The following is a 57,671-nucleotide window of genomic DNA, read 5'->3' on the forward strand; positions in this document are numbered from 1 at the left end:
CTGTTTGGATTGTATGAGTTTAAGCCGCCGATCAATGAGACTTGGGCCTTATACAGCCGGATCCAATTTGTCTATAATCAGGGATTGGCAGAAAATCAACACAACCGATCCTTTCTATACCTGCGCTTGGGATTGAAAAAGGGGCCTTTAGGATTTGGATTAGGCGCAAATTGGGATCAATACGGACCGGAAAAAGTGGCTAAGGACAACTTTGGAGTGTACACCCGATGGGAGTTTTAAAACTAAGCGGGTGAGTAACTGAACCAATGCCAAATGAATTTCGAAAGCGAACTTATACTCCCAGGATCGAAATACCCCCCATTCAGAAATTACAAAAGACTATCAGGGGAAGGATTTTGTTATTGATGTAAAATAACCTTTAGATCACCGGGCCTATTTTCCCCGCTGGGTCGAATCCCGTTGTTCGAGATTTGCAATCCCTATTTCTAGGCTCGATATTCCCAAAGAGCGGCTTCTAAATTCACTCAATTCCAGAGCCTACTCGTGATCCCGTGGCCTTTGATACAGGCGGTTTTTTGAGCCGAAAGAAAGGCGTTTTCCTATTTATTCGTAAAAACAATGATGTGGGCGCGCGGGGAAGACACAGCCCTGCCTTTGCCGGCAGGCAGGAGCGGGCCAGCGTCCGGCCCTGTGCGGTGAGGGCCGAGCGTCAAAAATTAATCCGGTGGATTAATTTAGCGAGGAGCCGGCTTGTAGGGTGGACTGTGTCAAGGCTTTTCCTCCCCTGCATCCCGGCCCTTCGCTAGATTAGCCCACTGGGCTAATCATTTACGCTCAGTCCCTTTTTGGCCTCAAAAAGTGACAAAGGAAAAATCACCGAGTGATCTCAAAAGGGGAAAAAGGTTGACTTTCATTAAAAAATCATAGTACCTGTCCGGTGTGCTGGCTGGGAGACACAACTCCCAAACCTCCTTACTTCCCAACTCCCTTACATTCAAACTCTCCGTTTCATTGCGCTGGCAACCACTTTTTTTTTCCAACCCATAACCCTACGCCAGCGCCCAAAATCACACATTTCATCTAAATCCCGGGGTTGAAACCCCGGGCTATTGAGAGGTTTGATCCCTTTGGGATCAGATCTCGCTTCGATTCGTAAAAACAATGATGTGGGCGCGGAGGGCGATAGGGCAAGCCGTTAAGAAAATGTCCGGGTGGACATTTTTAGCTCAGGGCCAGACTGTAGCGCTGGGAAATTCCCCCGCTGGGTCGAATTACAAATTCGACCCTATTATACTTAGGGATTTGCAATCCCATATTCCTTTGGACCAAGTCTGCTTTCCCCGCTTTGCGTGTCACCACTCACGGCAACCTGCCAAGTTGTCCTGCTTTTCCAGAAGCTGGACTCTATCTTTCGACAACTGGACAACCCAACAACAGGACAACCCGACAACCTCCCTACTTCCTAACTTCCATACCCCCAAACTCTCATACTCCTGTTGTCCTGCTTCTCCAGAAGCTGGACCCCATCTTTCAACAACCCGACAACCGGACAACCGGACAACCCGACAACTTTACAACCGGACAACTCGACAACCCGATGCTTCGACTAGTCTCAGCACAGGCAACAGGACAACCACTTACGCTTCACAGCTTACCACTCACAAACTTCCAAACTTCCCAACTCCCATCCTTCCTTACCCCCCAATTCCCATACCTCCCAAACTCAATCGAAAACGGACTTCCTTGGCAAATCTGGTCATTACTTTTTTAAACCCTTTTTCAATCCACTTTTTCGTTCGGTTCGTATTTCTGAACCATGGATGAAAATCAATTGCCGAATCCATCTTACCTTGCTAACTCAGCATTCAACCAAGAAAACTTTCCCCATCACAGATTCCTCCATGAAGCGTTTCGCGTTCCTTAGCCTGATTTTTACCCTTGTTTTGTTTTATACCGCTTGCACTGAGCAAAAATCTTCCAGCGAAATCGACCTCTCGGACTGGAATTCCATCGATAGCCTCAGTCGCAATACCACCGTTCATTTTATGATGTGGCAGGGTTCACCTGCAGTCAATAAATACATCAATTCCTTCCTCATTCCCGAGGTCAAAAAGCGATTCGGGATCGATCTGAAAATTTCCGGTGGCCAAGGTCCTGAAATCGTCCAACTGCTCATGGGAGAAAAGCAAGCGGGAGTGAATTCCGGTCAGGTAGATATCGTCTGGATCAATGGGGAGACTTTTTTTCAGCTCAGACAGATCGATGGGCTTTGGGGGCCTTTTGCGGAGCAGCTCCCAAATGCACAATACATCGATTTTGAAGATCCCTATATCGGGATTGATTTCCAACAGCCGATCAATGGGATGGAGGCCCCCTGGGGCAACACCCAATTTGCCTTGGTCTATGATAGCATCAAGCTTCCGAGACCACCCCGGACGCTCGATGAGCTCAGCCGGTTTGTAAAAAGCCAGCCCGGGACATTTACCATTTCCAACGATTTCAGCGGGATGAGTATGCTCAAATCCATGCTGGCCGAACTCGGGAGCTCACCGGGTAGCCTCAATGGGCCTTTTGACGAACAAAAATACCAAACGCTCGCCACCCAACTTTGGGATTGGATCAATGCTCATAAGCCGTATTTCTGGAAAAATGGCGAAACTTTCCCTCGGGAGCATACCAAAATGGACCAAATGTTTGCTTCCGGAGAATTGCTGATTTCCTATGGGTTCAATGAAGGGGGAATCGAAGACAAGGTGCTTCAGGGACTTTTTCCTACCTCCACCCGAGGCTATGCCTGGAAAAACGGAACCGTTCACAACTCCAACTACCTCGGGATCACCTACAATTCCCCCAATCGGGCAGGGGCTCTTCAGGTCATTAATTTCATGCTTTCCCCCGAAGCTCAACTGGTCAAAATGGATGTGAAGGGCATGAATTCCAATACTGTGCTGGAGATCAATCGTTTGCCTGAGGAGTGGAGACAAAAATTTGAGCAGGCTACAAAGCGGCAATATGGACCGACCATGCAATCTTTAGAGCCCTATTCCATCCAAGAACCTGCCCCGGAGTACATGCTTCGCTTATTTGAAGATTTTAGAAAATACGTCATTGAAAAGTAAACCCGCATTCGGACTTCTTTTTTTCTTCCTGCTGGGACTTTTACCCTTTGCAGCGGCACTGGTCTACGCCCTGCTGTACAGTCTGGGTATCGTTGGGATTTTGAGCGAAGGGGTAAGTCTTGCGTATTGGCATCAGGTGCTTCAGTCCGGTGAGCTTTTGGGTTCTTTTCTTTACAGTGCCTTGTTGGCCGGTACCGGAGTAGTGCTCTCGGTGACTTTGGCTTTATGGATCAGTATGGGGCTGCGGACTTCCCTGCAACATCGGTTTTGGAGTTTGCTGCTGTACTTTCCCTTGGCGATTCCCGGTATGGTGGCCAGTTTTTTGTCAATTCAGCTCCTGTCCAAAGCCGGATTTTTCTCCCGTATTTCCATGAAACTCGGCTGGATTGACAGGCTGCAAGAGTTTCCGGATTGGATCAATGACAGCTATGGGATTGGGATTATCCTGACTTTCGTCCTGATCGTTTCCCCGTTTTTCGTGATCCTTTTTTCAAATGTGTATCAAAACGAACGCATAGCTGAGCTTTCCACCTTAGCCTATTCCCTCGGTGCCCATGGCAAACAGGTATTTTGGCAGGTGACTTTGCCCATTCTCTTTTCCAAAACCAAACGGATCATGATTTTGTATTTCATTTTCCTGTTGGGCTCGTATGAGATTCCTCTGGTCCTCGGGCAGGAGTCTCCCCAGATGCTTTCGGTGTTGATCATCCGGGAATTGAAGCAGTTTGATCTCAAATTGATCCCGGAGGGATATGTGGTGGCAGTAGCCTACACGGTAGTCATTGCCATCGCGGCTTTGCTGGTTTTCCGTAGAAGGGAGGTTCAGGTTCATGAATAAGCTCAGGTACATTGTCCTGTCGGGTTTGGGACTGGGGATTCTATTTCCATTTGCCTTTTTGGCCATGCTGTCATTTTCGGGAGAGTGGTTTTTTCCGGAGGTGTTGCCCGGCTATTTTGGCCTGAAAAACTGGAAAGAAGTCCTAACCTCCGAGTCCGGCATGGGTATTAGTTTCGCTTCCTCCCTGGGTATTTCTTTACTCGTGGCAACCTTGGGAACGGGTACGGGATTTATCTGGAGCAAATCCATCGCCTACCATTCCCAAAAGGAAACCTGGCTAGTTTTGGCCTATTTTCCCTACATGCTTTCTCCGGTCGTATTGGCCGCTTGTCTGAACTTCTTTTTCCTCAAATCCGGTCTTTCGGGTACTTGGCAAGGTGTGGTTTTGGGGCAATATTTGGTCGCATTTCCCTATTCGGTCATCTTTTTTCAGGCCTTTTGGAATCATCGCACGAGACAGTTTGAACAACTGGTACTTACCTTGGGAGGCTCATCCCGACAGGCATTTGTCCAGGTGATTTTGCCTTTGGCCAAAGGGATGATTCTGGTCTGCTTTTTTCAGACTTTTTTGATTTCCTGGTTTGAATACGGGCTCACGGCACTGGTGGGAGTGGGAAAAGTTCAAACATTAACAGTCAAAGTCTTTTTATATATCAAGGAAGCCAATTTCTACTACGGAGCCATTGCCTGTTGCCTCTTGGTCTGGCCTCCTGTTCTCCTGTTGTATTTGAATAAACGATTTGTCTATAACCGCCTGGTCTGATGTTTCTTGAAATCAAACAGCTCTCCAAATCCTTCCAAAATGACTTGATCGTAGACCGGCTTTCCCTGTCTTTGGATCAACACCGCACCCTGAGCATTTTGGGGAAGTCGGGTTGTGGCAAGACTACCTTGCTCAAGCTGATTGCCGGTCTGGAAACTGCCGATCAGGGAAGTATCCGGGTGAATGGGGAGGACATGTCCGGCAAAACTCCCGCCGAGCGAAAAATAGTCTACCTCTACCAGGAAGATTTGCTTTTTCCTCATCTGAGCGTCCGGGGAAATATCGGTTTTGGACTAAAACTCCAAAAAATCCCTGCCTCCGACATCAAGGAGCAGGTGGACCTGATGATCCAGCGACTCGAACTGCAAGGCCAAGGGGACAAGATGCCCCATCAGCTCTCCGGAGGTCAGCGTCAGCGGGTATCTTTTGGCCGGGCGATCATCACTAATCCACGACTTTTGCTCCTCGACGAGCCCTTTGGAAGTCTGGATGTAGGGACTCGTCAGCGGATGCAGGAGTTGTTTAAAGAGCTTACCGCTCTCTATGGGATTACCTCGCTTTTTGTCACCCATGACCTCAAGGAGGCGATCCTGATGGGCGATGATATCGGGCTGATGAAAAAAGGAAGTCTTCAAGTTTACCCTGATAAACAGGATTTTTTACTCGATCCCGGGACCGGAGTCAGATCGGAAATCGAGTTTTGGGAATCCTTGTTAAAACCTAACTATTGATATGCACCCTAAGAAAAAAGTATGGATCGACACCGATCTGTCAGTTGGCATGATCAGACACCGCCGTCCGGGTTATTGTGATGTGGACGACGGATATGCCGTTTTGCAGTTGATGAAATCCGACCAAATCGAAATCACAGGTATCAGCGCGGTGTTTGGGAATACCACCATTGACAATGCCTTTATGCTTTGCGAGCAGATGAACCGTGACTTTGCAGGTGGGAAATATGGCGTATTCAAAGGGGCTGGAGAAGCCATTCAGCTGGCTAATGTGCAGACCAATGATGCGGTGGAGGCCCTGGCGGCCGCCCTTAAAAAGGAAAAAATGCACATCATGGCCATTGGCCCGGCTACCAATGTGGGCTTGCTTTTACTTCGTTATCCCGAACTTGCCGGCCAAATATTGGAAGTGGTCCTCGTTGCAGGACGAAGAAAAGAGACCGATTACTTCTCCATCGGCAATCAGGGCAGAAGGGCTCAAGACCTCAATTTTGACCTGGACAATGACGCCTTCCGGATTATGTTTGAGGCCAAAGTTCCGATCACACTTTGCCCATTTGAAATCTCCAGCAAGGTCTGGATTACGGAGGAGGACCTTAAAAATATGGATCAATTGGATCCCGCCACGCAATGGCTGGCCTCGGAATCCCGTCCATGGCTTGGACAATGGATCGAGCAGGGAGCCACAGGATTCAATCCTTTTGATGTGTTGGCCTCTCACTACCTGATCGCTCCGGATGACATTATCTCCGAACCCCGGCTTGCCTCTCTGGAAATCCACCTCGACGATACCCTGCTGGATAATCCCAGAAGACAGTTCAAATCCTATTTGCTTTGTCGGGATGTTGGGCAGTATCCGGTTAAGTATTGTTACGATGTGGTTCCGGACTATCATCAGCGTCTCCTTCAAACCTTCCAATGACCCATGTTTAGCCTTTCATTAGACCCCATTTCAGTCCAGCAATTTCTTGTTGAAAAAAACTGGCTTTTCCCTGAGGAAGAGGTTCAGCAAACCGAAGTTCCCGGCGCAGGAAATATGAATTTCACGATTCGGGTCAAGACCAACCGTCGCACCTTTATCCTCAAGCAAAGTCGACCCTATGTGGAGAAATTTCCCCAAGTGCCTGCTCCGGCTGACCGGGTGTTGCGAGAGGGAGAATTTTATGGACTTACTGCCCGTATTCCGGCATTGTCCGCCCGCACGCCCCAACTCTTGGCAATAGATCAGGAGCAGTCTGTCCTTCAGCTGGAAGACCTGGGAGTGGGTTCGGATTTTACGGGGATGTATGCCGGAAACAAGCAACTTTCTGCCGAGGAGCTGAGCGGATTGCTGGATTTTATACTTGTCCTACACGATTCCTTTCAAGACCTTCCCGAAGCGGAGCGCATCACCAATCGAGCTATGCGAACGCTCAATCACGAGCATATTTTTCATTACCCCTTTGTCAATGGAAACGGCTTGGATCTGGATCAGATCCTGCCCGGATTGGAAAAAAGTGCGGCTCCCTTACGCCAACATGCTCAATTGAAAAATCGGGTAAAAGCATTGGGAGTACAGTATTTGGCAGATGGCCCCTGCCTGCTACATGGAGATTATTTTCCGGGAAGTTGGCTACAGACACCCAATGGGATTCGGATCATTGATCCTGAATTTTGTTTTTTCGGCCCAAGGGAATTTGAACTGGGCGTGATGCTGGCCCACTTGAAGTTAAGTGCCCAATCCGAAGCTATTCAGGATTTTGTTTTGGGCTATTATCGTCAAAAGTCTCCTTTGGACGAAGGCTTGGCCCAAAGTTTTGCAGCGGTGGAGGTGCTCCGACGCTTGATAGGACTTGCCCAATTGCCGCTCACGCTGAGCCTGGAGGAAAGAATTTCTCTGATGGATCAAGCCACCCGGACTTTGACTTCGTAAATCGCCAAAACGGCTCAGCCCATGGAAAAAGACTTTGACCAAATCGAGCGGATTTATTGGGTTTTTACCCAGCTCTGCAATGACCAGTGTATCCATTGCTACAACAACAGCGGACCAAAAGGTGCCAAAATCACCGAGGAGGACTGTATAGCCATTATCGCCAATCTGCCCGATCGATTGGAAAGGCTTACCCTGAGTGGAGGAGAGCCTTTGGCAGAAAAGAAAAAACTGTACCGGATTTTGGATGGGCTAAGGGAAAAGTACCAAAACCGGCTATACATCGCTTTGCAATTCAACGGGGATTTGCTCACTCCGGAAATTTTGCAGACCCTGATCGAAAAGGGAGTGGACCGATTTTCCATAGCAAGTATAGATCGATACCATAAAAATGAAGGCAAGCGAAAGGAGGAACTCTCCGCGCTCTTTGAATCTTTTGGTATCCGATACATGCAGGGGCAGCCCGTGCTTAGCAAGTCTGAGCTCAACAGCCAAACCCGGGATGAATTGACCTATAGCTTCTTTGGAGCCACGGAAGATATGTGGTTAGGTGGCAATTGGGCGAGAGGTCGAGCCATGAAGCATGATATCTGGAAAAAAGATGGAACCCATAATTTTTGCAAGATTCCTTCCGGTGCTATTGCCTTTCTGGGAAACCCGGAGGTGGATATGGTCCAGGAAATTTCCATTCAACTCTGGCAAGTCAACCCCTGCTGCCCGGGAACTAAAGATCCCTTAGGAGATGCCAGGGTAGAAAAAGTCTCAGCCATCCTCAGGCGGGTTGCAGATTCCCCGGTGATGAAAAAGCTCAATGAAGGTGATATTTACGGAATCGGAGAAAGCATCGGTATTTCGACGGAATATGGACGGCAGCGCGCTGAGGCTTTGCAAAACGTCTGTCTTTGGTGCGATGAGTTTTTCACCAAGCATTTTGATATGGCCAGTTTATCCGCAAAATCTTCCGAAGTTTTGTAAGCTTCCCGACATCCAATCCGAATTCTTTCCTCGTTTATTGCTCCATGCAAACCACCCGTACCTTAGTCATGATTTATTCCCTGGCCCCGAGTCGGCAGGCAAGGGATAAGCAGGTCTTTGGGAGCAGAAATCAGCAGGCCGCTGTTACACTTTTTGATCGACTGGAGGGACGAATCCAATCAGTAGCAGGCAAAACCGGCCTGCCCACGCTGATTATCTATGACCATCAGCAGCCCGGGACCACCTTTGGAGAGCGCTATGCGGCAGCCTTCACTCAGATCTTCAGCCTTGGTTATGATCAGGTAATCTCAGTCGGAAATGATATTCCCGCGCTCAGCGAACATCATATTCTTCAGGCAAAAGAGGGTTTGGATAGTGGGCAGACAGTTTTTGGTCCATCCCGAGATGGGGGAGACTACCTGATAGCCCTGTCTAAATCAGCTTTTGAGGAAAAATCTTTTGCCTCCTTGCCCTGGAGAACTGACCGCCTGCACGAGGCTTTGCTTCAGCTGTTTGCCAAGACAAGTCCAGTCACTTGCCTGGAGTACTTGGTAGACATTGATACGGCTGAGTCCTTGGCTGATTCGATGACTCAGGCGCTAGACCTTACTTTTAGAAAATTTCTGAAAGCCTTGCTGAAAAGTTTGGCAAAAATTGAGTTTCACGGGACATGCCAGCGGTTTAGCTCCCTACTTTTATTTGCCGGCCCTCGAAGGGCACCCCCACAAAACCACCTTTGTTTGGATTGAACCCGAGCTTTTCGGGTAATCCGGGTAACTGTTGGAAGGATACTTTTTCCAAAATATCCTCATGCTTGATCATGTAGAGCAGGATTTGGGTGTGTGGAAAAGGAACAAATTTCAACTTTTAGTTTACCACTCTTCAATCATTTCTGATTCCGAGATCAACGATTTCGAGTCATATCCTTAACGCTTAGAACAATACTTATGAAGCTACTATTTACTTGGATAATGGTCCTGGTGACAGGTGCCGTTTTTGCCCAAGGAGCTACGTTCACCGGCAAAGTGGTGGATACCCAAGGTCTTCCCATCCCCGGTGCTACCTTGACCGAATTGGGGACCCGAAATATCAGTATCACCGACGCAGAAGGGAAGTTCACCTTTCGCGCTGAAAAAGTCCCGTTTACCCTTCGGGTTAGTTTTATCGGATTTCAAACCTATCAGGTGGAAGTCACGGTTAGCTCGGATATTTCCCAAATCATACTCTCCGAATCCACCTCCGAGCTCAATGAGGTCTTGGTTACCGCATTGGGAATCGAGCGAAATAGGCAGTCGCTCACTTCGGCAGTTTCTGTGGTCGATAATCGGACCCTTAGCGATGTGCCACAGCCCAACCTGATCAATGCCCTTGCAGGACAGGTGGCCGGGGTACAAGTGACCAATGGCTCTTCAGGGGTGGGATCGTCTTCGAGAATTATTATTCGGGGTGAAAATTCCCTTTCCGGAAATAACGAGGCCCTCATCGTTGTGGACGGGGTGCCGATTCAAAATAACCTGATCGCCTCGGTACTCTTCAATGACGGAGCCAATATTCAGGAAGTGGACTATGGAAATGGTGCAGCCGACCTTAGTCCGGAAGATATCGCATCCATCACCATCCTCAAAGGACCCGGTTCGGCAGCGCTTTACGGTACGCGCGGGGCCAATGGGGTGGTCTTGATTACCACCAAAAAAGGGAGAAAAAACAGGGGATTGGGCGTTTCGACCAGTTCTATGGTGACTTTTGAAGACTTGCTTACCCTGCCTGACTACCAGAATGAATACGGTGGAGGTACCAATGGTCAATATGCTTTTCAGAATGGAATCGGCGCAGGGATCAACGATGGCGGAATCAGCAGTTTTGGCCCCCGATTGAATCAGGGACAGTTGATCGCACAGTTTGACAGCCCATCGGTAGATATTGATGGAAACCCGGTAAGAGCTGGAGATGTACTCAGCCGGACTTTTCCCAACGGAACCTTTACCCCCATCACGCCTACCCCTTGGATTTCAAGACCCAACAACGTGAGGGATTTTTTCCGAACCGGAGTCACTTCTCAGCAAGCCATTGCCCTGAGCGCAGGAGATGAAAAAGGCGGATTTCGTGCAGGTTATACCAATTTCAGAAATCAGGGGATTTTACCCAATACCGACCTGATGCGAGACGGGATTTCCCTCAGTTTGGACAGACAGCTTACCGATCGATTGCGATTCGACTTGTTTTCCAACTATGTCAACAGCAGAAGTAACAATCGGCCTAATCTGGGCTATGGCTATGAAAATGTGATGTACGGATTCAATTGGACCGGAAGAAACTTCAATATCGCCTCTCTCAGGGATTATTGGCAGGCCGGTCAGGAAGGCATTCAGCATTATGATTTCAATTACCTCTGGACGACCAATCCCTATCTCACGCTTTTCGAAAATACCAATGGCTTCGATAAAAACCGCTTCTTGGGCAATGCCTCAGCTACCTATGATTTCACAGACAAGTTGAGTCTAAGGGTTCGCCTGGGTGCTGATATTTTCGATGACAAGCGGACTTTCCGCCGGGCGTTTAGCACCAACAGACGGGTTTTTGGCGGGTATCGGGAGGATCAAATCAGCTTTCAGGAAATCAACACGGACTTTTTGCTTTCCTATGCCGACCGCTTGGGTAGTCAGTGGACTTATAGCCTCTCCGCCGGTGCCAATCGCATGAATCAGGAAATCTCCAATGCCTACACGGAAGCCAATCAACTGGCACTTCCGGGAATCTACAACTTGGAAAATTCCAGAGTTCCGTTGCGTGGAGCTTCCCAAGAATTTTCCAAAAGAATCAACTCCCTGTATTCGTTTGGTAACCTGGCTTTCAAAGATCAGTTGTTTATCGAACTGACCTTCCGAAACGATTGGTCCTCGACCTTACCGGCATCCGATAATTCCTTTGCCTATTATTCCGGAGGGGTGAATTATGTGCTGTCAGAAGCGATCCAGCTGCCCAAGAAATGGTCTTATGCCGCTATTCGCTTCAATGCCGCGAGTGTCGGCAATGACACGGATCCCTATCAGCTCAATAATACCTTTCAATTCAATCAAAACTATGGGTCGTTTATTCGGGTGACCAATCGTACGGTACTCAATAACCCCCAATTGAAACCCGAGCGCCTGAACGCGCTGGAGGCAGGATTGAATTTGGGTTGGTTCAAAAATCGGATGATGCTCGATGTCTCAGCTTACCAAAATACCTCCATCAATCAGATCATCGGAAGACCGATTTCCACAGCTTCGGGATTTAGTAACCGAATTGAAAATGGGGGAGAAGTAAGAACCCGTGGACTGGAAGCGGCAATTTCGGGATCGGTGATCTCCAAAAAGGACCTGGAATGGACCATGGGAGTTAATTTCTCCACGTATCGAAGTGTGGTGACTCAGCTTCCCGAGGGAGTGACCCAATACGTGACCGGTGAGGCTAGCGTATTTGCAGGATCCGGAGGGTCCAACACCGTCTTTTATATCGCTCGCGAAAATGGTCGAATAGGGGATATGTTCGGAACGGGATTCAGAATGGTAGAAGGACAGGTGCTTTATGGCTCCAATGGACTTCCGATCCAGGATGCTACGCTTCGGTTATTGGGAAATTACAATCCGGATTTCTTCCTGGGATTCACCAATCAGTTGAGCTTCAAAAGACTTCAGGTCGGAATGGTTTGGGATTGGAGGCAAGGGGGTACGATTGTGAGCCGAACCCGCGCCTTGGGTTCCACTTCGGGGGTGTTGACCGAAACCTTGGAAGGACGGGAGACAGGGATTGTAGGTCAGGGTGTAGTCAATGTGGGCACCGCCGAAAATCCGCAATATGCACCCAATACCACGGTGGTCTCAGCTTCAAGCTTTTACAACAATTTCTTTGACCGAGGCAATGAAGCCAGTGCGCTGTACGATGCCAGTTATCTCAAACTTAGGCAGCTGAGCATTTATTATTCCCTGCCTGAAGCTTGGATTTCACGGATAGGATTCGAGCAGGTGAAAGTGGGCGTCGTGGGAAGCAATCTGCTATTATTTACAGAAAATCCTCACTTTGACCCCGAACTCAATGCCATGCAAGGTCAGCGATTGACCTATGGCGTGGAGGATATGTCCTATCCTTCTACCCGAAGTTTTGGATTCAGCATCAAAACCGAATTTTAATATGAACAAGTCATACCTCAATCGATTTACCTTTCCTTTCCTGTTGGCCTTGATCCTGATGGGAGCAGCCTGTACGGAAGGTTTTGAAGAAATCAATGAAAATCCAAATGCACCCGAACAGATTGGACCGCAGTTTTTGCTTTCAAATGTCATCTCGGTAGCTGCGGATCGAAATACTTATGAGCAGGGGTTTAGGTTGGCCAACTACTTGGCCCAATTTGCAGCCAGTGTGGAATTTGAGCGGATCGACCGATACGAGATGGGCAGTAATGCCGGATATTGGAACGGAACTTATCGCCTGATCAATGATCTGGAAAGTATCAAAAAAAGCCCCGGAACCAACGAGGCCTACCAGGCGGTTGCCGATATTCTTCGTGCGTACCTTTTCTCCCAACTGACCGATATGTGGGGTGATGTGCCTTATACAGATGCCATCAAAGCTGGAGAAGGGAATTTTGCTCCAGCCTATGACACGCAGGAGTCGATCTATACAGATCCTCAGCAGGGCATTCTTGCCACCTTACGCAAAGCCAGTGAAACCCTAGCCGCTACCAATTCCCGAATTCAGGGAGATATGATGTTTGGCAATGACCTGAATAAGTGGAGGAGATTTGCCAACTCACTCCGCTTCAGATTTCTATTGAGGATCAGTAAGCGGCTATCAAATTTCTCAGAGATGCAGCAATTGGCTGATTCAGGGGATTTGATGCGGGGAAATGGGGACAATGCAGTGGTGCCTTATCTGACCTCTGCTCCCAATCAATGGCCCATGTCTCAGGCCGCTTTGGGACTTTATCAGGAGCATCGGATGACCTTGACGGTAGATTCTGTCCTGCGACTTTGGAATGATCCCCGGCAAAACATTTTGTACAAACCTACCGCAGCCAGTGTCACGGCGGGCAATCCCCAGTTTAAAGGCCTGCAAAATGGCCTCAATCGGGAAACGATCAATGAACGGGGGATCAATCTGAATGATGTTTCGCTATTTGGAGCGATTTTCAGGGATGTTCCCAATGGCGTAGATGCGCAATATATGCTTTATTCCGAGCTCCAGTTCTCCCTGGCTGAGGCGGTCGAACGAGGCTTGATCCAAGGCAATGCTTCCGCCTATTATGAGGCTGGAATCCGGGCCCATTTCCAATACTTACGGGCCGAATTACCCCCTTCCTACCTGAGTCAAGCTTCAGTGGCCTTGAATGGGGACAGGAATCTGGAAAAAATATTAACCCAAAAGTGGCTTTCCTTGATCAATAATGGGCATGAGGCCTGGTTTCAAGTCAGACGGACCGGTATCCCGGCGCTTAAGCCTGGCCCCGACAATCTGAATGAGGGAAAATATCCGGTTAGGTATTTTTACCCGGAATCCGAGCAAGCCGTTAATCGGGAAAACTATCAGGCAGCAGTGACCCGCATGGGTGGAGACGATATCAATTCTAAAGTATGGTGGGAAAAATAAGCGACCCGGTAGATCCGGGTACACCGACAGTATATTTTATCTACAATGCAAATTCAGGTAAGTTTAATGCTTACCTGGATATGCTTCACAAGGTCATTTCACCGAAAACCTACCCTTGCCAACTCTGTGATATTACGTATGGAGTGAGTAAAATCCGGCCGGCTTGGAAAGAGTTTCGGGAAAAAAGCAGGCTACACATGATATTCCTTCATAAGGATGAATGGGAAGAAGCCTTTCCGGGGAAAACGATTCCCCTTCCCTCGGTATTGCTGGACCGAGGAAAAGGCTTGGAAGTGATTTTGGGAGCCTCGGACTGGAATGGGGTAGGTCTTGAGGATTTGATGAACCGGTTGACAAGCTTGGAAGCTGAATTGATTTCAGGGGAATTCTAAGTCCACCTGTTGCGCGTAGACTACCCCCCAGCCTTTTCTTCGGGGTAGTGTCCGATTGGCAAAAGCCTTTCTTTCTCGTTGCTTAGGCGATTGCTAAAAGCTGAGGAGAGAAAAGGCTTTTTTTATTTTATGTGTATCCGCATGCTTGCACGTTACCGATTTAAATTAGGTTTTGTGGTTCCAAATAGGCGGATTCCCCCTTTCTAAGGGGGCTAGGGGGATTTTTCATAAAGGAAAATTCGCTATTCGAGACTTACGTGCATTGTTCCGGATACACATATTTTATTTTTTGCCAGTAACATTAGGAGGGGTGACTTTAAAAATTGCCTTTAAAGATTATACGGAACTTTGCCAGTAGTCAAGTTAGAAGCTTAAATTAACTGGTAAATTCCAATTCATGGACTTCTTCGGTCTTCCGTCTACGGTCTCCCAGCCCAAAATCAGAGGAATATTCGTCAACTGGAAGAATGGCGTATTATCAGATTGCCTTCAATGAATATACGGAATCTTGCCAGTAGCATTTCTAAAGGTCAGAAGACCAAGGTAACGCCATGTCTTTGGGAATCTTCGGTCTTCGGTCTTCCAGCCCAAAATCAGTGGAATATTCGTCAACTGGCAGAATGGCGTATAATCAGTTTGCCTTTTTCCTGTGGCAAAACCCCAATAAGGCCCAGGCCGACCAGGATGTAAAATCTTATCGCTTTAACGGGATTTGTACTGTCTGCTGAATCGGTATACTGCTTTAGAAGAAAATCCGCTTTTTAATTTTGGATTAAAGGCAGGCGTTTTAAACTTTAGCCTGAATTTTTGACATCATGAATATTTCAAAAAGACAAATCATCATCTGTTGTGCCTTTTTAGCCGCTATTCTGGGGTTTTATTGGGCTTGGGGAAAACTAACAAGTCCTTATGGAGTGCAGAAAGTCAGCTTCATTCCATCAAAATCGGAAACGTTTACAAAAGGAAAATTGAATTTTTCTATATACAGAGCAAGCAATGGGGTTAATCAAGATGTCATTTACCATTTTCACGGAAGAAACCTGGATCATACCATCTGGAATGATGACACCTATTTTACGGCTTTAATTCAGTCCCATTGGCAAAAAACAGAATTAAAACCTCCCACAGTTGTTTTAATTTCCTATGGTCCTGAATGGTTACTTACAGCTAAAAATTCTAAAGAAGAAAGTGGCTTAATGGATGACTTCATTTCCAATCTACCGTTTATTGAGTCCAAAATCGGCAAACCCAGAAACAGAATTTTAATCGGCGAGTCCATGGGCGGACTCAATGTTTTAATCTTAGGACTTAGTCATCCCGAATTGTTCTCCAGAGTGGCATCATTATGTCCGGGTGTTTATTTAGACTCTCCATTTTCAGATTTAGATAAAATAATGGCAGCAATGAAACGTACAGGAGCTGACCCCAAAGTGGCACTTGGAATTTACTTGATGGCTAAAAAATATATATCAAATGAGCAAGAATGGAAGAATATTTCACCGATTGAATTAATCAAAAAAGCCAATAGTCAATACCCCGAACTCTACCTGTCTTGTGGACTTTATGATAAGTTTGGCAACTATGAGGGTTCCGAAGCGCTGGCCAACCTGGCAGTTTCGAAAGGAGTGAAGACCCAATGGCATCCAATGTATGGGGGGCATTGTGCCATGGATATCTACTCATTATCAAACTTTTTAATTATCAATTAATTGGACTTCAGGCCTGTCCCAATTGCCGGGACTGATTTTTCGCTGCTGTGAGTTTCACCACTCACAGCAGACAACGGTTATCCAGCTTCTCCAGAAGCTGGACCCCATCTGTCGCCAACCCGAAAACTGGACAACTCGACAACTGGACAACAGGACAACCTGACAACCCGTTGCTTCGACTAGGCTCAGCACAGGCAACCGGACAACCTGCCCTCCCGGAGGCGGGCGCGAAGCTGACAACCCGACAACTGGACAACCACTTACTCCTTACAATTTACGACTAACCAAGGCCGCTCCCTGTAACTCAAAAAAAGCTTCAGCTTTTTTTCTTAGCGACCTTGAAAAGCTCAATCGAAGAATAAAGGAGTGAAGTTCTGAAAGAGCTAACCCTCTGATCTTCGCCGCTGTGAGTGTTCTCACTTAATGCTCCGGGTGTCCTTCGCCTCCGTGAGTGTCCTCACTCACGGCAAACTACCTTCCCCGGGTCGTATTCCCGATTTGGCGCCGGTTGTCCTGCTTCTCCAGAAGCTGGACTCGATCTGTCGACAACTGGGCAACTCGACAACTGGACAACTGGACAACCACTTACTTCCGCTGGGTCGGATTTGCAATCCGACCCTATTATCCTTGGGATTTGTAATCCCACATTCCTTTGTCCAAGTCTGACTTTCTCCAGAAGCTGGACCCCATCAGCCGCCAACCCGACAACTGGATAACCCGACAACTCGACAACAGGACAACCCGACAACCCGACAACTGGATAACCCGACAACTGGATAACCTGACAACCCGATGCTTCGACTAGGCTCAGCACTGGCAACAGGACAACCCTGGAACCTCCTTACCTCCAAACTCCCACACTCCCCAACTCCCATCCCCCTCAAATACAAATTTTGTATTCCGCATAGGGGTTTTTCCTTTCCGAGTTGTCCTAAAATCAAAAACCAAAATCCTAACTTGCCAGAAAAGTATTCCTTTTTCATGCAGGCATCCGATCAATTGGTTTTTTCAGCCATTCAGAATGGGGAGATATCCTCCTTCGAGATGCTTTTCAAAACGCATTATGCCCCATTGTGCCGTTTTGCCTTGGGGTATTTAGGGGATAAAGATGAGGCTGAAGAGGTAGTTCAAGGAATGTTTTTGGGCTTTTGGGAGAAAAGAATTAGCATTCAAATCGAATCCTCTCTTAAGGCATACCTCTACCGAAGTGTAAGAAATGCCTGTCTCAACGAACTGAAAAGACAAAAAATCAGAAGCCACCATGCCTCATCTGTACTGAAGGAAGGCGAACCGCAAGATCAGTCTTCCGATCGGTTGGCCTTGAAAAAAGAGCTGGAGTCCCGAATAGAAGAAGCCATTCGGTCACTTCCATCCCAGTGTGGGCTGATCTTCAGAATGAGCCGATTCGAAGAGTTGAAATATCAGGAAATTGCCGATCAACTTGGGATTTCTATAAAAACCGTGGAGAACCAAATGGGGAAGGCCCTCAAAATCATGCGGGAGCAACTGAGAGATTATCTTCCCATGATCCTTGTTCTATTGGGAAATTGGATGGAAAAATGAAAGAGTTTGCACCAAATCACATCGAAAACCTAATCGCCAAGTACTTGGTCGATGAAGCTTCTTCCGAAGAAATTCGGGAATTGCAAGACTGGTGCGCCCAATCTTCCGACAACCAACGACACCTCGATGAAGCCCAACTTATTTTCCAAAAAGCCCAGATCTCCGAAAAGGATCAGTTCGATACCGAGGCAGCATGGGCCAAAGTGAGGCCACAGCTTACACTTGACAATAAGTCTTCTGGATTTGGGATAGGGTTTTGGGGGAAAATTGCTGCTGCTTTTGTTCTTTTTACAGCACTTTCCTACCTCTTTTATGATCAGGTTTCCAGCAAACAGGAATTTTCTTACCTCAGTCAGGATCAACCGTCCCAAGTCATTCTGCCTGATCAAACCCAGATTGCGCTTCTCCCTCATTCCGAAGCCAAAGTAATCTGGAATACCAAGTCGAAAACCGGGAAAATACTCCTTTCCGGAGAGGCCACCTTCAGTATGGATTCCCAATCAGATACCCAATGGCTGGTGGAAACCGAGAATCTGCGCGTTGAAGATATTGGGACGGTATTCCACGTGGTGAGCTTATCAGAACGGGATTCGGTAGAGGTATCCGTCCTGGAAGGGGCGGTTCGGTTCTACTCCGAATCTGATCCTGGGATCGCGTTGGAAGCAGGTCAAAAAGGGATCTATTCCAAATCCGCGAAACAGTTTCTCAAAGGGGATTTCCAATCCAATGAATTCGCTTTCCATACGAAGACTTTTGACTTTTCAGGAGAATCTTTACAATCGGTGGTGGATTTACTCTCCAAAGTTTATCAAACCGAAATCCAGCTCTCTGGACCCATATCCACCTGTCAGATTACCGTTAGGTTTGACCGGGAAGAACTCGAGACGGCGCTATCCATTTTGGCCGAAACGATGGGACTTACCCTGACCTCAACAGAAAAAGGTTACCTCCTCAGCGGAGAGGCTTGTTACTAATTTTCGTTTCATGAATCGACTTGGGCTTTTTTTTGGCTGTTTTCTTTGGCTTACAGGAGGGGAAGTTTTTTCCCAAAATACACCCATGTTGGAACGAAAGGTCACGATTTCAGCCCAAAATGAACCCATTGAGCTGGTTCTTCAGCGAATTTCTGCACAGGCAGGTTGTGTTTTTTCCTACAGTCCTACGGCCATTGATGTGAAAAAACGCATTACCCAAAGCTTTTCCAATCAATCCATCCGGGAGGTACTCATAAGGTTGTTTGAAGATCAGGTCCTGGTAAAGGAAAAAGGAGTCTACCTTATTCTCACTCCTGCGCCTCAGGAGAAAAAGGAAATCAAAGTCAGCGGATATGTGGAGGACCCATCCGGGAATCGGCTGAGAAATGCCACAGTCTATGACCCCATTACACTCAGGTCTTCCCTGACAGACGAATACGGATTTTTTGAGTTTCAGGTAAAAAACCCCACAGAACCCCTTCAGTTGATTGTTCGAAAGGAGGGCTATGCGGATACGGTTTCTTTTCAAAATGGCAAGAAATCCTACTTCAGAAATATCGCGCTCAAATTGGATCCGGATCAGCTTTTGGCTTGGACCAAAGATTCTACGGGGCAGTTGAAGAAGTTTTGGAAATGGAATAAAAATTCCCCAGGAGCAAAAAATCTGGTCAATGTAACCGATACGCTCTACCGTCAGGTTCAGATTTCTTTTCTCCCCTTTTTGGGATCCAATCGCAATCTGAGTGGTAGTGTGATCAACAATTATTCCTTCAATGTACTGGGAGGATATTCCGCAGGAACTCAAAAAGCAGAGTTGGGAGGGGTTTTCAATATAAATCGGGGAGATGTGGGTAGCTTTCAGGCGGCCGGAGTATTTAATTACACAGGAGGGACAGTCTCCGGGTTGCAGCTGGGAGGGGTTACCAATTTCAATAGGGGACATTCTAAGGGATTACAGGCAGCCGGGGTCGTCAATGTGGGAGTGGGGCCGGTCGAAGGGGCCCAACTCGCTGGAGTACTCAATGTAAGCGGAACCCATCTCTCTGGTGTTCAAATTGCCGGGGTATCCAATTTGACCTTTGGCGAAGTAAGCGGCACTCAGATTAGTGGGGTGTTTAATGCAGCAGGGATCGTCAAGGGTACTCAGCTTGCCCTTTTCAATTACGCCGATAGCATCAGTCAGGGTATACCTATCGGACTTTTTTCTTTTGTCCGAAAAGGATACCATGTGGTGGAATTCAGCACCAATGAAGTGCTTCCAATGACCCTCAGCCTTCGATCAGGAACCCGAGGATTTTATTCCATGATCTATGCCGGACTCAGACCCCAACCTTCCGATTCTGTCACCTGGTCCTTTGGCTACGGAATCGGAAGTTCCCCGAAAATCGGAAAAAATCTGCACCTCAATCTTGAACTCAGTTTCGAGCAACTCAACAAGGGAAATGTAGCCGCACTTAATTTGATCAGTAGGGCCCATGTCGCTGTGGATTGGCAGGTTTCTCCCAAGGTAGCCCTTTTTGCAGGTCCAACTTTTAACCTAAGAACTTACGATTTGTCCTTTTCTATGCATCCTGAGACATTTTCACTGTTTCAGCCCCGATTACAGAGTGACCGGGAATTGTTGGGAGGCAGCGGTTGGGGCCGACAATCTTGGTGGGGTCTCAAGGCAGGAATCAGATTTTTTTAATTTTTTTCGCTCTCGGATAGGGGGAAAAACTTCTTGAATTGTCCTAGGTAAAACTAAACCTAGAAAAATGAAAACACTTCAAAAAGCACTACTGGCTCTTACCTTGGTGACCCAATTTCCCCTATCGATAAGCGCACAGGAAAAGGATCAACAGGCATGGGAGAAATCTCCTCTTTCCAAATTTGAATCACGAAATCTTCCGCTCTCCCAATCTGATACAGTAGATTTTCAGATTTCCTGGATTCCATTTATCGGTACCAATGGTCTTCATTCGGGCAATGTGGTCAATAGGGTTTCTTTCAATGTATTGGGGGGGTACTCCGCAGGAACTGCCTCAGTGGAGCTTTCAGGACTATTTGCCGTAAATCGGGGAAACATGCAAGGGGTACAGCTTTCCGGTTGGTTTAATCACGTGGGGCAAGCAGTCGATGGGGTTCAGCTGGCAGGATTGTTCAATTCAAATTTGGATCAGGTAAAAGGAGTGCAGTTGGCCGGATTGGGCAATTTCACTATTGGAGAAGTCGATGGGATACAGTTGGCTGGGGTGATGAATTTTTCGCCCAAAAGCGTTTCGGGTGCTCAGATTTCGGGAGTGCTCAATTTTGCCGGAGGAGAAGTGGAAGGAATGCAGCTGGCCGGAGTTGGCAATTTTGCAGCTAAAAACATCAAAGGTTCCCAACTCTCTTTGGTGAATTTTGCCCGGAAAGTAGATGGATTCCAGCTCGGGCTGATCAACTATGCCGACAGTGTCGGTGGAGTCCCGGTGGGATTGATTTCAATAGTGAAAAATGGGTACCTGGCAGTGGAAGTAGGCGCCACCGAAATTCTTCCTCTCAACCTTGCAATCCGGTCCGGAAAAAGAGAATTCTATACCATGCTTTTTGCTGGGATTCGCCCGGAGATCCGTTCTCAAGCGATATGGTCTTTTGGATATGGAGTAGGTACCTCACCACGATTGGGACAGAAAACTTTTTTGAACATCGAGGGAAGCACCGAACAGTTAAGCAAAGGAGAAGTAGAGGCACTTAACCTCATCAGTAGATTGTATGTAGGAGGGGAGTGGCAGCTTGCCAAAGGAATGGCTATCTATGCCGGCCCAACCCTCAACTTTAGGGTCTATGAAGCTGGGTATGCCGGACACCCGGAACTTTTTACCTATACCCAACACAAAGTGAGAAACGAGCGATCCTATCCCGATGACATTCGAAGCCAATGGTGGACAGGATTCAAAGCGGGATTTCGCTTTTTCTGATTACCGCATACCAATTGCCCTTTATTGATAAACTAAGCCAACACGATGAAAATTTTTGCCTTTTTCCCGGCGGTGATCTTGGTGCTCACCGTTGGGGGGCTTTTTGCCCAAACGCCCACCCAAACCCTCCGGGGTAAGATCAGCGATCAAGTCACTCAGGCGCCCATGATGGGAGCTTCAGTGATCATTTTAGGTTCGGAACCTCTTTTAGGAACGACGACGGATCTCGATGGAGAATTTGCAATCACCAAAGTTCCCGTAGGTACCTATTCGTTAAAAATCAGCTTTATCGGCTACAGGGATTTGATTTTGCCGGCGGTAATTCTCAATTCAGGGAAAGAAACGGTACTTCAGTTGTCCTTGGAAGAAAACATTTCGGAGATACAGGAATTTGTAGTCACAGCCTCAGAAAAGGACCGGACCATCAATGACATGATTTCAGTTAGTGGGAGGACCTTTTCGGTAGAGGAAACCCGAAAGTTTGCCGCCGCGGTCAATGACCCGGGAAGAATGGCTACTTCTTTTGCCGGCGTGGTCGGAACAGATGATGGCAACAACAATATTTCCATCCGGGGCAACAGTCCCAATGGTTTGTTGTGGAGAATGGAGGGGATCGATATTCCCAATCCCAACCATTTTGTCAATCCGGGATCCTCTGGAGGAGGCATTTCCATTCTGAGCTCTCAATTGCTTACCAATTCGGATTTTATTACCGGAGCTTTTGCGGCAGAATATGGCAATGCGCTTTCAGGAGTCTTTGACCTTAGTCTCCGGAAAGGGAATAACCAGAAGCGGGAGTACACCTTCCAGGCCGGTTTGTTGGGAACGGATATTGCCATGGAAGGGCCTTTTTCAAAAAAGTACAAAGGTTCCTATCTGATCAATTACCGATATTCAACCCTTTCCTTATTGTCGAAGCTAGGGGTACCCTTGGGAGATTTTGTAACCAATTTTCAAGATCTTTCCTTCAATTTTTTTATGCCAACCGGTTTAAAAAGCAGCATTTCGGTTTTTGGATTTGGAGGCTTGAGTGATCAGAAAAGCCAGGCCGAAGCCGATTCCCTGGCATGGAAGGAAGATTTCCAAAGATACAATTCCACCTTTTTTTCCAATACGGGTGCTTTGGGAATCAAACACAGTTACATGCTGGGGAAGTCCAGTTTTTTACAAACCACACTATTGGCTTCGGGAAATGAAATTGGGAGTAGTCTTGATCGGTTGGATGAAAGGTATCAAAGTCAGCCAAGGGCACGGGAGGGATTTAGTAATTCAAAAATCACCCTGAGCTCGGTGCTTAATACCAAACTTTCGGCCAAAGCTAGTCTCCGATCAGGGATCTACCTCAATCAATTGTATTACAACATGAGAGAATCTGGATATGAGGAGGATTCGGAGGAGATGAGAACCAAAATTGATGCTCAGGGCAATAGCCAGACGGTCCAGGCTTTTGCTCAGCTGAACCTGCGAACATCAGATCGGCTTACATTGAATATGGGGCTTCATTACTTACAGTTTTTGCTCAATCAGTCCAGGTCTCTTGAACCAAGGTTGGGATTGAATTTTCAGTGGGATGAAAAGCAAAGGCTGAGTTTTGGGTATGGACTGCATAGTCAAATTCAGCCATTGGGCACCTATTTCGCCCGGTTGAATCAAAACGGGGAAGAAAATATGCCCAATAAAAATCTGGATCTGAGTAAATCGCATCACTTGGTGCTTGGATATGACCGGAGCCTTAGTCCTTATGTGAGACTCAAAGTGGAGACTTACTACCAGCACCTTTACCAAATCCCCGTAAAACCCGGTTCCGGCGAGACGTACTCCATAATCAATCAGCAATGGGGATTCATGTCCGAGCCGCTTGTGAATACGGGACTGGGGAAAAACTACGGGGTAGAGTTGACACTGGAGCAGTTTACCTATCGTAATCTTTATTTCTTGCTATCCGGATCCCTATACAATTCACTATATCAGACCGAAGAAAAAGTCTGGCGAAATACAAGGTTCAATGGCAACGCCAATTTGACCTTTACCGGGGGAAAAGAATTCAACTGGAGGAAAAACAGGGTGTTTGGAGTAAATATCAAAGCAATTTACGCCGGGGGCCTGAGAGACACTCCGATCGATTTGGAGGCTTCCCTTGATCGGGGAGAGGCGGTTTATGAACAAGAAGAAACATTCGAAATAAGAAATCCCGCCTATTTCAGAGCAGATCTTCGATTCAGTTACAAAGTAAATAAACCCCGATCTACACGGATTTGGGCTTTGGATATTCAGAATGCAACCAATCGCAAGAATGTCTTTGGTTCTTATTTTGAGCCACTTTCCGGAGAAATCAAAACCGCTTACCAAGCTCCTTTGATCCCGGTATTGAGTTATCGGGTGGAATTTTAAGAGGTAGCCCACTCCTAATCAAAAGGAAGGCTCTGCTCGGGTCGGATGTACAATCCGACCCGAGTAGGTCATGGGATTTGCATTCCCAAACCAAACCACGACTGGGGCAAATTTTCCTATTTCTAGGCAGTCTTCAGAGTGCCCGGTCTTTGACTCTTTGCCGCCGTGACTCTTTGCCGCCGAGAGTGTCCGCACTCCCGGCTTTTATCAGCAGTTGATGTCCTGCTTCTTCCGTTCCTCCGTTCCTCGACATTTGCAATGTCGAGGTCTTGTCATAGGATTTGCAATCCGACAACTAACCTGCCTACTTTTTTCGCAGCTGGGTTGTGCCTGTTTTCCTGCTTCTCCAGAAGCTGGACCCTATCCATCGACAACTGGACAACCACTTACACCTTACAGTTTACAACTAACCAATGCCGCTCTCTCGCTGCCTTGAGTGTCCTCACTCACGCTCTCATGTTGTCTATAATCAGCACCCTACCGACGAGAGTAGGGAAGTTCGAAGCAATCTTTCCAAAATCTTGGGAATAGTAGTCTACGGGCAGAATAACTTATAATCATGATCGAAATAATGTTTAGACTCCGCCAATCCCTTTTTGACTTTTCAGAGAGTGTAACAATTCCCTAATGGTAAATTGAATTTTTGATAAAAATTGACCGTCTTTTTAAAAAAAATACGTGAAGTAACTTCATGATCATATCATCCTGACTTTCCTCCAACCCGGATTTCCCAACCTAATTTTGAGGATTATTCATTCATTTTAAACCTATTATCCATGGGAAATTTTACGATTTTAAAAAGGACTAATTCGCTGCCATTTTGGATTTTAAGCGGATGGTGCTTTTTGGTTTTGAGTCTTTCGGAACTCTCTGCCAAACCAGTTAAAGCCGATTCTTGGGACAATTACCGGGAACTCGTCACAGGCTCTGTCAAAGACGAAACTGGGGCGCCATTACCCGGAGCCTCTGTATTGGTAAAAGGTACTACTTCAGGCACGATTACAGATCTTGAGGGAAATTTTAGTCTGGAAGTGAGTTCAGGTGCTGTCCTGGTAATTTCCTATTTGGGTTATTCCACCAAAGAAATTGCAGTAGGCGAGCAAGCCAATCTTAGTGTCCAACTCGAACCTGAAAGTTCCCAATTAAATGAAATCGTGGTTGTAGGATACGGTACCCAAAAACGATCCGATTTGACCGGTGCCATCGGCTCAGTCAAGCAGGAAAGCTTTAACAAAGGGGTGATCACCAATCCTGTGGACCTCCTTCAGGGTAAAGTAGCCGGAGTTAACATTACCTCAACCAGTGGAGAACCAGGTGCCAACCAAAATGTAATTATCAGAGGGATAGGAAGTTTGAGATCAGGGACGCAGCCGCTATATGTCCTTGATGGATTTCTGTTGGATAATTCTGATACCGGAATAGCATCCAATCCACTCAATTTTCTCAATCCCAATGACATTGAAAGTATAGATGTCCTGAAGGATGCAAGTGCAACGGCTCTTTATGGCTCTAGAGCATCCAATGGGGTGATAGTGATTACTACCAAAAAAGGAAAGGCAGGCTCATCTCAAGTGAACCTATCCGCATCTACTGCCTGGTCGGCCATGTCTAAGCAAATCGACGTCTTTGGAGCAGAGGAGTTTCGCCGACAAGTGATTGCAGTAGGAGGTGCTTTGGAAGATTTTGGTGGTGACACCCGTTGGCAGGATGAATTGACCCAGGTGGGCTTATCCCAAGACTATAGTCTTTCGATGAGCGGCGCCAATACCGAGCGGTTTTCCTATTTCGCCTCGGTCGGTTATCAGAGCCAGGAAGGAATCTTGAAGAATTCGGATCTGAAACGCTACTCGGGAAAGCTGAATATGAACCAAAAAGCGTTGAATGGAAGGCTATTGGTGGATTATAACCTGACGGCTTCTTTCACAGAAAATCTGCGTCCGGCAATCGGATCCATCATCAGTGACATGCTTTACCTCAATCCGACAATTCCTGCTTTCACGGATGGAAAGCCAACCTTACTCAATACCAATGCGCTCAATCCGATCAAAAGAAATGAATTGTACAGTGATGATGCCGCCAATAACAGAATATTAGGCACTATTTCTCCATCTTTTGAACTGTTTGAAGGGCTTACCTACAAGCTCAACCTTGGTGTGGATTATTCTAATACCAGCCGATATATTCAATACAGACCCTTCAATGAGGTAGTAAATGAATCCAATGTTTCGGATGGTACCCTTGAAGAGCTGATTTCAGCCAACACCAATAGTCTGATCGAAAATACCCTGACGTACAACTGGAATAATTACAAGCACAATTTCACAGTTTTGGCTGGGCATTCTTACCAGACCTTTTTGGATGAATTCCGAAGAACAGCTTCCAGAGGATTCGCCGCAAACAATATAGAGCCAAGGTATCAGGATCATAACAGTACCAGTGAATTTCCAACCACGGTAAACTCATCAGCAGTCAAAAACGAACTTCAGTCATTTTTTGGCCGCCTGAACTACGTTTATGATGAAAAATACCTCTTCACCGCCACGTTTAGAGCAGATGGATCCTCCAAATTCGGGGATAACAACAAATATGGCTATTTCCCATCTTTTGCTTTAGGTTGGAATATCTCCAAAGAGGATTTCATGGCCAATTCCGTTTTTAACAATCTGAAACTGAGAACCAGCTGGGGTCAAACCGGAAATCAGGAAATTCCTTCAAAAATCACCAAAGCAAGCTATTCGGAAGATCGATTGGCAAACGGATCGGGAAGCTTGAATACCTATCCCATCGATACAGACGGGAATACCTTGGATAGCTATCCTTATGGGATTGTCTTTACCCGACTTGCCAACCCAAATCTTCAATGGGAAGTTTCTACTCAGTTTGACCTGGGGTTTGACTTTGCATTTTTGGATTATCGCCTGACCGGTGCCGTAGATTATTTCAATAAGGTTTCTTCAAACATTTTGTTGGAAGTAGTTCCTCCAGATCCGGTACAGCCCACTTCCACTTATTGGAATAACATTGAGGGAATGAAGATCTATAACCGTGGAATTGAACTGTCTCTGAATTACAGCAACAAACCCAAAGGGTCATTTTCATACGAAATTGGTGGAAATGTGACCTTTATTCAGAATGAGGTTAGAGATTCGCCTTATTCCGTCCTGACGACAGGGGCCGCTCAAGGTGCTGGCCAAACCGGTGCGACAATCAACGGATATATCAATAATCAGCCAATCGGGGCATTCTACATGCTTCAATTTGACGGAATTGGCGAAGATGGATTGAACAGGTTTGTGGATATCAATGGCGATGGAAGAATTTTGGACAACGACAGAAGTGTGGTAGGAAGTGCCATTCCCAATCTGATCTATGGATTCAATTCCAATTTCAGATACAAAGGGTTTGATTTGGGACTGAATTTTAATGGTGCCTCTGGCAACAAAATCTATAATCACACGACCATGTCTCTGTTTACCAAGGGACAGCTTTCTCGATCCAACAATACCACGGATTTTGCGGTGCAATTCCCTGAGGAATCATTTAACAACTCCAATACAGTTTCCACCCGATTCTTGGAAAATGGCTCATTTTTTAGGCTGAATAACGCCACCTTGGGCTATACACTTAATCCGGCAAGAATGGGAATGGGTAATGCTTTGCAGACAATCAGACTTTCCCTTACCGGTCAGAATTTATTCGTAATCACCGATTACACAGGTTTTGATCCTGAGGTGAATACCGGGGCTACTTCAGGAGGTATTCAGACTTTCGGTATTGATAGATTTACCTATCCCAGAGCAAGGACTTTTATGGTTAATCTAAATGTCACCTTTTAATTTCTTAATAATTCCTAGAGAAAATCTTTAAACGCTTGAAGCAAATGAAAATTCTTAAGTATATAAAACTCACTCCTGTAGCACTCTTTTTTCTCGGATTTCTGAGTTGCACCGATCTCAATGAGGAAATTTTGGACGAATCTCTTACCGGTACCGGACAGGCTGAAATAGTCAGCGGCTCCATTGCCCCTGTTTATGGCATGTTGAGACAAGTTTGGTTGCACACGGCTAATTTTGGACTACAAGAAGTAGCCTCTGATGAGGGTATTTTGCCTTATCGTGGTGGAACAGACTGGTTTGACGGCGGAAAATTCATTGCTGTTCACCAGCATTTGATGACTCCGGGAAACAGTCTTGTAGGGGATACCTGGACCTTTATCACCCTCGCTTTATCCCGTGCGGTAGCAGCCGAAGAACAACTCGGACTGGAAGTAGCCAATGGAAATACCAGTGCCCAAAATCCACTTTACGAAATGATAGCCATCAAAGCCTATCTAAACCTATTGGCTTTAGATAACTGGGGTATTGTATTCAGAAAGGATAAATCTGATCAGCAGTCTGTGATTTTGAGAAGACAGGAGGCGGTGGATTACCTGGAGTCACAGTTGCTCTCAGTCGTAAATACCATCAGCTCCACAAACGGTCCCGGTCGGGTGACCAAGCATGCAGTGGAAGCTTTATTGGCAAGACTTTACCTGAATGCAGCCGTTTACCGGGATCCGTATGGAACTCCCAATTTCAGGGCAGAGGATATGGATAAAGTCATCCAATATACCAACAGCATTATAAATGGACCTTTCGCGCTTTCTCCGGAATATTTTGATTTATTCAATGATAATAACAATACCAATCGGGAGATCATCTTTTCATTGGACCAACGTGGTGTCCTTCAGACAGAACATAGCCGATGGCAATACTGGTCGGTTTCGGGGGATCAGATTCCCCGGCCCGAGTTCCCGAATACCCGCGGAACTGACGCGGTGGCCGCTACGCCGGATTTTATTCAGACCTGGTATGCTGCCTATGGTAATGTAGACCCGGCAAAAGCAGATGCTCGTTTTTTCCAGGAAAATACCCTTATTCCCGCGGAACTCAGGGACCTGACAGGGATAAATCCCAACAATGACTCCAATCATTATTTCTGTGTAGATGCCAAATCCTTTGAAATGGATCGTGGAATTCTACGGAATGTGATTTGGGGACCTCGAAAAGACGGAAGCGGAAATATCATCCGATGTGAAGATGGAAGAGTAAGGATTTATCCGGTAATCAACCGAAGAAGCAGCGGAGCCAATATCCGCTATGTAGACCATACCCTCCAAGTTGATTTTACCAACCAGGGAAGCCTTCACAATACCGGTCATAGGTTTGCCAAATACCAGTTTAGCAGGACTGCTCCGGATTGCTGCAGCAGAAGCAGTGTGGACATCGTTTTGATCCGATTGGGTGAAATATACCTCATGAGAGCAGAAGCCAAAATGAGAAAAGGAGATTCTGCAGGTGCTTTGGCGGACATCAATGTGCTCAGAACTTCCAGAAATGCCAGACCATCCCAAACTCCCGCACCTTTGACTTCTCTTGATCTCAATACACTTTATCGTGAATCAGGATTCGAACTCTATTGGGAAGGTCATAGAAGAACCTATCAAATCCGCTTTGGAAAATATGAGGATAGCTGGACTGAAAAAACAGACCGGGATGTCAACAAGCGGTTGTTTCCAATTCCTCAGAGAGCCATAGATGGGGCATCAAATATCGAAGGGTTTCTGGTACAGAATCCCGGTTATTAATTTCTATTAGGGTAACAAGGGAAAAGCCGGTCAGTCTCTGATCGGCTTTTTTCAGTAAAAATCTCAAATAGACCTTCTTATTGGATTGAATGGAGGTATTATCTGAATTCAATGTGGCTAATGTTGGAAATACGTAAATTTACTTTGTTCAAAGCAGAAAGTATTTCCGCCCAAGCCTTCAAGCAAAGTTCAAGGTTATGGGATCGTTTCGGAAGATGGCTCCGGTATTATGATTTGGTTAATTCAAGCAATCAGCACACTTTTTTCAGGTCGTTCTGAAGCGGGGTTTCTATTTTTGCGTTATGAAACGATCCTTAATTTTGGGGTTAACCCTAGCATTGCTTATTGTTCAGTCACTTTTTGCACAGCAGACATTTCAGCTCCATTCCCACAATGATTACGAACAAACCGTTCCTTTTTGGACTGCATTTAGTGCAGGATGTGCTTCAATAGAAGTCGATTTGTTTTTGCAAGAGGGGCGACTCATGGTAGCCCACGAGCAGGAATCTATCCGGCCAAACCGTACTCTTCAGTCTCTTTATCTCGATCCTATCCAACAAGGGATAGAATCAGGATTGATCGATTCGATCGGATTTCATTTGATGTTGGACCTGAAAACAGATGGAAACTCCACCCTGGCTCAAGTAGTAGAAGTTACTAATGCCTACCGGGAAATGATGTATTCCGTCCAAAACCCTTCAGGATTGAAATTGGTGATTTCAGGCAATAGACCTCCAGTCCAGGAGTACCAGGCCTATCCGGAATGGATATTTTTTGATTATCAAAATCGTAACCTTACTTCAGATTTGCCATGGGAAAAAATAGCCATGGTCAGTTTGAGTTTTAGGGGCTTTTCTGTATGGAATGGTAAAGGAAGAATGGTACAGGAAGAAAAAGTCAAATTGGAGGATTTCATTGCAAAAGTGCACAGGTTTCACAAGCCTGTACGCTTTTGGGCTTCTCCGGATGGGAAAACTGCCTGGAAAGCTTTTGCTCAAATGGGTATCGACTACATCAATACGGACCGTCCGATCCAAGCTGCAGAGTATCTTTCGACCTTGAGTCGCAATATATTTCAACCTGAATCCCCTCATCAAATCTACCCGCCTTCCTATGCTACAGATGGTGCGTCCATTCCTGTAAAGCAGGTGATTTTAATGATAGGTGATGGAAATGGACTGGCTCAAATCTCCTCCGGATTAGTGGGAAATGGAGGCTCTCTGAATCTCTCCCAAATCAAAAATATGGGCTTGGTTCAAACCCATGCAGCGGATGATTTTACCACCGATTCTGCAGCTGGTGCCACGGCTTTTGCCACAGGAGTCAAAACAAATAACCGGCATATAGGGGTGGATCCTAAGGGGGCACCTTTGCCTACGATCACAGAAATCCTCTCCGAAAAGGGATTTTCCACCGGGATCATTACCACAGACCAATTGACCGGAGCAACACCTGCTTCCTTTTATGCCCATCATACAGAGCGTGATGATTCCGATATTTTGAGTTCATGGTTACCTAAAAGTTCCCTTAATCTCTTCATTGGTGGAGGTAAAAGGGATTTTCAGCGATTTGGATCGGATCGAATTGCCCAATTGGATAGTGCGGGATTTGAGTTGATTGACAACCTTGATTTGATCACTTTTTCTGCCGCATCAAAGTTGGGTTATTTTGCTGCAGAGGCTTCCTTGCCCTCCATGGAAAAAGGTAGAGGAGGATTTTTATCCAAAGCGTCTTCAAATGCATTGAAATTTCTGTCAGGTAAGGAAAAGCCTTTCTTTTTAATGATAGAATCAGCCATGATTGATTCGGGAGGTCATGGGAATTGTACCTCCATGATTGTGACCGAAATGCAGGACTTTGATCAGGCCATTGGAGAGGTGATGAAATGGGTGGATACTCATCCGGGGGCATTGTTGATCGTCACGGCGGATCATGAGACAGGGGGAGTTTCAATTCCACAGGGAGATGTAGTCAATCGGGAAGTTGAGCTGGGTTATTACAGTGATGATCACACCGGAATTTTGGTTCCGATTTTTGCATATGGAGCACAATCAGGGGAGTTCAAGGGTTTTATGGACAACACAGAAGTTTTTGAAAAAATGATGAAGGTGCTAACGGTGAATCAGTAGGCTTGAGTACTCTTGGATGGCTATGTATTCCTAGGTTTCGGGAAATTAAGCTTCAAACTTTAGCATTATTTCTGTTCCTTCCGCTCCTCGACATTTGCAATGTCGAGGTCCTGTCATAGGATTTGCAATCCGACAACTAAGCTGCCTGCCGGGTTGTGCCTGTTGTCCTGCTTCTCCAGAAGCTGGATTCGATCTGTCGCCAACTGGACATCAGGACAACCACTTACTTCTTACAATTTACAACTTACCAAGGCCGCCATCTATGACTCAAAAAAACTTCAGATTGGGCTGTCGAGGTCTTGTCATAGGATTTGCAATCCGACAACTAAGCTGCCTGCCGGGTTGTGCCTGTTTTCCTGCTTCTCCAGAAGCTGGACCCTATCCGTCGACAACTGGAAAACCCGACAACCTCCATACATCCTAAACCCTTACTCCCCAACCCCCATACCTCTTCTTGTTTTCCTGCTTCTCCAGAAGCTGGACTCGATCTGTCAACAACTGGACAACTGGACAACCACTTACTTCTTACAATTTACAACTTACCAAGGCCGCCATCTATGACTCAAAAAAACTTCAGCTTTTTTTCTTAGCGATCTTGAAAAGCTCAATCGAAGAATCAAGGAATGAAGTCCCGAAAGAGCTAAACCTCTGATCAACTTAAATCTTGGAGTTCTTTGCGGTAAAAAACACTCCGCCTGCTTGTACCCAAAGTCTCTAAACTGTCCTGTAACCCCGACAACCCGATAACCCGATGCTTCGACTAGGCTCAGCACTGACAACTGGACAACCCGACAACCTCCATACTTTCTAACTCCCATACCTCCAAACTCCGATACTCCCCATTTCCCAACCTCGACCTTCAATAGTTCCTATCTTACCGTCGATGCTTCGTAAAGCCGCCCATTACCATCCCCATCACCCTTACTTTTCCCCATCTGGGCAGAAACCAAAGTGCTCCTTTTAAAATCTTGGTCAAAGTCCCAGGAAAAACGGTCCCTTTTTTACCCAAAGCAGATAATATGGGAAGGGCTATTTCTTCGGGAGTTAACGTTTTTCCCATGACCATTTTGGCACGGGTAGCAAAGCCGCTCCCTACAGGCCCCGGGCAAGCTGCCAAAACATCGATTCGATTCTGACCAAGTTCCTGTTGAAGTCCTTCAGCCAAAGTTTGGATATAGGCCTTGGTCGCAGCATAATTTGCGGCAAATGGTACACCTTGAAAAGCCACAATAGAACTTAAGAAGATAATTCCCCCTTTCCCTCTTTCAGAGAAGCGCAGGGCAAAGGCCTGACTTAGGATCAAAGGTGAAAGAATATTGACATCAATCATCTCAGATTCTTCGAGCATATCACCCTGCAAAAACAATCCGGAGGTCCCAAATCCTGCCGAAAGAACCAAAAGACCTACAGGTAAATCTCTGGTTTTGTCCAAAACCTGCTGGTTTCCACCTGTGTTGCTCAAGTCTGCCACGATGATCTTGGTCTGTGAGAAATATTGATTCTCGATCTTTTGACCCAATTCAGCAAGGGAGGGCTGGTTTCTTCCAACCAGAATAAGATCAAATCCGATTTTAGCCAATTCTATCGCCAATGCCCTTCCGATGCCCGAACTAGCACCGGTGACTACCGCCCAGTTGCCATATTTTTGCAGAAAGATATTTTTTTCGGAAAGCTTCATGGGAGAATCTCGGTTTGGATTGCTAACGCCCGATTTTTATGCTCCACTCTGGTTTTGAGCTGCTGAAGCCAATCTTCATGCTGTTTGAAAAGTTTTTTCGGTTGAAAGAGTTTTTCCAATACAGTCAACCAACCGTTTTGACTTTCGGCAGTTACCACCAGGCAACCTGATGCGGTAGGGATCAGCAGCCACCCATGGTAAGCTTGAATACTCTTTTTGATAGATATCCAGCTCAAGCGAGAACCCTCCTCATATTCCCGAACCTCTGATCGAAAATCCAATCCCATCGTTTTCCATGAAAATTGTGAATCGGGCAGCAGAATTCCATTAGATATACTATCTAGTATTTGCAGCTCTGAAGCACCTGTGTACCACTCTTGCCAAGATTCCGCCCGGATCAGTTCCTCCCAGACTTGAATAGGAGGAGCCAGGATTTCAATGCGGTTTTCAACGTAAAATGAAGCCTTTTCCTTGGAATAACCCGGAGGCCAATGGATGACAGGTTCTTGCTGGGCAAAGCTGAATGACGAGCCCAATGCCAGCCAAAGCATTAAGCCAAAAAGGATTGTTTTCATGGTCAAATTAGTTTATTTCCCAAAGCTAATTCTGACCCTTTCCTCAAAACGATAACATTTGTTTAGACTTCAGCAGGAGGGATTTACCTTATCCTTTTGCTTTTTTAAGGCGACTTAGATGCACCGGTGTGATCCCCAGGTATGATGCAATCATATGTTGGGGAACGCGCTGATGGATTTTTGGAAAAATGGATTCCATCAATTCATACCGTTCTTTTGGGGTACGGGAATAATTGTTTTTAACCCGGTTATCCTGGTAAATGAAGTAAAACTCGGCGACCTTCCTGCCAAATTTATCACCTTCTCTCATAGACTGATATCCCCATTCAATGGCGCTTCGGGGCATGACTACTACTTCCAAAGGTTCCAATGCCTGTAGGGTATAGATGCCCGGCTGTTGAAGTAAAAAACTAGAATAATCAGCTACAAATTGATTTTCGCTGGCAAAATGGATGGTATGCTCAATTCCATTAGCATCGGTGACAATCACCCGTAAAATTCCACTTGCAATAAAAAAAACTTCCTGCGGGATCTTGCCAGGCAAACTCAATACTTCATTTTTATGAAACTTTTTGAAGGAACACAAGGAAATAAGTTGATCCAATTCCTGTGGGTCTGCATGAATAAGGCCTAAGATAGCATTCCTAAATTGTGTTGTCATCGGATTCAAAATGCTCAATTTAAGGATTCCAAAAATAAATTTAAGTTCACCATAGCGGTTTTTTCCTGTGTTCTTTGCTTCTCCAGGAGCTGGACCTCCGCTGGGCCGATCCCGACAGCTCGGGATGTAATTCGACCCTAATATCCTAGGGATTTGTAATCCCATATTCCTTTGGAGCAAGTCTAACTTCCCCGTTCCTCCCCGTTCCTCGACAATTGCAATGTCGAGGTCCTGTCATAGGATTTGCAATCCGACAACTCAGCTGCCTACCGGGTTGTGCCTGTTTTCCTGATTCTCCAGAAGCTGGACTTGATCTGTCAACAACTGGACAACTGGACAACCACTTACACCTTACAGTTTACAACTTACCAAGGCCGCCATCTATGACTCAAAAAACTTCAGCTTTTTTTCTTAGCGATCTTGAAAAGCTCAATCGAAGAATCAAGGAATGAAGTTCTGAAAGAGCTAAACCTCTGATCAACTTAAATCTTGGAGTTCTTTGCGGTAAAAAACACTCCCCCTGCTTGTACCCACAGTCTCTAAACTGTCCTGCAACCCCGACAACCCGACAACCCGATAACCCGAAAACCTCCATACTTCCTAACTCCCATACATCCTAACCCCCATACTTCCTAACTCCCATACTCCCCAGCTCCCATACCTCCCAACCCCCATACCTCCATGCCTCTTTTCCATTGCGCTGGAACCATTCATTGTTTTCCAAATTATGACCCTACACCCGTTGGTGGAATTTTTTCCATTGAAAAACCCAAATGGCTATAGATTAGAGATGTCTTAAGACTAAAAACTCTTTTTCCCGAAATAGGCAATGGATTTATCTCAAAGGCAAATCTTTGGCTATATTTCCCAAGCTCTAAGCCTTTTGCCAAACCTTTACCCTTCGTATGCAAACCCTTCTAGTTTGTTTGACAGCTATCTTTTTACAAGCCCCATCCCTGGTCGACAGCTTAAAAAAAGAAGTAAATAAAGCATCAGATCCAGGATCCAAAGCTGAAGTTTACTATCAACTGGCCAGAGCTTACTATGCTTCTGATCAAGATTTGGCAATCTCCTATGCAGATTCAGCTTTTGCTCTGGCAGAGCGCCTCGGGAATGAAAAACTAAAGGCCAATACGCTCAATATCAAGGGAGTGTCCTCTTTGATCAAATCAGATTATGAGACGGCCATGAAATCGCATTTGGATGCCCTGGCTATCCGGGAGCAAATGCAGGATACAGTAGGATTATTGGAGTCTCATCTAAATCTGGGAAATATCCTTTACCGAACGGGTAGTGCCCGGGAGGCGGCTGTTCGATACCGCAAAGCGCTTCACTATGCCAGGCTTTCGGGCAATCAGCGCGGTCAGGGATTGTTGTTTAACAACCTGGGAAGCTACTTCAAAGACCTCTGGGCAGAGACGGATGATCCTTCGGACCTGGATTCGGCAAGGTTTTACCTTCTCAAAGCGCTGGAGACCAAAAAGTCCCTTGGCGATTCCAGAGGTACGATCAATACCCTTAATCTGCTTTCTGAAATTGAACGAATGGAAAAGGACCTTCCCGAAGCTGAAAAATACCTCAAACAGGCTTTGGAGCTTTCCTCAGGACTGGAGGATCTGGAGCTTCGGATTTCATTGCTTTCCGAATTGACTGAATTTAATCTGGAATTGGGAAAGGGAGCTGAGGCACTCAATTTTTCCAAACAGGCCTTGAATTTGGCCGAGGGGATGAAGTCACTTTTTCATATCAGCTCAGCGGCAGGCTTGGTCTCCAGCTCCTATGAGGCGCTGGGTGATTACAAAAATGCCCTGCAGTTCGCCAAAAAGAAACTTCAAAGCATACAGGAGCTCCGGACCGAGCAGAATAAAGAGATCACAGAGGAACTGCTGATAAAATATGAAACAGAAAAAAAGGAACTCGAAAACCAACGGTTGACCAAAGAGCAAGAGTTTTTGGACCTCAGCATCAAGCGGAAAAATGAGCTGCTCTTGGGTGCAGGAGTGCTGTTGATTGGACTTGTTGGAACTTGGATCTTTCAAAGGAGGAAAAATGAACAGCTGGCAAAGGCCCATAAGGAAACCAAAAGTTTGCTGGTCCAACTTCAATCAAAGAATGAGGAAATTGAAAATCAGGCCAAAAAACTGCATGAATCCAATTTGGCCTTGACTGAATCCAATAGAATCAGGCAACGCTTGTTTTCGGTCCTCTCTCACGATCTCAAAACACCCCTGAGCTCACTCAGTGCCATACTGGACATTTGGAAAAAAGAATTGATTTCTCAAACAGAACTTGAGGAAATGCTGCCAAAAGTGACTGGCCAAATCAGCACCGTTCAGAGTTTGATGGATAACCTTTTGGAATGGGCTCAGGCTGAACTCGACCACAGCCAAATCATGAATTCCAGCCTTAATCTGAGGGAGACTGTGGAGGAGGTGATGAGCCAGCTCTCCTCGGTTTGGGAATCCAAAGAGATAACCCTTGTTAACCAAATTCCTCCTTCGCTTACCTTGGTTTCGGATAGGGACCGACTAAGTTTCGTTCTGAGAAATTTGATTTCCAATGCAATTAAATATACGCCTCCATCAGGCGTAGTTACCATATTTTTCGACTCTACAGAAGGAAACAGAATAGGGATAAAAGATACCGGAGTGGGAATGTCAAAAGAGAAAATTGATTCTTTATTCAAGAGGAGACAGTTTTCCCAACTGGGAACCCAGGGGGAAAAAGGTACCGGTGTAGGTCTGTTGCTCTGTCAGGAGTTTTCCAATAGTCTGGGAGCTTCGCTGGAGGTAGAAAGTGAAATAGGAATGGGATCTACGTTTTCAATAAAGTGGGATGGGGATCTCTAATCTACTTATACTGCAAAAAATCAATCTTTGGGAGATGATTAACCCTATATTTTACCTGAATTTCCAGGTTTATTTCAAATGAATTTCTTTGCCGCAGGGAGTGTCCTCATCCACGGTTCCCTTGGTGCAAGTCCATTTTTCGCCGCAGTGTGGTTGGTAGTCCTGCCTCACCAACCTTTCTCAAACTTCCTCCTGACGGCATTACCGCAATTTATTTTTGTTCAATCGACTTAAATTGTTTCTTTTGATTCATTGCATGTTCAGAAAATGTCCAAAACACCCGATACCCTCGAATACCGTCATCTCATAATCCGCCTGGTTCAGGGGGATGAACGCGCGTTTGAAGAGTTGTATAAGCTGTTTTCTGAAAAAATTTATCATATCGCCAGAAGGATGAACCTCTCTCACGAAGATGCTGAGGGAGTCGTGCAGGAGGTTTTTTTGAAGATTTGGAAAAACAGGTCAAAACTCGATCCTGAACTTTCTATCAATGCCTATCTTATTGCCATTGTCAGATCCTTGGTGATTAAGAAAGCGAAAAAAGATGCCCGATTTTTTGCGTTCCAGCAATATAAAATTCCTTTGGTTCAGCAGATTTCTTCTCCGGGGGCCGACGACGAATTGATTTTCTCGGAGTTTAGTCAACTGACCAAGGAAATCATCGAACAGCTTCCTCCCGCTCAAAAAAGGATTTTCCAACTTCGGTACTTTGAAAACCTGAGTGTGTCCGAAATCGCGGACCAGTTGAATATCTCGAAGCGAACCGTTGAAAATCAGGTCTTTCGTTCCACTTCCCTTGTCCGTGAAAAACTGACCAAACTCAAGATTATTTCTTCGGGGTTATTGTTTTTTGTGATCGATTCCCTGCTGCTGGCCTTGATGGATTGAGCTCGGTAGTTCAACAAGCAAGAGACAAGACCGAAGAATCAAAACCCTTCGATATCCGATATTAAAAAGTACGAAGTTCAAAGTTCGTGTTCTCTGGAGTTCGACATTCGATATTTATCACCTTAAATCTATCTGTCAGTCCTTGCAGATGACGCTTTAACGCTTAACAATTAACATTTAACGATCAAGAACTAACCCCGACAACTTCCAGACTCCCATACCTCCTAACTCCCTTACTCCCATACTCCCTACTTCCAACCTCCCATTCAAAAAAAACAAACTTTTTTTCCTCCTCCAGTGAGTAGTTCCATCTACTTGAGGGTATAGGTGCTTGTAACAGACCTATTATGGATCATAAAAAACGAATGGATGATTTTTATTCAGGAAAAATGAGTCCTCAACAAGCTCAGGAATTCCTTGAATGGCTCGAAAGTCCGGAGGCTGAGGAGTTTCTTTCGGCGGAAATCATCCAGCTATGGAGCGAAAAACTGAAATCCCAAGACTACGCTTGGGACAATAGCCCTCTTTGGCACAAAATAAATGCTGAAAAATCCGGTTTCTCAAAGCCTTATGTCAACAAATCTCAACCCCCAAAAGAAAACGTTTCGATTTGGTCATGGGCAAAATATGCCGCAGCCCTAGTCTTAATTGGCGTTTCTGCTTACGCTTACTTTTCCACTCAACAGCGGCCTACAAACAATCCGGTAACTGAGGCCCTGTCCTCCTCCCTGTGGATTACCAAAACCAACCCCTCCGGCCAAAAGACTAAAATTCTGCTTTCTGACGGATCAACGATCTTTTTGAACTCTGCCAGTTCGGTGTCCTATCCTGAAGATTTTCAAACCAACAGAAAAGTAACCTTGGAGGGGGAGGCGTTCTTTGAGGTCGCTAAAGATCCTGAACACCCCTTTTCGGTAGAGTCCAAAGGCATCACGACCACAGCCCTGGGGACTTCCTTTAATATCTCAACGTTCAATCGGCAGGATAAAGTGGCCGTGACGCTGATTACCGGAAAAGTAAAGCTCCAACAGCTGGGGAGCACCCAAGAAATAGAACTTAATCCCGGAGAGGAATCGGTGCTTGCCGTCGATGAGGCCAATCCCAAAAAATATGCGGTCAATATCAGGGACAGGATTTTATGGACCGAAGGTGTGCTGAGGTTCCAAAATAACACGTTCACTGACGTGATCGAAATCCTCCAACGCTGGTATGGAGTGACTGTCCAAGTGACGGGCAAACCAAGCAAAGACCTGGCCACGGGTACGTTTGACAACAATGAATCACTGAGAAATGTCCTGCATGTCTTAAGCGAGTCCATGAATTTCACTTATCAACTTAATGAAAAACAGGTGCTTATCCACTTTAACTAAAGACTGCCTATGAAGAATTGAAATCAAAGAAAAATACAGGAGCGTACGGCAATACACTCCTGTGAAAATCAAAACACGGCACCCATGGATTGAAGATTCGCGGTCTGGCATCCTGAGGGTATTTCTATGTTTCAACTTACCATTCCAAATTATGAAAAAAATCCTACCGTTAATAGTCATGTCTATTAAGATACTAGTTAGGGGAGTCGCTGTCCTCTGCCTGACCTTGAGTCCGCTCATGGCTAGCACATCCGAGGCCCAGGTCAAGAGCATCGATGAGGTGCACCTGAAATTGGAAAAATCCACCTATTCGCTTCTTCAACTTTTCGAGGAAATTGAGCGAAAAACCGACTTCAAATTCTTTTACACCCAGCAGGCTGTAAAAAATATTCCTGTCCTTGGCACATTTAATCCCTCCGGGAGTGTAGAGGAGCACTTGGTGCAGGTCGCCAAGCAGACCAACCTTCGGTTTAAGCAGGTCAACAATACCATTTCTGTAATTCCCGTTAGCAATCAAACCCAAGATCTGATTACCAAAGAAATCCAATTTGCTACCATCACAGGAAAAGTAACTGACGAAACAGGTGCTCCCATGCCGGGTGTGACCATCGTTTTGCAAGGAACTACAGTCGGTACAGTCACTGATCTCGAAGGAAAATACAGCATCGAGGCTTCCGAAGGTCAGGTATTGGTCTTTTCATTTATAGGCTTCCAGTCAGTAAGAAGGGTAGTCGGTGTTTCGGCTGTGCTGGATGTACGGATGGCAGTGGAGGAAAATAACCTGCAGGAATTCGTAGTGATCGGATACGGGACTATCCAGAAAAAAGACATTACCGGATCCGTCAGCGCTATCACCAGTGAGGAACTGAAAGATCAACCCGTAGTATCGGTAGACCAAGCCATGGCAGGTCGAATGGCCGGTGTGGTAGTCACCCAGACCACCGGAGCACCGGGCGGAGGAGCTTCTGTCCGAATCCGTGGTGCAGGTTCCCTGAGTGCAGGCAATGAACCACTTTATGTGATCGACGGGTTTCCCGTGACCAATGATTACGATCAACGCAACAATCCGCTCAATACCATCAATCCAAACGATATCGATAATATCCAGGTCCTAAAGGATGCCTCAGCCACCGCAATCTACGGATCGAGGGGTTCCAACGGGGTAGTTTTGATTACTACCAAATCTGGGAAATCCGGTGTCAGCAAAATTGATTTCAATATCAACACGGGCGTTCAGCAGGTCGAAAAGTACATCGATGTACTCAATGCAAGAGAATTTGCCTATTACGTAAATGAGTCCCGCAACAATGCCTGGGTCAATTCCGGTCCAAATCGCTCCGCCTCTGATCCCAATTCTGTCCGGCTCAACAACGTGATGTACCTCTTGCCTGAGGTATTGAGCAATCCCGAAGCTTTGGGCGAAGGAACCAATTGGCAAAAGGAAATTTTCCGCACTGCCAAAATGAGCAATTACCAGCTCAACTTTTCCGGAGGAAATGACAAGACCAAATATTTTGTGTCTGCTGGCTATCTGGACCAGCAAGGGGTCATCATCAACTCTGATCTGAAACGCTACTCTTTCCGTGTCAATGTAGAATCACAAATGAATGACCGGGTGAAGGTTGGAGCCAATATCACACCTTCCTTTACCTTCTCCAATCAGTCTCTAGCCGAAGGCAACTGGCAGGGGGGAGGTATCATTCAGACGGCCATTACTGCTGCGCCTCACCTGACTCCTTATGACGCCGACGGCAACTATACCAAAGTGACCGGTCAGGGGATAGGCCTTTCGGAAGTCGACAATCCGGTGAAAATTGCCCGTGAGTATTTCCACCAACAGCAAAACCTCAGACTTTTAGGCACCTCTTTCGCGGAAATCCGATTGGTGGACAACCTGAAGTTCAAAGCCTTGGTGGGTGCGGATATTCGCAATTTCCGGGAAGATATTTTCAGCTCGTCTATCATCAATCCCAACAGTGTCAATCCAACCAAACCACCGGTAGGAACCAACGGCACTTCCCAAGCGACAAACTGGCTTTCTGAGTTTACGCTTAGCTATGCCAAAACAATTGGAAAGCACACAGTGGATGCAGTGGCCGGATACACCATCCAACAGGAGATGCTGGATGTCAATCGGATCACCGGGACAAACTTTGCCAACGATAATATCAAAACCATCAATGCGGCAGGCTTGATCACCAGTGCGCTCAATACCAAAGAAGAATGGTCATTGCTTTCTTACTTGGCTAGGGTGAACTATAGCTTCGACGATCGATACTTGCTCACTGCGACTTTCCGACGGGATGGATCTTCCCGCTTCGGTGCCAACAATCGTTGGGGAACCTTCCCATCGGTATCCGTGGGATGGAGAGTATCAGAAGAAGAATTTATGAAAGGGGTTAGCTGGATTTCTGAACTGAGACTGCGAACAAGTTATGGGTTGACCGGTAACAACTTTATCGCAAACTATGGAGCAATTGGCTTGACAGGAATTGAAAATTATCCTTTCGGTGCCAGTGGAGGTACAGTCAACAACGGGATCAGATTGGTCAATATTCCCAATACCAATTTAGGATGGGAAAGAAACAGCCAAACAGACCTAGGTCTGGAAATTGGCTTATTGCAAAACAGATTCTATGCAAGCGTGGATTATTACAATAAAAGAACGTCTGACCTTTTGCTCAACGTACCCGTCCCAACCCTCACCGGATATTCCAACGCACTTCAGAATATCGGTGAGATCCAAAACAGAGGTTTTGAATTTACACTGACCAGCAGAAATACCGTGGGAGCCTTCAAATGGACCACGGATGTGAATTTTGCAACCAATAATATCGAAGTATTGGCTCTTGGTCCGGATGGTTCACCGATCATTTCACGACAGGTGACTTCCGCATCCGCTCCCACACACATCACCCAAATCGGGTCTGCACCGGGAAGCTTCTTTGGTTATCAGGTAGTTGGGGTTTATCAAAATGCTGAAGAAATCGCCAACAGTCCAGTGATCAAAAACGGAAACGGAACGATCCAATCCAAACCTGGACAACTCAAATTTGCAGATATCAATGGCGACGGTGAAATCACCGCAGCTGACCGAACGATCCTCGGTGACCCATTCCCGGATTTTACCTGGGGTATGACCAATAGCTTTTCCTTCAAAAACTTCGACTTTGCCTTTACGCTACAGGGTGTGCAGGGATTTGAAGTATTGAATCTGGCAAGAAGATATTATGGTAATTATTCCGGAACCTACAATGTACTCCGAAGCACCTCCAACGGCTGGAAATCAGAATCAGATCCGGGTGATGGGGTTTCCCCGCAATTGGATCGAAACTTCAATGCGCTGGCTGGAAGCAATGTGGTCAACAATGTGACTTCCCTGTTTGTGGAAGATGGGTCTTTCATAAGAATCCGAAACATCACATTGGGTTATAATTTGCCTGCCGCTACGCTGAAAAAGGCAAAACTGTCCAGTGCGCGGTTGAATTTTACCGTTCAAAATGCCTACACATTTACGAAGTACGAGGGATACAATCCTGAAGTAAGTGCTCAAGGCGGCAGCACTTTGGTACCAGGCGTGGATGCCGGAGGATATCCTTTGGCACGCACATTTATGTTTGGATTAAATGTTGGCTTCTAACCTGATCTTTAAGATGAAAACTATTAAAATTCTTTTCGCAGCAGGAGCACTTGCGCTCATGACAGCCACAGGATGTTCCGAAGATTTTCTGGACTTGGCTCCCATTTCACAGCAAAACGCAAACAACTTCTATAAGACTCCAGAGGATATGAAAAATGCCCTCACTGCAGTCTATGGTTCCTTACAGTATGGAGGACAGTATTATTCTTCCATGCACATCATCGGTGAGCTTCGCTCTGACAATACCGAAATCACCAACCCCGCAGCAGGTGCCGACCAGCAGGCAGTAGATGATTTTACCAATGTGCCGGTCACTTCGATCAGTTCCAATACCTGGAATGCCCACTATCAGGGAATTCAGGCGGCGAATATTTTGATCGACAAAATCCAGCCTATCCAGATGGATGCCGCTCTGAAAGCGAGATATATCGGTGAAGCGAAATTCCTTCGCGCGCTGATGTACTTCAACCTGGTGAGAATCTACGGAGATGTGCCATTGGTCACTGCGGTCATCAATAATCCTCAGGAAGGATACGCCTATGGTCGGGAGGCCGCAGACAAAGTGTATGAACAAATCATCGCTGACTTGGTAGAGGCCGAAGGGGCGCTTCCGTTTGCCTATACCGGTGCAGATATCGGAAGGGCTACCAAAGGTGCCGCCATGTCTTTGCTGGGTAAAGTGTATTTGACCAGAAAACAATGGACACTCGCTGCCGAAAAACTCAAGCAAGTAATAGATGCGGCTGCACAGACCAAATACCAATTGAGACCGACCTATGCGGGCATCTTTGGAGCTGCCAATGAAAACAATACAGAATCCATTTTCGAGGTTCAGTTCAAAGGCGGTTCCAATGGAGAAGGAAGTCCGTTTTCCAATCAGTTTGCGCCGATTGGATCAGGTACAGCGGTAGTCGCAGTAGGAAATCCTTTGGGACAAAATATCCCTACCAATGAAATGTACCAGTCCTATGAAGCTGGTGACTTGAGAAGAGATGTTTCCATGGCTACGAGCTACATATTGAGCGGCAGAGAAGTAAAGCACAATTACATCCTCAAATATAGAAGTACCCCGGCAGCCAACTTGGACAGTGATATCAACTGGATAGTGTTGCGCTATGCCGATGTGCTCTTGATGTATGCAGAGGCCTTGAATGAAGTTGGATTTACAGCAGATGGACCTGCATTCACTTTCCTCAATCAGATCCGAACCAGAGCCGGTCTTCCTGCTTTGAGCAGCACCAATGCCAATCCTTCCTTGAGAATTACAAATCAGACGGAATTCAGATTGGCTGTGGAAAAGGAGAGAAGATCCGAATTGGCTTTTGAAGGCCATCGCTGGTTTGACTTGGTGAGAACCGGAAGAGCAATCCAGGTTTTGGCCTCCAAAGGCATGCAAGCCCATCAGGCCCTGTTCCCGATACCTCAAAGCCAGATTGACATCAATCCTGCCTTGATGACACAGAATCCTGGGTATTGATAGCCTGCTGGATAAGATCCAAGGCAGGTTGAATCCTAGTGAAGTATTTGAAAATTAAGCAATCCCAACATCCCCTTCCTAAGAGGATAGGGGGGATTGGATCTCAAATTATTCCAGGATTTCCTGAATTGCTCCTAGTCTCAGAATAACTTAAATTTTCCTCAAATCCTACTTTCCAGCCTGTCCAATACCTCTTGGACGGGCAGGCTGGGAGGGGTTTGAGTTTTGGAATGGGAAAAAGAAGACGAAAGACACAAGACATTAGACACAAGACATTAGACACAAGACCCTAGACACAAGACCCTAGACACAAGATCTTAGACCGAGAAATTAGAAAACCCGGACAACTGGACAACCCGACAACCCTGACAACCCGACAACTCGACAACAAAACAACCAATATCTCAATAACCACCCTCAAACTCCCTAACTCCCATACCTCCTAACTCCCAAACATCCCAACTCCCATACCTCCTAACTCCCATACCTCCCAACCCCCAAACTCCCCTCATGCGATCCATCATCCTACTTTTTCTCCTCACACTGAGCATCCCATTACTCGGGCAAAATCCGAAGCTGCTCAATCAGCCGGATACGGGCTATCGGGGCATTTGGTACAGCAACGAGCCTTCCAATGACGAGTACGTGTACAAATACAGCGGGGGCCTGGGCACCTATCCCGCCAATCATTATCCTTTTTCGATCTATGTAAAAGAAGTAGACAAGACCTTTTTCTGCTACGGAGGAGCCGATCCAACCGGAAATACCCTCCTGCATATGGTGTCCTATTTTGACCACAAAACTGGAATGGTTCCCCGTCCCACCATCGTGCTGGACAAGGAAACCGACAATGCCCATGATAATCCCGTGATGAATATCGATGCGGAAGGATTTATCTGGATTTTCTCCACCGCACACGGTACCAACAGTCCGGCCTACATCAGCCGAAGCAAAAGGCCATACGATATTTCTGCCTTTGAATCCATTCAAGCCACCAAAAAGATCATGGGACAAACCGTACCCATGGAAAATTTTTCCTATCTCCAGTCTTGGTTCCAACCCGGAAAAGGCTTTTTAAACCTTTTTACGCATTACGAGCGTCAGGTAATTCCCGGCCAACCCTCCAAACCTCGCAGAACCATCGGCTTCATGCGAAGTACGGATGGAATTCACTATTCTGAATGGAAAGACCTGGCCGCAATTTCCGAAGGCCATTACCAAACCAGCGGAATGAAAGGCACCACACTCGGAACCGCCTTCAACTACCATCCCATCAAGGAAGGAGTCAATGGGCTGAACTTCCGCACCAACCTCTACTACCTCGAAACCCGGGATTTTGGGGATTCTTGGCAGACAGCCACCGGAGAAAAAGTCCAGCTTCCGGTGACCGAAGTCCAAGCTCCTGCCTTAGTCGGCGAATACGAATCCAAAGGTCTTTTGGTCTATATCAATGACTTGACCTATGATGAAAAGGGCCGTCCTGTGATCGTTTTTGTCACAAGTAAAGGCTATGAAGCAGGGCCTGAAAAAGGCCCACGCACTTGGAATACCGCCCGATTTACGGGTTCGGAATGGGAAATCCTCCCGGTCACCAACTCAGACAATAACTACGATATGGGTTCGCTCTACATCGATGCAAAAGGCGAATGGTGCATCATCGGACCCACTGCCACCGGGCCTCAGCCTTACAATACCGGAGGGGAAATGGTTCTCTGGATCAGCAAAAACCAAGGGAAAACCTGGAAAAGCCACATCATGACTTCCGGTTCGGAGAGAAATCATTCCTATGCCCGCAGACCGGTCCATGTACATCCTGACTTCTTCGCCTTTTGGGCGGATGGTCACGGAAGGGAAAAGTCCTTTTCCCAGCTTTATTTTTCTGATAAGAAAGGGAACGTATTTCTCCTACCTACTGAGATGAATTCAGACTTTGCCAAGCCAATCCAGATCAAACCCAAGTCCAGAAAATGAGTAAGAATTGGTTTTTTGCCCTGGCCTTTTTGGCTTCCTGCCAATCCAAGCTGCCTGAGCTGGTTTTGGAACAATTGGATACCATCCAACTTGCAACCTCTACGCTAAAAGTGGAGGTGTTGGCCGATTCCTTGAATGTCCCTTGGGATCTCGAGGTGGATTCGGAAGGATTTCTCTGGATTGCAGAGCAGGAGGGAAAAGTGTCACGAATCAATCTGCAAACCGGAGAGCAGCGCTATCTACTTCAGATTCCTGAGGTTTGGAAAGTTCGAACTTCCGGGCTTTTGGGCATGGTATCTCATCCTGACTTTTCCAAAAACCCATTCCTTTATCTCAACTACACGGTCAAGAATGATTCGCTTATCCGAAGCAAACTGGTCCGATATACTTATAAGGGAGATACGCTCATGGAGCCCAAAGTTTTGCTGGAGATCGAAGGGGGCACCTCTCATAATGGATCTCGCTTGGCTTTTGGTCCGGATGGAAAGCTCTATTGGGCGACCGGAGACAAGCACGATTATACCTATGCCCAAAACCGGGAAAAGCTGAATGGGAAAATCCTCCGTCTCAATCCCGATGGCAGCATCCCGGCAGACAATCCTGATCCAAACAGTGCGGTTTGGGCTTGGGGTTTTCGCAATATGCAGGGCTTGGCCTTCTCTTCTTCGGGTTTGCTTTACACTTCCGAACACGGAGATGCTATCGAGGACGAGGTAAACCTGATCCAAAAATCCGGCAATTACGGTTGGCCGGCCATCGAAGGAAAGCAGGATTTATCCGCTGAGTTGGAGTTTGCAGCCGCCAATCAAACCATCGAGCCCATCCGTTCTTGGACTCCGGTGATCGCTCCTGCGGGAATGACTTACTATGGTTCGGAGGCGATTCCTGAATGGAAAAACACCTTGCTGTTAACCACCTTAAAGGGCAAAAGCCTCCGGATTCTCTTTCTGAGTGCAGATGGTCAATCCATCCCTTCCGAGGAGATTTTATTTGAAAACCGGTATGGGCGACTGCGGGATGTGGCCGAGGGCCAGGATGGAGCCATTTACCTCAGTACAAGCAATCAGGATTGGAATCCACAGCCGGGTTTTCCCCTTCCCGGAGATGATAAAATTCTCAAAATCAGTCCAACCCAAAGGCAGAGCACCAATTCCATTTCCCCGGTCAAAGCCACCGAAGTAGTGGCCTTGGACGGCAAGCAACTCTACCAAAGCTACTGCGCTTCCTGCCACAAAGCGGATGGGGCAGGAGTGGAGGGTGTTTTTCCTGCTTTGGCAAAAAATCCATTGGTGAGTGGTGATCCCAAACCCCTGATCGAGCTTTTGCTCCAAGGAAAGACTTCGGCCAATGGAGCTCAAGCTATGCCCGCCTTTTCCTTCCTCGACAATCGGGAGGCTGCTGAAATCCTGAACTATATCCGCTCGGCTTGGGGCAATCCGTCCAGTCCTATTTCTTCCACCCAAATCGAATCCCTACGCTGATGACTGCCAAATCCAAACTCATTCCCTTCTTTCAAACGCTCGGTCCGGGGATCATTACCGCAGCGTTGGTTTTCGGTCCCAGCAAGATGACCCTCACCTCTAAGCTTGGGGCTAGCTATGGCTATGAGACACTTTGGCTGGTGGTGGTCGCGATTTTCTTCATGCTCATTTTCACTCAAATGGGCGCAAGAATCGGTCTGAGTTCGGATCAAAGCCTCCTTTCGCTGATCCGTCAGAAATGGGGAAAAGCGGCAGGTATTGTCATCGGCTTCGGTGTATTTCTGGTGACCACCTCCTTTCAGGCAGGCAATTCCATCGGTGTAGGCATCGCAGTGGCTGAGGCTACGGATACCCCAACTTGGTTGTGGGTTTTGGTATTCAATCTTTTGGGGATGGGCCTACTCTTCTTCAGAAGCTTTTACAAGACATTGGAAAAGCTGATGATTGCCTTGGTAGGCTTGATGCTCTTTTCCTTTTTGACCACACTCTTTCTTAGCAAGCCTTCTCTTTCGGGTATTGTGAACGGCTTTGTGCCTTCGATTCCCTTGGGATCTGCCGGTTTGTTGATCGCTTTTGTGGCTTCCTGTTTCTCCATTGTTGGGGCATTCTATCAGGCCTATTTGGTGCAGGAAAGCCGAAAATCCGGTTCAGGACAAACGAGTGCAAAACGCAGCGCAACCGGGATCTACATCCTCGGAATCATGAGTGCGGTCGTCATTATCTGTGCCGCTGCCGTTCTTCAGCCTCAAGGAATTTTGGTGAATTCCGCTTCGGAAATGTCCAAAGCACTCGAACCTCTTTTCGGTAGTTATGCGGCTCATTTATTCCTGGCGGGGCTATTTGGGGCTTCCTTTTCCTCCTTGGTAGGCAATGCCACGGTAGGAGGTAGCTTGCTCGGAGATGCCTTGGGATTTGGAAATCAGTTGAGTGGAAAGGCAGTTCGAGGACTAATCGCCTTGGTGATGATCTGTGGGGCAAGCATCTCGCTGATCTTCGGAAAGCTCCCGCTCGAACTCATCATTTTTGCCCAAAGTGTCACCATTTTCTTAGTGCCTTTTATCGGATTGGCCATGTATGCTGTGGCTAATGACGCAGAAATCATGGGTAATAAAATCAATTCCCCTTTTGCCAAAATCGGCGGGGCGATCGGACTCCTACTGCTCTCTGGTCTGGCCGTTTGGAATTTCAATGAATTGTTTTTGAAGTGAGACGCAAGACGCAAGACACAAGACATTAGACACAAGAAGCTGGACAAAAGATACAAGACTGAAGATCTTATACCAAGAAATTAGAAAACCCGGACAACTGGACAACTGGACAACTCGACAACCAATATCTCAATAACCACCCCCAAACTCCCTAACCCCCAAACCTCCCAACTCCCTAACAATGAAATCCCTAACCCAACTCGAAAACGATCTTCTCGCACCCTCCAATGCCCTAATTGAGGATATGGCCAACATCCAAGGTGACATCATTCTGCTTGGCATCGGCGGAAAAATGGGCCCCAGCATGGGCAAACTCGCCGTTCAGGCTGCCCAAGCTGCCGGTATCAACAAGCGCATCATCGGCATTTCCCGGTTTTCCGACCCAAAGGCCAAGGCCCAACTAGAAGCCAATGGCGTAGAAACCATCTCCTGTGACTTGCTCAATGATGCCGAACTCCAAGCCCTGCCTGATGCCCCAAATGTGATCTATTTGGCAGGGAATAAATTTGGCACTACCGGAAACGAATCCTTCACCTGGGCCATGAACGCCTACCTTCCAGGGCGGGTGGCAGAGAAGTACAAAAACTCCAACATCGTCGCTTTTTCATCCGGAAATGTGCTGCCTTTTGTGCCCGTGACCTCGGGAGGAGCGTCGGAAGAAACGGCTCCCGATCCACTGGGTGAATACGCCCAATCCTGCTTGGGCCGGGAGCGGATTTTTGAATATTTCTCCAAAAAGAACCAAACCCCAACCTTAATCTACCGACTCAACTATGCGGTGGATTTCAGGTACGGTGTAGTCATGGAAATCGCCAAATCGGTCAGAGACGGCAAAGCCATCGACTTGCGAACCGAAAATGTCAACGTCATCTGGCAGGGTGATGCGAATGAAATAGCCATACGATCGCTTTTGCACTGCGAGACTCCCGCCAAAATCCTCAATGTCACCGGACCGGAGATCCTTTCCACCCGATGGCTAGCCAATCAGTTTGGGCTGAAATTTGGCAAGGAGCCTGTTTTTGTCAACGAACCTACGGGAACAGCCTTACTCAATAACGCCTCAGAATGCCATCGGATTTTTGGCTATCCACGCGTCACCATCCGCGAGATCATCGACATCACCGCCACCTGGATGCTACAGGGGGGTGAGGAGTTTGGCAAAGCCACCCATTTTCAAGAGAGAGGAGGAAAATTCTAATCACTATGCTAGATCATACCTTAAAACAACACCTTCATCAGGGCACGGTCATCCCGGCCCATCCCTTGGCCCTCGATGCCAACCGTCAGTTGGACGAGGACATTCAGCGCCAACTCACCCGCTACTACATTGCCTCCGGTGCAGGAGGAGTAGCGGTGGGGGTGCATTCCACCCAGTTTGAGATCAGGGAACCCCAGCACAATCTCTTCGAAAAAGTATTGGCCCTAGCTTCCGAGGAAGTGGAGAAAGCCGAATTGAAAAGGCCTTTTGTCAAAGTGGCCGGGATCTGCGGTCCTACGCAGCAAGCCATCGCAGAAGCAAAGACAGCGCTCCGACTAGGCTACGACATGGGACTGCTCAGCATGGGAGGACTGCAAGGCTGGACCGAAGCCCAGATTTTGGATCGGGTTAGAGTGGTGGCAGCTGTCATTCCGGTATTCGGGTTTTACCTACAGCCCTCTGTGGGAGGACGCATTTTTAGCTATGGTTTTTGGGAGCAGTTTGCCGAAATCGAAAATGTGGAGGCCATCAAATGCGCCTCTTTCAACCGCTACCAAACCCTCGATGTAATGCGCGCGGTGGCCCAAAGCAGCCGCCGAGATCAGATTGCCATGTACACCGGAAATGATGACAACATTGTGGCGGACTTGCTGACCACCTATCGATTTGAAGTGGGAGGCAAAGTGTATGAAAAAGAATTTGTCGGAGGATTGTTAGGTCATTGGGCGGTGTGGACTCAAAAAGCGGTCGCACTTTTGGAAGAAATCAAAGCCTGTAAATCCAAAGGAACCGGGGAAGACTGGGCCAGACTCTTGACTAAGGGGATTGCCGTGACGGATGTCAATGCGGTCATGTTTGATCCTGCGAATCACTTTCATGGCTGCATTCCGGGAATGCATGAATTCCTTCGCCGACAAGGATTGCTGAAAGGGACTTGGTGTCTCAATCCACAGGAAGTCATGTCTCCGGGACAGTCCGAGGAAATCGATCGAGTTTATCGCGATTATCCAGAGCTGCACGATGATGCTTTTGTAAAGCAATTTTTAACCCAATCCTCCCAAGACGCATGAAGAAATTAATCCAAGGTACAGTGATGGCTTTGCTGCTTTTCACTTTTTCCCTACCTACCAAAGCGCAAGTCGATACCACTCGCTTTACCAACCATGGTTCCCAGCTTTTTGCCTCCATGATTCAGGGAAGTGTCTTTGCCAAGGGACCAAATGGCCGGGCTTTGGTATATACCGTAGTTCGAGGGGAACCGGCGCATTTGCTCGGATACGATGTGGAAACGCGGGAATTACTTATCGATCAGGCATTGCCAAAAGCTGATGGGGCATGGGATTTGGCACAATCCAGCGATGGCACCATTTACGCTCCCGGGGCCAATGGAAGCTTGTTTGCCCATACGCCCGGAACTCAGGAAGTCAAGGATTTGGGAGTGGTGTTGGAAGGTGAAAATTACCTTTGGAACCTCACTGCCGGAGTAGATGGGGAGGTTTTTGGAGCTACCTATCCGGGTTGCCGGGTGTTTCTCTATCATCCCAAAGACGGTTTTTCGGATGTGGGAAAGGGGCCTTTGGTAGAAAAAGAAAATTACGTGCGGAGCTTGGCTTTTTATCCCAAAACAGGCATGCTCTACGCAGGTGTGGGATCCAAGGCTCACCTGATCGAGCTCAATCCCAAGACGGGTGAAAAGAAGGAATTATTGCCTGAAAAATTCAAAAACTATGAGTTTGTCTATGGATTAGAAATCGTTCCTGGAGTGGATGGGAATGACCGGCTTTTTGCGCTGATTACCAATGGAAGTATCACCTTGGTGTACAATCTGAAAACCCGTGAATTTGAACAGGAAATAGAGGGGATGGACATGCGGGCCATCACCGGAGACCCCAATGGAAAGGCAGTTTACCTGACTTCCAAATCCCAATTGAAGCGATTTGATCCTGCCAAAAACTACCAAACGGCAGAAGTGCTGGGCGAAGAAATCGGCACTGCTCTGGCATTCCACTATGCGGAGGACGGGAAAGTCTACTTCCTCACCTCAGGAGCTAATCTCTTTTCCTTCAATCCCAAGGACAACTCACTGTCCAAAAACAAGCTTCAAATTCCCGGACAACCGATTCCCATCCATTCTTTGGTCACCGGTCCAGATGGGAAAATCTGGTCAGGCGGCTACCTGGCCGGTGGAAATGCAGCTTACGATCCGAAAACAGGGAAGTCCACCTTCCTCCCGGGTTTGGATCAGACGGAGGGAATGTCGGTCTTGGGTGACAAGATTTATTTTGGGATTTATCCCAAAGGGAAATTCTATGTCCACGACACCAAATCCGATTGGGCACCCAAGGAAGGCAATCCCAAGTTTCTCGGACAGTTTGAAAATCAAAGTAGGGCATTTGCCCATGCGGTGCTGAAGGACAAAAATCAGGTGGTTTTTGGGATGATTCCTGAATATGGAAAATTGGGTGGCGCTTTGGTTAAGTTTGATGCGCAAACCGAAAAGCTGGATTATTTCCCAAGTCCGGTAGAGAAGCAGGCGATTGCAGGTTTGGTATATACCGGGAACTATGTCTTGGTCGGAACAACTATTTCAGGAGGATTGGGCGTCGCGCCTGAAACTAAAGAAGCGCACTTAGTGGGCTGGAATCCGGATACCGGGGAGAAGCTGTTTGATTTGATTCCCGTGCCTGGTGCTACTGCCTTGACAGGTTTCCTCAACATGCCGGATGGTAGCATTTGGGGGATGGGTGACGGTCAGCTGTTCATCTTTGATCCAAAAAGCAGGCAAGTGAAGTCTGTGACCAAGCTTTTTGACTATCCTCCATTCAAAAGCCATATCTGGAGAAGTGCCTTTATGGTGCAGCATCCTGACGGGAATATCTATGGCACGGATTGGGAAAAGCTGTTCAAACTCGACCCTAAAACGCTCGAATTCACCGAACTAGCCAAAGAAGCGGCTTTGTTGGTTATGGGGGAGGATGGAACACTGTATTTCAAGCGAAAAACAGAATTGTGGTCATTTAGGCCTTGAGCTAATTTGATTGGGTAATAAGAAATCAATCACTGGTTTCTAAAAGGTGAAAACCAATGGGCTTGTGGCTCATTGGTTTTTTTCATTGACTTTGAATCCTGTTTTTCCCGCTGGGCCGAATTACGAATTCGGCCCTTTTATTTTCATGGATTTGCGATCCCCATCCATGGTCTGTGTCCTCACAGACCACTTTTTGCGTCTTCCTTTCTTTGCGTGACAGATTACCTGTTGTCCTGCTTCTCCAGAAGCTGGACCCTTTCTGTAAGGAACCTGACAAGTGGGCAACCCAAATACCTCTGTTGACAACCTATTCCCGGTAGCCAGGCCAGACAACCTCCATACTTCCCAACTCCCATACTTCCAACCCCCCATACCCCTTTTCCATTGCGCTGGTACCGAGTATCGTATTCCAAATCATGACCCTACACCAGCGCTGAAATCAATCGCATTCTAAAATCCGGGGGTTGAAACCCCCGGCTATTGAAATGTTGGACCCTTACAGGGTCATCACAATTTTCCGTTCCTCTACATTTGCAAAATCGAAGTCCTGTCATAGGATTTGCAATCCGACAACTCCGCTGCCTCTCTTTTTCTCCACCTGTTGTCCTGCTTCTCCAGAAGCTGGACCCTTTCTATCTACAACCCGCCAACCCGAAAACTGGACAACCACTTACTTCTTACATTTTACGACTAACCAACGCCGCTCCCTGTAACTCAAAAAAAGCATCAGCTAGAGTTGTCGAGCTAGTCGAGACATTGCGACCTTTGAAAGGATTGGACCCAAAAAGGCCTAAAATGATTCAATCAAGTTTGAGATCTAGAAACTTCTATTTCTTTGATAAACTTTGCGGTAAAAAAACTAGCCTGTAGCAGTTTTCTCCTACAATCTGACAAACAGACAACTGGATAACCTGACAACCCCGACAATCCGATAATCTCAAAACACCAAAGCTGCGATAAATAGGTAACCCCTTATATCACTCTCTAAATATTTATTACCCCTAAAACACCTCCAAATCTCCCAAACTCCAAGACCAGGGCAAATTGAGGGGATTCGTTTTAGAGTTAAGTGATTTCACCGTCACCAAGGGCCCAAGTTTTGGAACGGAAAAAAAACCGGGAAGATTTTTTAGGATATCATTTGGTGTTAAGCCTGAAACGGTGGTGAAATGGGTGTCAAAAAATACTTCAACCTGTTTTAGATGAGTTTTCAAATCTTTTGGGTTTGGGTTTCCCCAGAGGAAAAGGTCACAGATTCTTAGCTCCTTTCCCCATCGGCCTTCCTTCACCCTAAAAACAAAAAGGTAGCTTGACGAGTCTGTCGCACAGTGGTATTTGGCAATGGGGCAATTTTGATACCTCCATGCTATATATCCAGGGGCCATCCAGGTGGATACCTCGGAGGATTCCATGGTGTGTTTTTCAAGTTGAGGAAGAAAGGAAGATATGGAATCCCAAGGTGTGATGACTTCTTCTTTATGTTTTTTGGATGGGAAAAAAGTGGGCTTAATTTTCAATGGAAGCCTATCCCATTTCTCCCAGCCCAGCTTAAGATAGCCGGGCGTACTTGTTGAATTTGGAGTGTTATAGATGAGATCGATTCCTTCAGCTTTGACTTGGTTCAATAATTTTTGAGTGAGTTTGCTAAAGATACCTTTTCCTTGAAAATCAGGATGAACTGCGGTGTCAACTGCCCGGCAGGCTTGAAGAATGTTCCCGTCATGCTTGTATTTCCAATTCATAAAGGCACGGACACCGACCAATTCTTCATTTTCTTCGGCGATCAATACGGGGGATTTTCCAAAAGGATTGAATACATGTTTCCAATTCCAAAGCTCTTCCGATTTGGGAATGAGGCTTTCACCCAATGAAGCTTTTAATAATTGAATAATTCGGGGAATGTCAGATTCTGTACTTTTTCTGATGATCATATATCGAAGATAAGAGGCAACTGCTCAATTAGTATGGAAAATAGGAACTTTGCTTGTAGCCTGTTGAAAAGCTCAAATTTTAAACAAAACCAGACTTCTGGATTTTTCGGCTTCCTGAGCTTCAATACCTGAGCGATGGTTTGGGTTCCGAATTGTTGCACTTGTCGAACTTAGTCAAAACAACTAACCCAAAATCAAAATGATATCCATCTCCTGGGAGAAATGCCAATCATCAGGAAGAATGAGAGGGAAATCTGTTTAGCATAAGAATTGTACTTTTCATTTTTGAAAATCCAATATTTCACAGCAGGATGGGAAATTTCAATATATTTGATTCGGTATGCAGTTAAGCCATGTTTAATGAGAAAAATTCTTTTTCACCTCTCCCTTATCCTTTTGTTTTCTTCTTGTATCAGTAATAAGAGGATCACGTATTTACAGAACCTTTCAGACAGTACAGCCATCGGTTTGGAGGAGTTTATTCCTTTTGCCAAAGTGGATTATAAATACATCCTTCAGCCTTTTGATATTGTGCAAATCGATTTTGCGAGTTCAGATCCCACTTTGGTTGAGGGATTTTCATTTCAACGACCCATGCAGCAAGGGATGGTAGGCGGAGGCGGTGGCCAAGGGAGTGATCCGCTATATATGAATGGGTATTCTATTGACGAATCCGGAATGGTGGAAATCCCAAGGATTGGCAAAGTGGAAATCGGGGGCTTAACGGAAGAAGCAGCCAAAAACCTTGTTCAGGAAAAAATCAATGCCTATTTCAAGGATGATGTATATGTAAGATTGAGGATTGCGGGGATTAGGTACACCACGTTGGGAGAATTTAATAGAGTTGGAGTCCAAGTCATCTATAAAAACAGAGCTACAATTTTTGATGCTCTCGCCAATTCGGGAGAAACTTCCCTGCTTGGGAAAAAGAACAAAATGTTTCTGATCAGACAATATGGCGAAGGGACAAAAATTCATCAGATTAATTTAAATGATCGTGCACTTTTAGGCAGCCCTTTTTATTTTATTCAGCCAAACGATATCTTGTACATTGAGCCAATGAAAATCAGGCAATTTGGATCAGCGGATAATCTGACTGCATCTTTGGCACTTTTCGGAGGTGTTTTTGCATCTGTGTTATTAATAGTAAATTTGGTGACGGGGGGAATTTAATCCATGGAAAAGCTCGATCTCAGCCAGTTAGACAATGAGGAAAAAGCACTGGAGATAAGGTATGTGGTTGCCAAATACATTCGGTATTGGCCATGGTATGTCTTATTCATTTTTATTTTCGTTTTTGCTACTTACACTTTTCATAGATATACTGTCGACGAATTTGAAGTCGCAGGTTCTTTGGTGATTAAAAACAGCTCCACGCCTGAATCCAGAATCCTAGACCGATCCAATATTTTCAATAACGGGATCAATCTTGAAAATGACATCCTTCGCCTTAGGTCAAAAAATCTAGCCAGGGAGGCTTTGAAAAAGCTTCATTTTGACGTGGAGTATTTTGCCAAAACCAATATCAAGGATATCGAACTCTATGACCGGTCTCCCATCAGAATCGAGGTAGATTGGAGTCATCTGCAGGTGACCGAAATTCCCGTCGAGCTTGAAATTCTGTCAGAAACCAATTTTAGATTGGCACCGGTACAAGGAGGATTGATGGATTTCAATTCTGTACAGGCCGCAGGTGATGAGTCCATCTTGAACAAAACGTATTCCTTTGGTCAAAGTGTCGAGACTGCGAGATCTAAATTCACTGTCTTTTTGACCAATCCTGGAAGGGTGGGAGATGTGGTGATTTTCAGATTGGTCAATCCCACAGTTTTGGAAGATCGTTTGGCAGGTTCGGTTCAGGTGGTTCTGGCCAACGATTATTCTTCTGTGTTGCGAATTAGTACCACCACCAAAGTGCCTGAAAAAGGAAGGGACTACATCAATGCGTTGATGCAATCTTACATTGATTATGATCTGAACGAGAAAAATAAGATTCAGGAAAATTCCATCGCTTTTATCGAAGAGCAATTGGGTTTTTTGGAAGATTCCATGAAATCCAAACAGCGCGAATT

37 protein-coding genes and 1 pseudogene (1 of these 38 running past the window's edge) are annotated in these 57,671 nt (G+C 46.4%); 34 read left to right on the forward strand and 4 right to left on the reverse strand.

Annotated elements, in window-relative coordinates; genetic code table 11:
* From CLV31_RS21760 to CLV31_RS00110, 21 genes and pseudogenes are all read left to right on the forward strand, one after another.
* Nucleotides 1-240 (forward strand): annotated as a pseudogene (locus tag CLV31_RS21760) (hypothetical protein); the annotation flags it as partial.
* A gap of 1,622 nt (nt 241-1,862) precedes the next feature.
* Complete coding sequence (locus tag CLV31_RS00015) at nt 1,863-3,080, forward strand: ABC transporter substrate-binding protein (protein WP_111390828.1); 1,218 nt, start codon at nt 1,863-1,865, stop codon at nt 3,078-3,080.
* Nucleotides 3,070-3,918 (forward strand): ABC transporter permease subunit, encoded by an 849-nt coding sequence (locus CLV31_RS00020; protein WP_111390829.1) that lies wholly within the window; start codon nt 3,070-3,072, stop codon nt 3,916-3,918. The genes CLV31_RS00015 and CLV31_RS00020 overlap by 11 nt, the downstream gene beginning before the upstream one ends.
* Complete coding sequence (locus CLV31_RS00025) at nt 3,911-4,681, forward strand: ABC transporter permease (RefSeq protein WP_111390830.1); 771 nt, start codon at nt 3,911-3,913, stop codon at nt 4,679-4,681. The genes CLV31_RS00020 and CLV31_RS00025 overlap by 8 nt, the downstream gene beginning before the upstream one ends.
* The gene (locus tag CLV31_RS00030; RefSeq protein WP_111390831.1) at nt 4,681-5,412 is read left to right on the forward strand and encodes an ABC transporter ATP-binding protein; all 732 of its coding nucleotides are present in this window, start codon (nt 4,681-4,683) and stop codon (nt 5,410-5,412) included. Before CLV31_RS00025 ends, CLV31_RS00030 begins: the two co-directional genes overlap by 1 nt.
* A 1-nt stretch (nt 5,413) precedes the next feature.
* Nucleotides 5,414-6,334, forward strand: coding sequence for a nucleoside hydrolase (locus CLV31_RS00035; RefSeq protein WP_111390832.1), 921 nt, complete (start codon nt 5,414-5,416; stop codon nt 6,332-6,334).
* A gap of 3 nt (nt 6,335-6,337) precedes the next feature.
* The gene (locus CLV31_RS00040; protein WP_111390833.1) at nt 6,338-7,324 is read left to right on the forward strand and encodes a phosphotransferase; all 987 of its coding nucleotides are present in this window, start codon (nt 6,338-6,340) and stop codon (nt 7,322-7,324) included.
* Nucleotides 7,325-7,345: 21 nt separating this feature from the next.
* The gene (locus CLV31_RS00045) at nt 7,346-8,296 is read left to right on the forward strand and encodes a radical SAM protein (protein ID WP_111390834.1); all 951 of its coding nucleotides are present in this window, start codon (nt 7,346-7,348) and stop codon (nt 8,294-8,296) included.
* Nucleotides 8,297-8,340: 44 nt separating this feature from the next.
* Complete coding sequence (locus CLV31_RS00050; RefSeq protein WP_111390835.1) at nt 8,341-9,045, forward strand: TIGR04282 family arsenosugar biosynthesis glycosyltransferase; 705 nt, start codon at nt 8,341-8,343, stop codon at nt 9,043-9,045.
* A gap of 198 nt (nt 9,046-9,243) precedes the next feature.
* Nucleotides 9,244-12,465, forward strand: coding sequence for a SusC/RagA family TonB-linked outer membrane protein (locus tag CLV31_RS00055; protein WP_111390836.1), 3,222 nt, complete (start codon nt 9,244-9,246; stop codon nt 12,463-12,465).
* A 1-nt stretch (nt 12,466) separates the two neighbouring features.
* Nucleotides 12,467-13,921, forward strand: a complete 1,455-nt coding sequence (locus CLV31_RS00060; protein ID WP_111390837.1) for a SusD/RagB family nutrient-binding outer membrane lipoprotein — start codon at nt 12,467-12,469, stop codon at nt 13,919-13,921.
* A complete protein-coding gene (locus CLV31_RS00065) occupies nt 13,906-14,313 on the forward strand; it encodes a hypothetical protein (RefSeq protein WP_111390838.1) in 408 nt (135 codons plus the stop codon). The genes CLV31_RS00060 and CLV31_RS00065 overlap by 16 nt, the downstream gene beginning before the upstream one ends.
* Nucleotides 14,314-15,128: 815 nt before the next feature.
* Nucleotides 15,129-16,022, forward strand: coding sequence for an alpha/beta hydrolase (locus CLV31_RS00070; protein ID WP_111390839.1), 894 nt, complete (start codon nt 15,129-15,131; stop codon nt 16,020-16,022).
* Between the two features lie 981 nt (nt 16,023-17,003).
* On the forward strand, nt 17,004-17,585 hold the full coding sequence (locus CLV31_RS00075; RefSeq protein ID WP_111391247.1) for an RNA polymerase sigma-70 factor: 582 nt from the start codon (nt 17,004-17,006) through the stop codon (nt 17,583-17,585).
* On the forward strand, nt 17,582-18,559 hold the full coding sequence (locus CLV31_RS00080; RefSeq protein ID WP_111390840.1) for a FecR family protein: 978 nt from the start codon (nt 17,582-17,584) through the stop codon (nt 18,557-18,559). Before CLV31_RS00075 ends, CLV31_RS00080 begins: the two co-directional genes overlap by 4 nt.
* A gap of 10 nt (nt 18,560-18,569) precedes the next feature.
* Nucleotides 18,570-20,246 (forward strand): carboxypeptidase-like regulatory domain-containing protein, encoded by a 1,677-nt coding sequence (locus tag CLV31_RS00085; RefSeq protein WP_111390841.1) that lies wholly within the window; start codon nt 18,570-18,572, stop codon nt 20,244-20,246.
* Nucleotides 20,247-20,313: 67 nt separating this feature from the next.
* Entirely contained in the window at nt 20,314-21,498 is a 1,185-nt protein-coding gene (locus CLV31_RS00090; RefSeq protein WP_111390842.1) for a hypothetical protein, read from the forward strand.
* 45 nt (nt 21,499-21,543) lie between these two features.
* Nucleotides 21,544-23,889, forward strand: a complete 2,346-nt coding sequence (locus tag CLV31_RS00095; protein ID WP_111390843.1) for a TonB-dependent receptor — start codon at nt 21,544-21,546, stop codon at nt 23,887-23,889.
* A gap of 776 nt (nt 23,890-24,665) precedes the next feature.
* A complete protein-coding gene (locus tag CLV31_RS00100) occupies nt 24,666-27,725 on the forward strand; it encodes a SusC/RagA family TonB-linked outer membrane protein (RefSeq protein ID WP_111390844.1) in 3,060 nt (1,019 codons plus the stop codon).
* A gap of 44 nt (nt 27,726-27,769) precedes the next feature.
* Entirely contained in the window at nt 27,770-29,515 is a 1,746-nt protein-coding gene (locus tag CLV31_RS00105; protein ID WP_111390845.1) for a RagB/SusD family nutrient uptake outer membrane protein, read from the forward strand.
* Nucleotides 29,516-29,817: 302 nt separating this feature from the next.
* Complete coding sequence (locus CLV31_RS00110) at nt 29,818-31,644, forward strand: alkaline phosphatase (protein WP_111390846.1); 1,827 nt, start codon at nt 29,818-29,820, stop codon at nt 31,642-31,644.
* 874 nt (nt 31,645-32,518) lie between these two features.
* Here the strand turns inward: CLV31_RS00110 and CLV31_RS00115 are convergent.
* The 3 genes from CLV31_RS00115 to CLV31_RS00125 all read right to left on the reverse strand — a co-directional run bounded on the left by CLV31_RS00115 (nt 32,519) and on the right by CLV31_RS00125 (nt 34,558).
* The gene (locus tag CLV31_RS00115) at nt 32,519-33,322 is read right to left on the reverse strand and encodes an SDR family NAD(P)-dependent oxidoreductase (protein ID WP_111390847.1); all 804 of its coding nucleotides are present in this window, start codon (nt 33,320-33,322) and stop codon (nt 32,519-32,521) included.
* The gene (locus CLV31_RS00120; protein WP_111390848.1) at nt 33,319-33,897 is read right to left on the reverse strand and encodes an SRPBCC family protein; all 579 of its coding nucleotides are present in this window, start codon (nt 33,895-33,897) and stop codon (nt 33,319-33,321) included. The genes CLV31_RS00115 and CLV31_RS00120 overlap by 4 nt, the downstream gene beginning before the upstream one ends.
* Before the next feature lie 88 nt (nt 33,898-33,985).
* Nucleotides 33,986-34,558, reverse strand: a complete 573-nt coding sequence (locus tag CLV31_RS00125) for a Crp/Fnr family transcriptional regulator (RefSeq protein WP_111391248.1) — start codon at nt 34,556-34,558, stop codon at nt 33,986-33,988.
* A gap of 905 nt (nt 34,559-35,463) precedes the next feature.
* Here CLV31_RS00125 and CLV31_RS00130 point away from each other — a divergent pair.
* From CLV31_RS00130 to CLV31_RS00180, 11 genes are all read left to right on the forward strand, one after another.
* Entirely contained in the window at nt 35,464-37,407 is a 1,944-nt protein-coding gene (locus tag CLV31_RS00130; protein ID WP_111390849.1) for a tetratricopeptide repeat-containing sensor histidine kinase, read from the forward strand.
* A gap of 267 nt (nt 37,408-37,674) precedes the next feature.
* Nucleotides 37,675-38,295 (forward strand): RNA polymerase sigma factor, encoded by a 621-nt coding sequence (locus CLV31_RS00135; protein WP_111390850.1) that lies wholly within the window; start codon nt 37,675-37,677, stop codon nt 38,293-38,295.
* 347 nt (nt 38,296-38,642) lie between these two features.
* Complete coding sequence (locus CLV31_RS00140) at nt 38,643-39,665, forward strand: FecR family protein (protein ID WP_111390851.1); 1,023 nt, start codon at nt 38,643-38,645, stop codon at nt 39,663-39,665.
* Between the two features lie 151 nt (nt 39,666-39,816).
* On the forward strand, nt 39,817-43,305 hold the full coding sequence (locus tag CLV31_RS00145; protein WP_245943287.1) for a SusC/RagA family TonB-linked outer membrane protein: 3,489 nt from the start codon (nt 39,817-39,819) through the stop codon (nt 43,303-43,305).
* 13 nt (nt 43,306-43,318) lie between these two features.
* Nucleotides 43,319-44,782 carry a RagB/SusD family nutrient uptake outer membrane protein gene (locus CLV31_RS00150; RefSeq protein WP_111391249.1) on the forward strand — a complete coding sequence of 488 codons (1,464 nt, stop codon included), beginning with the start codon at nt 43,319-43,321 and terminating at the stop codon, nt 44,780-44,782.
* Between the two features lie 510 nt (nt 44,783-45,292).
* Nucleotides 45,293-46,753, forward strand: a complete 1,461-nt coding sequence (locus tag CLV31_RS00155) for a BNR-4 repeat-containing protein (protein ID WP_111390853.1) — start codon at nt 45,293-45,295, stop codon at nt 46,751-46,753.
* Nucleotides 46,750-48,234, forward strand: coding sequence for a PQQ-dependent sugar dehydrogenase (locus tag CLV31_RS00160; RefSeq protein ID WP_111390854.1), 1,485 nt, complete (start codon nt 46,750-46,752; stop codon nt 48,232-48,234). Before CLV31_RS00155 ends, CLV31_RS00160 begins: the two co-directional genes overlap by 4 nt.
* Nucleotides 48,234-49,442, forward strand: coding sequence for an Nramp family divalent metal transporter (locus CLV31_RS00165; protein ID WP_111390855.1), 1,209 nt, complete (start codon nt 48,234-48,236; stop codon nt 49,440-49,442). Before CLV31_RS00160 ends, CLV31_RS00165 begins: the two co-directional genes overlap by 1 nt.
* 181 nt (nt 49,443-49,623) lie before the next feature.
* Entirely contained in the window at nt 49,624-50,640 is a 1,017-nt protein-coding gene (locus CLV31_RS00170) for an NAD-dependent epimerase/dehydratase family protein (protein WP_111390856.1), read from the forward strand.
* Nucleotides 50,641-50,645: 5 nt separating this feature from the next.
* Nucleotides 50,646-51,710 (forward strand): dihydrodipicolinate synthase family protein, encoded by a 1,065-nt coding sequence (locus CLV31_RS00175; protein WP_181452534.1) that lies wholly within the window; start codon nt 50,646-50,648, stop codon nt 51,708-51,710.
* Nucleotides 51,707-53,668: a ligand-binding sensor domain-containing protein gene (locus tag CLV31_RS00180; RefSeq protein ID WP_245943288.1), complete on the forward strand. Its 1,962-nt coding sequence runs from the start codon at nt 51,707-51,709 to the stop codon at nt 53,666-53,668. The genes CLV31_RS00175 and CLV31_RS00180 overlap by 4 nt, the downstream gene beginning before the upstream one ends.
* Nucleotides 53,669-54,669: 1,001 nt before the next feature.
* On the opposite strand, the gene CLV31_RS00185 is transcribed toward CLV31_RS00180, so the two are convergent.
* Nucleotides 54,670-55,599: a GNAT family N-acetyltransferase gene (locus CLV31_RS00185; protein WP_111390858.1), complete on the reverse strand. Its 930-nt coding sequence runs from the start codon at nt 55,597-55,599 to the stop codon at nt 54,670-54,672.
* Nucleotides 55,600-55,959: 360 nt separating this feature from the next.
* On the opposite strand from CLV31_RS00185, the gene CLV31_RS00190 reads away from it, so the two are divergent.
* Together CLV31_RS00190 and CLV31_RS00195 are read left to right on the forward strand one after the other, a co-directional pair.
* Nucleotides 55,960-56,772 (forward strand): polysaccharide biosynthesis/export family protein, encoded by an 813-nt coding sequence (locus CLV31_RS00190; protein ID WP_111390859.1) that lies wholly within the window; start codon nt 55,960-55,962, stop codon nt 56,770-56,772.
* A gap of 3 nt (nt 56,773-56,775) precedes the next feature.
* Nucleotides 56,776-57,671: the 5' portion of a GumC family protein gene (locus CLV31_RS00195; protein WP_111390860.1), read on the forward strand. 1,567 nt of this gene lie beyond the right edge of the window; the window shows 896 of its 2,463 coding nt (coding positions 1-896); its start codon is at nt 56,776-56,778; its stop codon lies off the right edge, out of view.

This window comes from Algoriphagus aquaeductus (genome assembly GCF_003253485.1).
Lineage (GTDB): Bacteria > Bacteroidota > Bacteroidia > Cytophagales > Cyclobacteriaceae > Algoriphagus > Algoriphagus aquaeductus.

Coding starts and splice junctions, on each gene's coding strand:
- CLV31_RS00120 (WP_111390848.1), bottom strand. CDS start 33,897: ATGAAAACAATCCTTTTTGGCTTAATGCTTTGGCTGGCATTGGGCTCG.
- CLV31_RS00075 (WP_111391247.1), top strand. CDS start 17,004: ATGCAGGCATCCGATCAATTGGTTTTTTCAGCCATTCAGAATGGGGAG.
- CLV31_RS00165 (WP_111390855.1), top strand. CDS start 48,234: ATGACTGCCAAATCCAAACTCATTCCCTTCTTTCAAACGCTCGGTCCG.
- CLV31_RS00090 (WP_111390842.1), top strand. CDS start 20,314: ATGAAAACACTTCAAAAAGCACTACTGGCTCTTACCTTGGTGACCCAA.
- CLV31_RS00040 (WP_111390833.1), top strand. CDS start 6,338: ATGTTTAGCCTTTCATTAGACCCCATTTCAGTCCAGCAATTTCTTGTT.
- CLV31_RS00055 (WP_111390836.1), top strand. CDS start 9,244: ATGAAGCTACTATTTACTTGGATAATGGTCCTGGTGACAGGTGCCGTT.
- CLV31_RS00160 (WP_111390854.1), top strand. CDS start 46,750: ATGAGTAAGAATTGGTTTTTTGCCCTGGCCTTTTTGGCTTCCTGCCAA.
- CLV31_RS00145 (WP_245943287.1), top strand. CDS start 39,817: ATGAAAAAAATCCTACCGTTAATAGTCATGTCTATTAAGATACTAGTT.
- CLV31_RS00190 (WP_111390859.1), top strand. CDS start 55,960: ATGAGAAAAATTCTTTTTCACCTCTCCCTTATCCTTTTGTTTTCTTCT.
- CLV31_RS00180 (WP_245943288.1), top strand. CDS start 51,707: ATGAAGAAATTAATCCAAGGTACAGTGATGGCTTTGCTGCTTTTCACT.
- CLV31_RS00095 (WP_111390843.1), top strand. CDS start 21,544: ATGAAAATTTTTGCCTTTTTCCCGGCGGTGATCTTGGTGCTCACCGTT.
- CLV31_RS00060 (WP_111390837.1), top strand. CDS start 12,467: ATGAACAAGTCATACCTCAATCGATTTACCTTTCCTTTCCTGTTGGCC.
- CLV31_RS00175 (WP_181452534.1), top strand. CDS start 50,646: ATGCTAGATCATACCTTAAAACAACACCTTCATCAGGGCACGGTCATC.
- CLV31_RS00105 (WP_111390845.1), top strand. CDS start 27,770: ATGAAAATTCTTAAGTATATAAAACTCACTCCTGTAGCACTCTTTTTT.
- CLV31_RS00085 (WP_111390841.1), top strand. CDS start 18,570: ATGAATCGACTTGGGCTTTTTTTTGGCTGTTTTCTTTGGCTTACAGGA.
- CLV31_RS00125 (WP_111391248.1), bottom strand. CDS start 34,558: ATGACAACACAATTTAGGAATGCTATCTTAGGCCTTATTCATGCAGAC.
- CLV31_RS00070 (WP_111390839.1), top strand. CDS start 15,129: ATGAATATTTCAAAAAGACAAATCATCATCTGTTGTGCCTTTTTAGCC.
- CLV31_RS00155 (WP_111390853.1), top strand. CDS start 45,293: ATGCGATCCATCATCCTACTTTTTCTCCTCACACTGAGCATCCCATTA.
- CLV31_RS00065 (WP_111390838.1), top strand. CDS start 13,906: ATGGTGGGAAAAATAAGCGACCCGGTAGATCCGGGTACACCGACAGTA.
- CLV31_RS00030 (WP_111390831.1), top strand. CDS start 4,681: ATGTTTCTTGAAATCAAACAGCTCTCCAAATCCTTCCAAAATGACTTG.
- CLV31_RS00150 (WP_111391249.1), top strand. CDS start 43,319: ATGAAAACTATTAAAATTCTTTTCGCAGCAGGAGCACTTGCGCTCATG.
- CLV31_RS00015 (WP_111390828.1), top strand. CDS start 1,863: ATGAAGCGTTTCGCGTTCCTTAGCCTGATTTTTACCCTTGTTTTGTTT.
- CLV31_RS00110 (WP_111390846.1), top strand. CDS start 29,818: ATGAAACGATCCTTAATTTTGGGGTTAACCCTAGCATTGCTTATTGTT.
- CLV31_RS00170 (WP_111390856.1), top strand. CDS start 49,624: ATGAAATCCCTAACCCAACTCGAAAACGATCTTCTCGCACCCTCCAAT.
- CLV31_RS00025 (WP_111390830.1), top strand. CDS start 3,911: ATGAATAAGCTCAGGTACATTGTCCTGTCGGGTTTGGGACTGGGGATT.
- CLV31_RS00115 (WP_111390847.1), bottom strand. CDS start 33,322: ATGAAGCTTTCCGAAAAAAATATCTTTCTGCAAAAATATGGCAACTGG.
- CLV31_RS00185 (WP_111390858.1), bottom strand. CDS start 55,599: ATGATCATCAGAAAAAGTACAGAATCTGACATTCCCCGAATTATTCAA.
- CLV31_RS00130 (WP_111390849.1), top strand. CDS start 35,464: ATGCAAACCCTTCTAGTTTGTTTGACAGCTATCTTTTTACAAGCCCCA.
- CLV31_RS00080 (WP_111390840.1), top strand. CDS start 17,582: ATGAAAGAGTTTGCACCAAATCACATCGAAAACCTAATCGCCAAGTAC.
- CLV31_RS00045 (WP_111390834.1), top strand. CDS start 7,346: ATGGAAAAAGACTTTGACCAAATCGAGCGGATTTATTGGGTTTTTACC.
- CLV31_RS00140 (WP_111390851.1), top strand. CDS start 38,643: ATGGATCATAAAAAACGAATGGATGATTTTTATTCAGGAAAAATGAGT.
- CLV31_RS00050 (WP_111390835.1), top strand. CDS start 8,341: ATGCAAACCACCCGTACCTTAGTCATGATTTATTCCCTGGCCCCGAGT.
- CLV31_RS00135 (WP_111390850.1), top strand. CDS start 37,675: ATGTCCAAAACACCCGATACCCTCGAATACCGTCATCTCATAATCCGC.
- CLV31_RS00100 (WP_111390844.1), top strand. CDS start 24,666: ATGGGAAATTTTACGATTTTAAAAAGGACTAATTCGCTGCCATTTTGG.
- CLV31_RS00035 (WP_111390832.1), top strand. CDS start 5,414: ATGCACCCTAAGAAAAAAGTATGGATCGACACCGATCTGTCAGTTGGC.